Here is a 57,671-nt window from a genome sequence, read left to right on the forward strand (position 1 = left end):
ACTGCAGCTCTGGAAGGTCTCCCTCCGATGGCGCCTCTCGGATGACTCGGCAGCCGCCGCCTTGACGAATGTCGATCAGTCCCATCGCCTTCAATGCGCTGAGCGCTTCGCGCGTTGTGGATCTTCCTACGCCGAACTGCTCGGATATTTCCTTCGTAGAGGGCAGCTTGTCGCCGATTTTAAGCTTGCCCTCCATAATGAGCCGCTTGATCTGCACCGTAATTTCCTCGTAATGATTGCGTTTTGACAGCTTTTCTACATTTAATGATGACATCAATCGCAACCTCCCAAACATAAAGAGCTGAAGTGCTTCCGTAACAGCAAGTACGGATCAGCCGATGAACTTACTCTACCAACAGCGCATAGACTATGCCAGGCCCATGAACGCCGATTGTCAAATCATTCTCAATGTCGGAGGAGCGGCTTGGTCCCGATATAAAGTGTATGCCCGCCGGAAGCTGCTCGCGGCCTGCTTCATCGAAAGTCACCAGCACTTCCCCTAGCCGTGTTTTCAGCCGTTCAATCGGAATAATAATAATCAGCACGGTTGGCAGCAGACTGACAGAGCGCCCTTTGTTCGGCGCGGACAGAACCGTGACCGAACCAGTATAGGCAACCGCATGGTCAGCTATTACGATGCCGAAATCCGCTTCCGCTGCACGCGCCCTCCAGTATTGCTCATCGTCCGTATTCCATACCGATACGCTGGACCCCGTAAGGGCTCCTTCCAGCCCGAGCGCATCCAGCTCAGGCTGGTTTTGGCGAATCACATATTTCGCGCTCATCTCCTCCGCCTTTTGAACGATGAATGACTTCACTTCATCCATGGAGCCAATTCGGGCAACATGCCCGCCTACGGATAAAAAATTGTCCGTAAAAGCTTGAATCCGTTCCTCTTCGCTCCATTCGAACGCGTTCCAGAAGTCCGGTGCCCCACGGAAAGGATGGTTCGGCTTATCAAACATCCTCGGATGCCTTAGCTTTGAGGCAATGTCGTTCATAAACTGCTCCTGCTTCACTTTCGATTCCGCTTCCAGCTTCTCCAGCCACTGCTTATGCGTATCAGCCATGCCCGTGTCCTCCTTTGCCTTGCTTCTCGTCAAGCTCGCGCTTACGTACCAGCTCCTCCATCCGGTTCTGCATGGACGGCTCCATCTGCTTAAGCCCTTGCTTCAGCTCCTGATCAAGCGTATCCCAGCGATCGCGGAAGGACTCCTTCGGCAAGCTAGGCGTGACGCGGTATGTGTTCCAGCCCTTGAGCGGTCCAAGCTTCGTCTTGATAACGCCGCTGCGCACGACCAGCTTTTGGCCAAGCTTCCCTAGTCGGAGCACGCCGCCAAGTCGTGATGAATTGCCCATGACCGTCGCAAAACCTTGCATGCCGATCGACTCCATTTTGCTGCCGTTCCCGCTTTCGACCTTGCGTCTGCGCAAGTAGACGAGCATGTCGTGCAGCGGGATTTTGACCGGACAAGCCTCGTAACAGGCGCCGCATAGGCTAGAAGCGTTGGCGATATCATCCCACTCTGCAATATTTTTGTTAAGCGAAGGTGTCAATACCGCTCCTATCGGGCCGCTGTACGTACTACCGTAGGCATGGCCGCCGATATGACGGTACACCGGGCAAGCATTGAGACATGCGCCGCAGCGAATGCAGTTCAGGAGCTCTTGAAACTCCGGATCGCCAAGCTGCAGGGACCGTCCGTTATCGATAATAATAATATGCATTTCATCCGGCCCATCCGCATCCGCTGAGCGGCGAGGACCTGTAATGCCTGACATATACATGGTCAGCTTCTGACCAGTAGCTGAACGAGGCAGCAGCGTCGCCATCACTTCAAGATCGGACCAGGATGGAATAATTCTCTCCATGCCCATTAGCGTAATTTGTGTTTTGGGAACCGTACTGACCATCCGTGCATTGCCTTCATTCTCAAAAAGCACCATCGATCCCGTCTCTGCAATCGCAAAGTTGCATCCGGTCATGCCGATCTCCGCATCGAGAAATTTCTCGCGCAGCTTTTTGCGGACAAAGCCTGCAAGCGCCGTCGTATCCGGCGGCAGCGTATATCCGGCCTCTTTGGAGAGAAGATCGGCGATTTGATAACGGTTTTTGTGGATGGCAGGAATGACGATATGCGACGGCATTTCGCCAGCGAGCTGAATGATATATTCGCCAAGATCGGTTTCAACCGCCTCCACGCCGATGGATTCAAGCGCATGATTGAGATGCAGCTCCTCCGACACCATCGATTTGGATTTCACGACTGACTTGGCACCCGCGTGCTCGGCGATATCAAGCGTAAGCTTGACCGCTTCCTCTGTGTTGGTTGCAAAATGCACATGGACGCCGTTGGCACGCGCATTGTTTACGAACAAATTCAAATAATAATCAAGATGCGCAATGGTATGCAGGCGGATCTGCTTGCCGCGTTCCCGCCAATTCTCCCAGTTTCCATGCTCGTCTGTCGCTTTTTTCTTGCCGTTGCGCAGCCTCTCCGTCGTGAATCGTACCGCCTTGCGCAGAAACTCATCATTAAGCGCTAGATCTGCCCGTGCTTTGACGGTTGCTTCCGTTTTCGCTCCAGCCATGCTTATTTCACCCCTTCATAAAGAAGCTCTGCCAAATGCATGACGCGGACAGGCTCGTTGCGGTAACGCAGATTTCCTGCAATATTGAGCAAGCAGGCCATATCGAGCCCGACCAGCACTTCGGCTTCCGTCTCCAGCACATGATCCACCTTCTCCGTTACCATCGCGCCCGAGATGTCCGCCATTTTGACCGCGAACGTACCGCCGAAGCCGCAGCAATCCTCAGCGAACGGCAGCGGAACCAGCTCAAGCCCCTTCACCTTTTGGATAAGCGCTAGCGGCTCCGCCTTTACGCCCAAAATGCGGGAGCCATGACAGGATGGATGATAGGTCACCTTATGCGGGAATGAAGCGCCAACATCCGTCACGCCTAACACCTGCACCATAAATTGCGTAAATTCGAATGATTTGCTTTGCAGCCTATTCGCTCGCTCCAGCATAACCGGATCATCCTCAAACAGCTTCGGATAATGATGGATCATGCCCGTGCATGAGCCTGAAGGCGAAATAACAAAATCACTGTCCTCAAAAGCATCCAATATCGTTTTCGCTGATTCCCTTGCTTCCTTCCAATAGCCGCTATTGAAAGCGGGCTGCCCGCAGCAGGTTTGCACCGTGGGAAATTGCAAGGTAACTCCGTATTTGGCCAGCAAGCGCACCATCGCTTCGCCGACTTTTGGGTATAGCGCATCGCTTAAGCAAGTAATAAACAATGAGACCTTCATACTCGCGCCCCTTCCGACTTTTCTATCTTTTATTTTATCAGGTTGTCAGACATGTTTGTTAAAAAATATTTTCCGCTAGTTGTTGCTGGCGTATTAGAAATACGTACATGCTTGCAGCTTCATTCAAGTCTCTTGCTTACTGCATCAGTCATGCCGCTCGCACACGCCGATTTCAATCTGTAAGCACACATCCGTGCTTACGGTACAAACCAACTGGTTACTTGGGTGCTGTAGGAACACATACATGCTTACAGTTTCATTCAAGTCTCTTGCTTACGGCATCAGTCATGCCGCTGGCACACGCCAATTTCACTCCGTAAGCACGCATGCGTGCTTACGGCCAAAACCTACTGGTTACTTGGGCGCTGTTGGAACACATACGTGCTTACAGCTTCATTCCTGCCGCTAACACACGCCGATTTCACTCCATAAGCACGCATGCGTGCTTACGGCACAAACTTACTGGTTACTTGGGTGCTGTAGGAACACATACGTGCTTACAACTTCATTCTTGCCGCTCGCATACGTCGATTTCACTCTGTAAGCACGCATGCGTGCTTACGGCCTAAACCAACTGGTTACTTGGGTGCTGTTGGAACACATACGGGCTTACAGCTTCATTCCTGCCGCTCGCACACGCCGATTTTACTCTGTAAGCACACATGTGTGCTTACGGTACACACCAACTGGTTACTTTGGTACTGTAGGAACACATACGTGCTTACAGCTCCACTCACGTCTCTTACTTACTGCATCAGTCATGCCGCTCGCATACGCCGATTTCACTCTGTAAGCACACATGCGTGCTTATGGCACGAACTAACTAGTTACTTGGGTGCTGTTGGAGCAGATACGTGCTTACAGCTTCATTCACGTCTCTTACTTACTGCATCAGTCATGCCGCTCGCATACGTCGATTTCACTCCGTAAGCACACATGCGTGCTTACGGCACAAACTTACTGGTTACTTGGGTGCTGTAGGAACACATACGTGCTTACAGCTTCATTCCTGCCGCTCACACACGCCGATTTCACACCATAAGCACGCATGCGTGCTTACGGCACAAACTTACTGGTTACTTGGGCGCTGTAGGAACACATATGTGCTTACAGCTTCATTCTTTCCGCACACACACGCCGATTTCACTCTGTAAGCACACATGCGTGCTTATGGCACAAACTAACTAGTTACTTGGGTGCTGTTGGAGCAGATACGTGCTTACAGCTTCATTCAAATCTCTTGCTTACTGCATCAGTCATGCCGCACGCACACGCCGATTTCACTCTGTAAGCACGCATGCGTGCTTACGGCCTAAACCAACTGGTTACTTAGGTGCTGTAGGAACACATACGTGCTTACGGCATCAGTCATGCCGCTCGCACACGCCAATTTCACTCCGTAAGCACGCATCCGTGCTTACGGCACAAACTTACTGGTTACTTGGGTGCTGTAGGAACACATACGTGCTTACAGCTTCATTCTTGCCGCTCACACACGTCGATTTCACTCCATAAGCACGCATGCGTGCTTGCAGCTTAAAACCAACTGGTTACTTGGGTGCTGTAGAAACACATACGTGCTTACGGCACAAACCGCCGGTTCAACCAGATCAATATGAAACGGCACGGCGCATCTGCTGAAGCAGGCGCCGCGCCAGTATGCTAAACCGTTGTAACCGTAATTTGCTTATCCTTCAGCTGCATAAGCAGCTCTTGCGATAAGCGTCTGTCTGTAATAATCGCATCGACATCGCTTAGGTCGGCCACATGCGTGAACGCTTGAACACCGAACTTGCTCGAATCCGCAAGCAAAATCACCTGATCGGCCATGCCGACCATTTTATGCTTAATCCGTGCCTGCAGCTCATTCGACTCGCTCACTCCTCGTTCTAGATGAACGCCTTTGCACGAGAAGAACGCTTTATCGACATGATAAGCATCAAGGGAACGCTCGGCTAGCGGACCGACATAAGACAGCGAACGCGATGCCAATATCCCGCCAGTCGAGATTACCTCGATTTTCTCCTTGCCGCTCAGCTCCATCGCTACTTTAATAGAGTTCGTAAGCACCGTAAGCGGAATATCGGGCATGCTTGCCGCCATATACCAAGCTGTCGAGCTCGCGTCAAGCAGAATACGGTCCTTCGGAAGAATAAGCTTGATCGCTTCCTCCGCAATTCTCTTCTTCTCCTCCGCTTGCGCAATCTCGCGCTCAAAATACGGAATTTCCGGCTGCTGGTCCTTTACGCTAACCGCACCGCCATGGGATCGGCGCAAACGTCCGGCTTGCTCCAAGCGGTCCAGATCGCGACGAATCGTTTCCTCGGTCACCTGACATAGCTCGCTCAGCTCCGTTACACGGATGCTGCCTCTCTCATTTACCAGCAGTACAATTTTATCGTATCGTTCATGGACCAGCATAGCGTACCTCTTTCTTGCTTATATTTGAATTCGCCGATTAAGCGATTCCCGTCTTTTCTCTAAATGTCACGTATGCTTTCTCCCACGCTTCAGGCTGCTCCGGTTCAAAGGTGTCGACCGGGAACGAATCCCGAATCACTCTGCGTGCTTCCCAAATGTCCGCCAGCTCGCCGCTCGCAATCCACTGAACAACCAGATTGCCGATGGCACTGCCCTCGACAGGCCCTGCCCAAACCAGCTTCCCGATCGCATTCGCTGTCCACTGGCACAGGAGCGTGTTCTGAATTCCGCCGCCAACCATATGAAGCCCTCCAAAAGCTTGACCGGACAATTGCTCGGTAAGCTCAAGCACGTAGCGATATTTCAGCGCCAAGCTCTCTAGGACGCAGCGCACGATCGCTCCATTGCTTTCCGGCGGCTTTTGGCCCGTACGCAGACAATATTCGGCAATGCGAGCCGGCATATCGCCCGGATGGAGAAATAATGGATCATCGGGATCAATGCATGCACCGAATGGCTCTGCCTCATCGGCCAGCTTAACTAATTCGGGGAAGGTGTAGGAAATTCCTGCCCGCTCCCATGCTCGCCTGCATTCCTGCAATACCCAAAGTCCCATAATGTTTTTAAGCAGGCGGTAGGTTCCATAGGCACCGCCTTCATTGGTGAAATTCAATTGCTGTGCGAGCTCATTAATGACAGGCGCATTAACTTCCGTTCCCATCAAAGACCAAGTGCCGCAGCTTAAATAAGCGAACGAACGATCCAGCGCAGGCACCGCCGCTACTGCAGAGCCCGTATCATGCTCCGCCGCCGCATAGACCGGAACGGATTCGATGCCAAGCTCCTCGCAAAGGGAGGTTCGCAGACTGCCCACTTGAGCTCCGGGCTGCACGACGCTTCCGAATAAATCAGGCGAGAGGCCAATCGCTTGGATCAACTCCGCATCCCAGCTTTCCGTTAGCGGATTGTATAGCTGGGTCGTCGACGCATTAGAAAACTCATTATACATTTCGCCAGTCAAAAAGTAACGAAGCAGATCCGGAATCATTAAGAAATGCTTCGCGTCCCTCAGCAGCGGCGAATTTGCTTTTTTCAAAGCAGCCAGCTGGTAAATCGTGTTAAACGGGAGAAATTGAATGCCGGTTTTCTCAAAAATAGCAGATGCGGTCAGCTCGCCGGCAACCTGTTCCATAACGCCGTCCGTATGATGGTCCCGGTAATGGTAAGGGTTGCCGAGCAGCTCGCCATTGCTTCCGATTAAGCCAAAATCAACCGCCCACGAATCGATTGCTAGACTTTGAAGCCTAATTTCCCGATGCTTTACCTTCAGCAAGCTTTGTTTCAATTCATGAAGCAGCCGCAAAATATCCCATTGCAGCCGGTCGCCGACCTGCACCGGATCATTCGGGAACCGGTGCAGCTCTTCAACCTCGATCTTGCCGTTATTCAACCGGCCGAGCAGCGCTCTACCGCTGCTCGCCCCGAGATCAAAGGCGAGGATGGTCACCAGCTGGCACCGCCCTTGCCTCTCACCAAAATATCCTTGCCGTAGCTGCTGCTAAGATATGCTTTCATCGGATCATTCGGCAGACCCTGCTCTTCGCGAATCGCGTGCAGCAATGGCGTAACGTCGAACTCGAAAGCGCGGCGAACGGCATCTTCGGCACCAAGAACGTCATGGCGCTCAGCAGCTTCGTTTACTTCGTCATGGTTGATGAGCAGCGCTTTTGCAAGCTGAGTCTGCACGTTAAGAACCGAACGCAGCATGGCAGGAATCTTTTGCTCGATATTGTGAGATTGGTCGATCATGTAAGTGATGCTCTCCGCATTTTGGCGAACGCCTGCGTCGGAATCGCCTGCAGCGCTAAGAATTTGATAAAAAATAAGGAACAGCTCATATGGATTCACAGTACCTACGATAAGATCATCATCCGCGTATTTGCGGCTGTTGAAGTGGAAGCCGCCTAGGCGCTTCTCGTCAAGCAGGTAAGCAACGATATGCTCGATATTCGCTCCCGGCAAGTGGTGGCCCGTATCAACAAGCACTTCCGCCTGTGGTCCAAGCTTCTGCGCAAGGTTGTAGGCCATGCCCCAATCGGCAAGATCCGTATGGTAGAATGCCGGCTCGAAGCATTTGTATTCAATAAGCAGGCGCATGTCTGGAGACAAAGCGCTGTACATTTCCGCCAGTGCTTCCTGCATCCAAGCCTTGCGCTTGCGAATATGCCCTTGACCCGGGTAGTTCGTACCGTCGGCAAACCACAAGCTGAACTCTTTGGAGCCGGTTTCCTTCGCAATGTCTACGCATTCCAGCAAATGATTCGTTGCTTTGCGGCGGATTGCCGCGTCGGAATTGGTGACGCTGCCCAGCATGTAATCCTCGTCCTGAAAAAGATTCGGATTCACTGCGCCAATGGAGAGACCTAGGCTCTCTGCATGGTTTCTAAGCTTGCCATAGTCATCAACCTTATCCCATGGAATATGAATAGCAACTGATGGCGCGATTCCGGTAAGCTTATGCACCTGAGCCGCGTCATCGAATTTCTCGAACGGGTTGCGGGGCACGCCTTCCTTCTGGAATACTTTGAAGCGAGTACCGGAATCGCCATACCCCCATGATGGCGTTTCGATTTTGAGCGCTTTCAATCTTGCTTTTACTTCATCTATGTTAATGCCTCTAGCCTTCTGCTGCTCCTCAAAAAACGCGTATGCGCGATCGGACATATTGAACACCCTTTCAAGTATGTGGTTGGTTATTTCATTTCAAGTATGGTTAATTATTTCATTGGAAAAGCCATTGTAGACATAAGCGTGTTCTCTGCTTGTGTCGAATCCAGACGGCTGTACTGCACTATAATCGGAATATCGCTCAGTACCTCGATGGCGTAAGGAACGCCAATTGGAATAGGCGTCCCTTCCTTCATCAGAGAGCTCGTACGTATATGTTTCGTGCGCCTGCCTTGCACAACAACCAATATATCTTCAAGCGGCTCCCGATCCTCGAAATAAATCGTAAAACGGATAAGTGCTTCTTCGGACGAACAGTTCAGCACGCAAACCGATTCATGGCTGACAAGCGCTCCCGTGCTGTCCGGCGGAATAAAGCCGTCCGGGATATACCATTGCTTTTCTCCTCGCGCTTGAAACATATCGCTCTCTTCCTCCTATCGTGTAAATGCCGCGGGTACGCCGCCATCAATGGTCAGCATGCAGCCCGTTGTTTTATCCGCTTTCGAGGAAGCGAAGAACGCGATGCCTTCTGCGATGTCGCGCGGGTAGATGTTTACGAGCAGCGTCGTGCGCTTGCGGTAGTATTCTTCCAATTGGTCCGGCTCAATGCCGTAAGCCGCAGCGCGCTCATTGCGCCAGCTGCCGTTCCAGATCGCCGAGCCCTGTAGAATCGCATCCGGCAGAATCGTGTTCACGCGAATGCCGAACTCGCCTCCCTCAGCTGCGATACAGCGGGCAAGATGAGCTTCAAGCGCTTTGGCCGCGCTGTATGCGGAAGCATTTTTGCCTGCGTACACGGAGTTTTTGGAGCCGATGAATACCATGTTCCCGCCAATGCTCTGCTGCTTCATCATTTTGAACGCTTCGCGCGCTACAAGGAAATAACCTGTGCCGAGCACGTTCATGTTCAGGTTCCACTCTTTCAGCGAGGTTTCGTCGAATGGGCTCGAGGTTGCTAGTCCCGCATTATTGACGATAATATCCACGCCGCCATAAGCAAGTGCCGTTTCCGCATAAGCAGCCGTTACCTGCTCCTCGCTTGTTACGTCCATTTTGACAGCCGTAGCGCGGTGATCGCCGTACTTTTCATTGATTTCTGCGGCGACCTTCTGTGCGCCTTCCAAATTAAGATCGGCAAGCACAACATGCGCGCCTTCGGATACAAGGCGGCGAGCCGTTTCGCTTCCGATACCGCCAGCGCCGCCAGTGATGAAAGCAACCTTGCGTGAAAATTCCGTTTCTGCGGGAGCCAGTGACAATTTGTAAAGCTCAAGCGGCCAATATTCCACGTTGTATGACTCATTCTCGCTAAGCGATACGAAATCGCCAAGCGCCGTTGCGCCGCGCATGACCGCAATCGCACGGTGGTATAGCGCGCCGCTAACCTGAGCCATTGCCCAGCTCTTGCCTGTATTGATCATCCCGATACCAGGAATAAGAATGACGCGTGGCGCTGCTTCGAACATCACGTCGCCTTCATTTTTGTTGCGCTCGAAGTATGCTTCATATTGCTCTTTGTATGCTGCGATACCTTGAGACAATTTCGCCTTCAAGCCATCGATATCCTCTGCATTTGGCGTCCAGTCAATAAATAGCGGAACGACCTTCGTGTGTACGAGATGATCCGGGCAAGCCGCGCCGACTTGTGACAATTGCGGTGAATCTTGGCCGCTTACGAATGACAGCACATCCGCTTCGTCGTCGAACGTTAGGATCATTTTTTTCGTATCGCTTACAGCACCGCGAATCGTTGGCATCACTTGTGCGGCTACGTTTCTGCGCACTTCGGATTCAAGCACTTCGTATTTCACGCCGCCGAACAGCGACGCTTCGTCAAAGCGTGATTCAATGAAAGCTTCTGCTTCAGAAATAATTTTGATCGTCTGCGCGTAGCATTCCTCACTTGTTTCGCCCCAAGTAACAAGACCGTGCTTCTCCATAAGCACAAGCTCGGCATTCGGATTGGCAAGAACGCCTTCAGCGATCATTTTGGAAAGATTAAAGCCGGGACGCACATAAGGCACCCATACGAAACGGTCGCCGAAAATTTCTTTCGCTAGCGCTTTGCCGTTGTCAGCGCAGCAAAGGCTAATTATGGAATCGGGATGTGTATGATCCACATGTTTGAATGGAAGGAACGCATGCAGCAGCGTTTCGATGGATGCGCGCGGATGCTTGGAATCGATCATGCAATTGACGAGGTAAGCGACCATTTCCTCATCCGGCATTTCAGAACGCTCGAATAACGGACGGATATCATCCATGCGAAGACCTGTAAAGTTGCCAGCTTTCATTGAAGCAAGATCGGAGCCGCTGCCCTTTACATACATCACTTCAACATCACGACCGCGAAAATCTTTAACTGTTGTTTTGGTAGATGTATTGCCGCCGCCGAAATTACATACGCGGCGATCCGCGCCGATAATGTTGGAACGGTAGACTAGCTCGGCAAGTCCGCCTTCAAGCTGTGCTGCTTTTTCGTTTTCCCATAAACTTTGTACCATGGATATACCTCCGAATGTTGTTTTGTATTTGTTTGATTGGATCATATCATATTTGTTTGTTTTTGAATATACATATTTCAAACATAAACGGAAATATAAAAGTGGATTTATGTCTTATCCATACAAATATAAAGAAAAATTCGATTTTTCAATTTTCAGCCAGCTATCTGCATGTTCTATTATTTGCTGAGCGCTGGAGCGCCGGTTTGTACCGTACATACTGAAACCGAAGAAGGAGACTGCTCCTTCTACTCCCATCTTTGTCACTTTTAGTCCAAATAGCAAAAAAGCCAACCTCTGCTTATAGGCTGACCTTACACTAACTATAGCTCGCCTGCCGAACAACCACTACCTGACACCTACCTGAACTCACATCAGTTACAGAGAAAAGTGCTGCTTGCTGCTTGCTGCTTGCTATTTCACTGACACCGCAGAATGACCTCAATATCCTGGTTGTAATTGCCAAAGCCTTTGCCGAACAAGGTGACGCCGCCGCAGTTTTTGGCAGTCGCGCTGCAAGAAATGCGGAATAAAATTTGTTTGTCGTAAGCCAGCATCAGCTGGTCGATTGTCACATTCGATACTTGAATGCCATCAATGAACGATCCCAGCTGGTTTACGCGAATCGTCTTAATTAAGCCATGCTGGATGTTTTTGTGCCACCACTCAGGCGTGTACAGGCCCCTCGTGCTGCCAAAGTCACCTGGATAGGTCCATATCCCAATGCCTACTCCATTAATCGTAAATGCGATATCCGATGGCAAATGATTGACGCTGCATGGCGTCTCTGAGCATATTTCCATCGAGATTTCCAATGATTCCGGCGTTTCGTTATTCACCATATAATTAGGAATCCGATATTGCACGAAACCTGAGCCAAACCATAGCACCTTGGCCTGCACATGCTCCGGATCGGCAAAATACCGCGGATCGTCGCACATCCCGATCATTTGCGTGTCGGAAGCCAGCCCGCAGGTTGGTTTGATTTGATAAGAGGAATAATGTCCTACGGGCAGCGAGACCTCATAACGCTTCGCTTCATCAACAGTAGGCGAGCTTTTGAAAAGGAGCATCGTTTGGGTGAGCTGAAGATGGCAAATTTTTTGCATGCCTCGCTTGCCAGCTACGCTCTCGCATCGAACAATGCCAGCTTCCTCCAGCATATGTATATGCCTCGTTACAATAGGAGACTTTATGTCTAGCGCTTCGGACAGGCTTTTTATATTCATCGGCTGAACACCGAGCAATTCGATCATTTTGACCCTCGTTAATGATGAAAGGCACTCAAGAAATTTGATATTGCGGCTGCTTACTTCAACTTGCATGCTTGTACCCCTTTGCTTCTGTCTAATTGCCAACCATTATATAACTAAAAAGTTATCCTTTCAACGCTTAATATCGGGTAAACTTGACATTGGAAACGGATTTCAATAAAATAAACCGCGTATACATAACCAAAAGGATGTTTAGTTACCTAATTAGTTACCCAAACAAACCTAGGAGGTACGGCATGAACTCATTTCAATTTGTTAACCCGACTCATATTGTTTTCGGTGAAGGCACTGCCAGTCAAGTAGGCCAACTCACGGCAAAGCATGGCAAAACAGTCCTGCTTGTATATGGATCAGGAAGCGTGAAAAAAACAGGCTTGTATGATAAAACGGTTAGTCTGCTGCAAGATGCGGGCGTTTCCGTGCATGAGCTTCCTAATATTGAACCGAACCCTCGCCTAAGCACGGTAAACAAGGGAATTGCAATTTGCCGTAAACAAGGCGTTGATTTCATTCTAGCAGTAGGCGGAGGAAGCGTCATAGATGCAGCCAAAGCGATTGCCGCAGGTGTCCCTTATGACGGAGACGTATGGGACTTCTTCACGGGTAAGGCCGTAATCGAGAAAGCTCTTCCGATCGGTACGATTCTCACGCTAGCTGCAACGGGATCGGAAATGAACGGTTCATCCGTCGTAACCAACTGGGAAGAAAATTTAAAGCGTGCTTTTGGCAGCTCCCACACCTATCCTAAATTTTCGATTCTTGACCCAACACTCACCTATACGGTTCCGCGCAACCACACCGTCAACGGCGCCGTTGATATTATGTCGCATGTGTTCGAGCAATATTTCAGCTTAACAGAAAATACGCCGCTGCAGGAGCGCTTCTGCGAATCCATTCTGCAGACGGTTATCGAGAATGTCGAGCTTGCCCTTGAGAACCCAGAGCATGCCGCGGCTCGCGCCAATTTGATGTGGAGCGGTACGATGGCATTGAACGGCGGCATGATCAGCGTCGGAATGGCGAATGATTGGGCATCCCACGGCATTGAGCATGAAGTCAGTGCGATTTATGATATTCCGCACGGCGCAGGGCTGGCCGTTATTTTCCCGAACTGGATGAAATATGTCCATGAAGAACGGATCGACCGCTTTGTGCAATACGCAACACGGGTATGGGGAGTGAATCCCGCAGGCAAATCAGATCAAGAAATTGCGCTGGAAGGCATTCAAGCGACACGCGATTTCTTCACGCGAATCGGAGCAGAATCACGTCTAGCCGACTTCGAGATTGGAAGCGAGAAGCTTGACCGTATGGCTGAGGAAGCCGTTCGTTACGGTGCAATCGGGTCATTCAAGCGCTTAGAAAAGCAAGATGTCAAAGCAATTTTAGAATTGTCACTATAAAGGAGGCTGCTTCAGCATGTCACAAGCACGTACCGAATCGACGATACTTAGCAACGGCGTAAAGATGCCATGGCTTGGACTTGGCGTTTGGAAGGTAAAGGATGACGGAGAAGCAGAACGCTCGGTTGCCTCGGCAATTGAAGCCGGCTACAGAAGCATAGACACGGCTGCGGCCTACAACAATGAAACAGGCGTAGGCGCCGGCATCCGAAACAGCGGAATCGCTAGAGATGATATTTTCGTTACGACAAAAATATGGAATGCTCATCAAGGCTACGAGTCCACGCTGACCGCATTCGAGGACAGCAGACGCAAGCTCGACCTCGATGTCGTGGACTTGCTGCTCATTCATTGGCCTGTCAAGGACAAATACACGGAAACCTGGCGCGCGCTTGAGAAGCTCTACAGAGACGGCTTCGTCCGTGCAATTGGTGTGAGCAACTTCCAAATACATCACCTGCGGGACGTTATCTCAACCGGTGAATTCGTGCCAATGGTTAACCAAGTCGAGTACCACCCGCTTCTCACGCAAACGGAGCTTCACACCTTTGCAAAAAGCAGCAATATCCAGCTCATGGCATGGAGCCCGCTCATGCAAGGAAATCTCGATCAAAGCGTCCTCGCTGAGATTGGCGCCAAATACGGCAAATCCCCCGCTCAAGTTGTACTCAGGTGGGATCTTCAGAACGAGGTCGTTACGATCCCGAAATCGGTTAATCCCGTTCGCCAGCAAGAGAATGCGGATATTTTCGACTTTACATTAACCGATGAGGAAGTTGCCCTCATTAGCGGGCTTAACCGCAATCAGCGTTTTGGGCCTGATCCGGATAACTTTAACTTCTAATTCGACGGATCCTCGATTCGGAAACGATTTAGACGAGGGCTGGCCCCGAAAGGGCAACATAAGCCTGCTAAACCCATGACATACACAAAAGAACCTTCAACGCCACTAAATGATATGCTCCCATCAAGGCAGAAGTAGAATTTTTGTTTTTTCTACTGTCTACTATGATGGGAGCATATCAAAAAGTGGAGCTTGAAGGTTCTTTTCAATTTGATTGGATGGAACAAGCTGAAATTTCCAAACCCGACTAAAGAAACAGCCTTGCTTCAGCTCCTATACTATAGTCCGTTCAAAACGCGCAGCAATGTATACCGATTCGGACGAACCTGATCGGCTTCCTGCAGGCTACGCATCAGAAGCTCGGAGTCTATGCCAAGCTCTTCTGTTGTTGCCGGTCCGCCTACCTGCGTAAGCCACGCTCTAATTTGCGTCTCATCCGGCAAGGCAGCAATCGATTCGCGCACTTGCTCGGGATGCGCAGTAAAGGCAAGTCCACCCTCCTCAGCCGCCAGACGGTGATACAGCTTGGAAATCTCCGCACAGGCGACGCCAACCTTTGCTCCATGCAGAAGCTGCCTTTTGCCTAAGCGGATGTATTCCATCTCCCAATAGTGTGATAGATGGTGCTCGGCGCCGGAAGCGGAATGCGATTGGCCGAACAGCAGCATCGCCAGCCCTGATTCAATCAATGTTTCTATTAATATGCGAATGCCTGCCTGATCACGGCTGGCAATCTGCTCCACATGCATGGTGCAATTCTGAAGCGCAATACGCGTAATTTCAGCTACCTCCACGGAATATGGCTCACCGCCCTCCGATGCGCCAAAATGCCAATCAAACAATGACGTATATTTGCCCAGCATGTCGCCAAAGCCAGCAGCTACCATAGCGGATGGCGCTTTTGCCAAAATGTCCAAATCCGCAAATATAGCGTCCGGTCCAATCGCCGCAATCGTCTTCTTCTCACCGCGGATGATGATGGGAGCACCCTTTGAATTAAAACCGTCGACCGAAGGCGCGGTTGGTACCGATAGGAAAGGAATGCCTGCCGTATACGCCGCATAACGGGAAATATCATGAAGCGTTCCCGAGCCGGCCGCAATGACAACCTGTGCTTTCTTTAGCTGAATGTCGAGCAGCAGCTGTACGATCGAAGCTTCGTCGGCAATGACATCTCCCTGCGGATTTGGCTTAATAAGCGTTACCTGAACCGAAATGCCAAGCGCCGCAATCGCTTCCTCCAGCGTTCTGCCTGCAATCTCATATGTGATGGCGTCTGCTGCTATGATAACCTGAGCATAGTTTTTCTCCTTCAGATAAGGAGCAACCTCATTGATGGCGCCTGCTTCAATCCGTAATGGTTCTATTTCAATGGATCGCAGCGTATCTGCATCAAATCCTGCAGCAATCTGTTTGATTCTCTGGATCAAGGTTGACATAAATATCGCCTCTTCTCATTTGGATATTATTTCTTTATTGTCCCTCTGTGAAGAGCAGCTTGTCAACCCGCCTGAGTCCAGCTCAGCCTAGCATCCCGTTCATTAGTATTCCCTTCTTGCCAACGCGCGCTTCGCCGTATCCTGAGTGAATACCCCCTCCGAGGTAATGATCTTCATCGGGAGCTCTTTCCCGGCCATATAATCTTTCACGGCTTTCATGAGCTGCGGGCCAAGCAGCGGATTGCACTCGACGACAAAATTTAATTTGCCGGTACCCAGCGCCTTTAATGCAGCCCTAGTCGCATCTACCGAAATGATCTTGATATCCTTGCCCGGCTTCAGTCCATATTGCTCAATCGCCTGTATCGCTCCGAGAGCCATATCATCATTATGGGAGTATACGACATCGATGTCTTTGCCATGTTGAGCAAGCGCTTCAAGCATGAGCTGTTTTCCATTTTCCAACGTAAAGTCGCCCTGCAAAGATTGCACGATCCGGTAACCAAGCTCATCTTGAATAATTTCTTCAAATCCAAGCTTCCGTCCCACGGCGGGATCGGAATCCTTTGTGCCTTGAAGCTCAATGATATTCACCTGCTCGGAGTTTCCTTCTATTTCTTGTATGAGCCAGCGAGCCGCCCGCCTGCCTTCCTCTACGAAATCCGAGCCGATGTAGGCGGTCCATAAAGAATCATCGCTTACTTTCACTTCGCGGTCTGAGAGAATAACAGGGATTCCTGCTTGCTTGGCCTCCCGCAGTACAACGTCCCAGCCCGTCTTGACTAAAGGTGAAAACACGATAAAATCCACTTTCATCGCGATGAATCTTCTAATCGATTCGACTTGCTTATCCTGCTGCTGCAGCGCATTTTCGTAAAGCAGCTCGATTCCTTCCTCTTTGGCTGCATGGATAACGGAATTGGTATGCGCCAGCCGCCAGCCGCTCTCCAAACCGACCTGCGCGAAACCAATCTTTATAGGCGCGGCTTCGGTTATTTGCCTAACTGGCTTATTCTGTGTGGTTGTTTCCCGCTCATCGAATACATGCACGTTGTCCTTAGTGATCGGATGGCTTCTCAGAATAATTTTCTTGGGAATACCTTTTTCTTTATTTAGAATGTCAACTGCATACCGAATAGCCTCTCCACCGCCCGTCGGACTGGTAAAGGTACCGGTGAGCGTACCGTCCTTAACGAGATTCAATCCGCCATTATCTCCCTTAACACCGTCTACGCCAATAATCTTGACATCCGTTAACCCTTTTTTCTTCAATGCAATCGATGCACCCAATGCCATCGCGTCATTATGGGCAAAGATGAGATCGATGTCCGTGTCCTTTTCGAGTGTATTTAAAAGCAGATCTTCTGATTTATCGCGCTCCCAATCCGCATACAGCGATTCCGCAATCACGATATCTTTGCGGTCAGTTAGCGCTTCGCGGAAGCCTTCACTGCGTTCATCTACCGTCGGCGAGCCCTTGAGCCCTAGAATCTCGACGATCCGATTATCCCCTGCTTCAAGCAGCTGCTTCGCGTATCCCGCCGCCTTGCTGCCAATGAGACGATTATCTGTTCCAATATACAACGTATAATCATAACCCGTTACGCCGCGGCCTAGCACGATAACCGGAATTTTCTCATAGATTTCGGTTATCGTAGGCGTTAGTAGAATCGGATCATCGAGCGAAATAATGAGCAAATCAATGCCATACCCCATCAGCTTATGTAAATCTTCTTCCTGCTGCTTGCTATCATTACCCCCGTCGGTAAAAATGACGCGCAGATCTGGATATGCGCTTGCATCGCGCTTGATCTCGTCATTAAGCAACACACGCCAAGGCTCGTTTAAATTGGGCTGCGAGACCCCTATGAGATATTTGACCGCTTCGCCTTGTATGGTCGCTGTCTGATTGCTGCAGGAATACAAGCTTAACAGAGCCATAAACGCGACGAAAAAAAATAAAAGTTTGTACCTTGCTTCTTTCATGTCCAGCTTCCTTTGCGATAGGAGTTGGGAGAAACGCCTGTTTTTTTCTTGAAAGCGTTGCTGAAGTAGTGCTGGCTGTTATAACCGACCTTTTCCGCAATTTCATAAACCTTATAACTGGTATCGTTCATAAGCAGAACCGCATGCTTGATTCGTACGTCTGTCAAATAATCAATGAACGAAGCACCAATCTCCTTCTTGAGCAGCTTGCTTAAATAGGTTGGACTTACTCTCACCTGATCCGCAACCTCCTGCAAGGAAAGGTTCGGCATCGCATAGGCTTGCTCAACGAACTTCTTCGCAAGCAGAACGACGGGCGACAAGCTGCCCTTTGCATTAATGTCTTTCACAAGCTCGTTATAGACACGGTCAGCGTGCAGAAAGCCATCGCTAAGCACTTTGTCCGAATAAATAACCATCCGCGCCAATATTTCTTCGAATTTCGTTTGAATAGCCATACACTGCGTGATCCACTCACTCTCATCCGGTATCGGCGAGAAGATGACAATATAACCCCGTTCATCCTCCAATACGACATGCTGGCCGCTGGCTGCTAGTATATCCTCTATGATATTTCTGGAAGCAAATTCGAGTAAATCCTTGCCCCATTCCTTCTTAACTGTACCGACGTTTGTGCTTTGAACAACCTTGAACACAGCGAGCCGGGTTGAAGCGCTAATGGGAAGCTTCAGATACTCAATATTTTCCACAACCTCGTCGGGCTCCCATAATCCACTTATCCACCTGCGCAGAAAGTTGTCCCGTATAAGCAAGGAATTATTGTGAAGCTGCTTGCTCGTAAACGCTTGGAATTCCTCTTTTATTTTGTTTTTCTCCAGTTCAATAACAGCGCGATCTATCAGTTCCTTCAGCTGAGACTTGACTACCGGCTTTAGAATATAATCAAACACGCTCAGCTTCACTGCTTTCTGTGCATAAGTAAACTCGTCATAGCCGGTAATGACGACGACCAAGCACTTATACTCAAGCTGCAGCTGCTCGACAAAAGCTAGTCCATCCAGAAACGGCATGTTAATATCGACAAATATGAGATCCGGTTTGGTGGACCTTGCAACCTCAAGCGCCTCAATCCCGTCCTCTGCTTCTCCTACTACCTCAATGCCCAGCTCTTCCCAGGGCAGCACCTGCATCAGACCTCTTCTTATTCTTGGCTCATCATCAGCGATGACTAATTTCCACATGCTGCTCTCCTCCTTCTATGAGTAAGAAGCTCTTTCAGCCTCAATTATTATTTAAAGGCAAATACACATTGACCCTCGTCCCTTTGCCATATTCGCTTTGCACCTCGATGCCGTAGGAGGCGCCGTACGTCAAACGAATGCGCTCATTGACATTGAACAGCCCAAAGCCGTTTTTATGCTCTGGATTGACTGAATCCTTCAAGCCCTGTTCAAGAAGCTCCAACTGCTCCGGCTTTATGCCTTGCCCGCTATCAATAACAGACAATACGAGATGCTGGTCAATTTTTGCTGTTTCAATACGGATATGCCCCTTACCCTTTTTCATTTTGATGCCATGGTAGATGGCATTCTCGACAAGTGGTTGAAGGATCAGCTTCAATAAGCGATTGTATTTCAAATGCTCGGGTATTTCTTGAATCTCGTAGCTGATCTTACTCTCGTAGCGCATCATTTGAATAATTAGATAGCTGTTCACATGCTTGATTTCATCCTCAAGAGATATCATTTCATTGCCCTTACTTAAGCCGATTCGAAACAGATTGGTGAGCGCGATAATAATTTCAACGATATCATCCGCTCCTCTATCCTGTGCCATCCACTGGATCGTATCGAGCGTATTGTATAGAAAATGCGGCTTAATCTGCTCTTGCAGCACCTTGAGCTCCGCCTCCCGTTTCTCTTTCTGCTCGGTATAAACCATATGGATTAATTGCTCAATTTCCTGAACCATCTTGTTGAAGCTGTCGCCAAGTTGGCCGATTTCATCCTTTGATCCGCCTTTGAACCTAAGATGCAGCTCCCCTTCCTCTACTCGCTGCATAATTCGCCTAAGCTTGCGGACAGGTTTGATAATCGAATTGGTGAAAAACCACGAGACGATTATAGCCAGGATGATCGTGAGCAGCACGACGATAACGGTGTAGAGCTGCCACTTGATAACGACCGACTTGGACTCATCCAGCGGAAACACGCTGACGATTTTCCAATTTGTACGCTCGAAGCGATCCTGCATAATTTGAAAGGTTCGATTGTTTATTTTCTTTTCCATACGGGTGTAACCGCTTTCCAACCAATTATTATCGATCCTGTAAACAATCAAATTGACCGGAGAATACACGATCCCTCCATGTGAATCGGTAATATAGACGAATCCGCTTTTCCCTAAAGACACCGACTCAATCGTCGTTTGAAAAATGCTTAACTCCATGTCTAGCAAAACGACGCCTAAAACCTCATTTGTGCGCGGATTCTTAATCGCCTTTACGAAAGACAGCACTTGATCGGCACTGTAATTGTATTCCGATTTAATATTTCTGCCGATTGGCTTGCTGATCAGCAGCAGCTCATCTGGATTGCTTACCGCTTCCTTGTACCAGCTCTCCGAGGTTAACGGATTACGAATGACTCTCTCCAGTCTATTGCTTACGTATTGATCAGTTCTATTAACGATTAGAAGGCCCGCAATTTCCGAATGCCTGCTCTCGTACATCGCGATCACTTTTTCAATATCTGCCTTGTTCGCACCTATGCCGTCAATACCGGTACTCAGTCCTTCATTGAAAAAAGTCATCACGTTATTGTCGTTTGCAACATAAGCCAAAATATTTTCCATTTCGTCGAAATAATAAACGATGTTTTTCTTAACCTGCTTCATCATTTGAATCGTATGTTCATTCGACGTATCTTCGATTGAGCGCTTATAAACTCCGGTGCCTACCGCGCTTAACGTGACGATCGACAATAATATAATAATGACAAAATAAATGAGAAGCTTGAACCGAATACTTCGATTTTGAAATCGTTGGATAATCTCCAAGCGGTTGTTTCCTGCAAACACATTCTCACCTATTTCTTTTTCATCTCAGTATATCTCGACTTCTCGGGGTGGGAAACAACAAATTGCAAAGGGGCAAAAGCCCCTTTGCAATTTGCTGCATTCGAGTTTAATAGAGTCGGTTTGGCAATGCATCGATTGCTTTTTGACCGAAGAATACATCCTCGTCCGATTTGATCCATTTTTCCAACGTTTTGCCTTCTTTAAAGTCTAGGATTGCTTGTTTCAGCTGTGGTCCCAGCAATGGATTACACTCTACGGTCACATTCAGTTTGCCGTCGCGGATTGCTTCAAAAGCTGGTTTGATGCCGTCTACCGATACGACGAAAATGTCAGTTCCCGGCTTTAAGCCGTATTCTTCAATCGCTTGAATCGCACCAAGCGCCATGTCATCGTTATGCGCGTAAACCGCTTGAATGTTTTTGCCGTCTGATTTCAGGAATGCTTCCATTACCTCTTTGCCCTTTGCACGAGTAAAGTCACCGGTCTGAGATTTGATGATTTTGTAGTTAGGGTTGCCGTCAACGATTTCTTGGAAGCCCTTTTGGCGATCATTGGCAGCGCTCGCGCCAACCGTTCCCTGAAGCTCAACGATGTTTACTTTCTTGTCTGCGCCAAGCAGCTCCATCATCGTTTTTGCTGCGTTTTGGCCTTCAAGCACGAAGTCGGAACCGATAAAGGAAGTGTATAGCGACTCATCGCTCACTTTTACAGTACGGTCAAGCAGGAACACCGGAATGTTTGCTGCTTTTGCTTCTTCAAGCACTGTTTCCCAGCCGGATTCAACGACTGGCGCAAGAGCGATCGCATCTACTTTTTGGGAGATGAATGTACGAATGGCTTTGATTTGGTTCTCTTGCTTTTGCTGAGCATCGGAGAACTTCAGCTCGAACTGCGCGTCACTGCCGAATGTGTCCTTAATCGATTGTGTTTCAGCATCCCGCCAGCCGCTCTCCGCACCGATTTGCGAGAAGCCCAGCACGATCTTTTTGTCTGAGCCTTTGTCTTCTGCTGCCGGAGCTGTAGTCTCCGCCGGTGCATTGGTTGCAGCGTTTCCTCCATTATTGTTAGCTGCATTGCCGCTGCATGCCGATAGCAGAAGGCCTACCGCTAACACCGTTGTCATTACAAAAGAGCTCTTTTTAAACTTAAACATTTTTTTGTTCCTCCCTTTATATGCTATGTGTTGATCACATTATCAATATAATCCGTTTGAAGTTTATTGTATTTACATAAAAACGTTATATTTTGCTAAATTCGGCACTATTTAGATTCTATTATTCTATTATTTACTTTACACAGAAGCTGGCGTTCGTCTGTCCCCGCCGCTAGCGGCCGGCTTCTCCGCAGCATGGCTGATCACGCGCCGTCTTTGGCGGCGGATAACGATTACCCTCTGCAGGAGAATAAAGAGGAACAATAGGAATCCAACAGCAATCTTTGTCCACCAAGAGCTAAGCGTACCCTGATACATGACGATCGTTTGAATAATGCCAGAACAAATGACGCCTAACAATGGACCAACCAAGTAACCGAAGCCTCCGGTCAGTAGAATGCCTCCGATTACGCAAGCCGCAATCGCATCCATCTCCATCCCCATTAAATGGAGGTTATAGCCAGACAACATATAGAAGGTAAATACAATGCCGCCTAGCGCGGAACAGAAACCGCTAATCGTATAAACCAATACCGTAATGCGAGGAACCGGGAGGCCCATCAGCACCGCAGAACGCTCGCTGCCCCCAATTGCAAATACGGATCTGCCAAACTCCGTATACTTGGCAACATAGATGGCGACCGCGACGACAGCCAAAGCAATCACGACGCTCACCGAAATGAAATTGGATCCGACCAGGTTGATTTTGAATTTTGAAATGGCTGTATACGTTGCATTCTCGATGACGATGCTTTGCGTCGTTATGAAATAGCTCGCTCCTCTCGCAAGAAACATGCCTGCGAGGGTAACAATCCAAGGATGCAGGTCGAAGCGTTGGATGAGATAGCCTTGGGCCGCTCCGAACACAATGCCAATGATCAAACAAATGGCCATTACGACGTAGGCGTTCATGCCCTCCTGCAGCAGCGCAGCCGAAACGACGCTGATGAAAGCAACGACAGAGGCAACCGACAAGTCGATACCACCCGTAATAATAACGAAAGCAAGCCCAGTCGCTACGATAATCAAATAGGCGTTATCGATGAAAAGATTGAAAAACACTTGCCAGGTGAAAAATCCGGTATAGAGGACAGAACCCGCGCCGTATAGCAAAACAATGAGCAGCAAGGTCGAGAAGATTATAATATTGTTCTGGTTAATTCGAAGATTCAGCTTCATCCGATCACCGCCTGTTTATTCTTCTGTTGGAACATTCGCCTGAAGCGGTCCGATTGCATTAAGCTGACAACGATGACTACGATCGCCTTCACGACCATAATACGCTCAGGCGGCACACCCATGGAGTAGATCGTCGTCGTAAGCGATTGAATGAACAAAGCGCCGATGACCGTTCCAGCAAGAAAGAAACGACCGCCTCGCATAGAAGTCCCGCCGATGACGACCGCCAAGATCGCATCCAGCTCGATCCATAAGCCAGCATTGTTCGCATCCGCGCTGCTGATGTTCGAGCTCACAAGCAGCCCTGCAATTGCTGCACACAGACCGCAAACGATATACACGAATAAATAAATTTTCCGTGGTTCAAGACCTGCATACTCGCTTGATATTTTATTGGAGCCCGTTGCCTCCAGGAAAAGCCCAAGAGCCGTACGCTTTTTCAAATAAAGCACAAACAGGAAAACAAATGCTGCGATAAATATGGAGAAGGGCAGTCCCAGGAAAAAACCTTTGCCGATAAAGCCAAAAGCCTCATTGTCGGTAGTGAGAACCTTTCCTTCCGTAATCAATTGCGCGATTCCCCGGCCAACCGTCATCAAGATTAGCGTCCCAACCATAGGCTGTATGCCCAGATAAGCGATTAGCACGCCATTCCATAGGCCGCACAACACCCCGACGACCATCGCAGCGACAATCGCTATCCAGAGCGGCACCACGCCTAGCAACGAAATGGCAACCGCTCCGGAGATGGCAAGCACGGAACCGACAGAGATATCAATGCCTTCCTTCGCAATTACAAGCGTCATGCCGATGGCAATAACCATGATCGGAGCAGCACGATTCAATATATCGATCAAACTGCCGAAGAGATGGCCATTTTTAATTTCGATATTAAAAAAACCAGGAACAAAAAATAAATTAAACAATAGGATAGCGGCTAACGCGGTTATTGGCCAAATGATTTTGGTATGCATGACGTTAGCTGCCAGTTTGCGAATACTGCTCATGAGAACCGCCTCCTTCTGCAATCATCCTCATAATATTAGTTTCAGTCATATGGTCGCCGCTAATTTCTCCAACCTGCATCCGGTCGCGAAGCACGACGATTCGATCGGCGCACTCAATCATTTCTTGAAGCTCCGAGGAAATAATCAGTATGGAAAGCCCCGACTTCGCCAAATCCAAAATCAGTTTCCGAATTTCGCCTTTGGAGCCGACGTCGATCCCCCTAGTCGGTTCGTCCAGAATGAGCAGACTAGGATCTGTAGCCAGCCACCGCGCCAATATAACCTTTTGCTGATTGCCCCCGCTCAAATTATCGATTCGCTGTTCCATGCTAGGCGTCTTGATTCGAAGCAGGTCAATAAATTTCCTAGCAATCTCCTGCTGCTTCTTCAAAGGAATATAATTGAATATGCCTTTCTTCGCCTGAAGCGCGAGCACGATATTTTCACGGATCGTAAGCTCCCCGACTATGCCTGCTACTTTCCGATCCTCCGGGCAGAAGCCCACGCCTTTCCGGATCGCTTTCTTCGGATTCATCGATTGGAACGTCTCCGAGCCAAGCGTCAGAATGCCGCTGTCAGATTGGTCAATTCCAAAGATGAGGTTCGCAAACTCCGAGCGCCCTGAGCCGAGCAGGCCCGCTAGCCCAACAACCTCACCTTTCCTGATGGACAGGCTGACCGGCTTCACGGAGCCGACTCTCGTCAAAGCATCGGTAGACATCGTGACTTCAGAGGTATAGCTCTTTTCCTTTTTGCGATGCTCGTCCTCTTCTCTCCATTCACGGCCGATCATATTCGAGACCAGGCTGCTTTTGGACAGCTTGCTTGTCTCATATTCACCAACTAAAGCACCGTTGCGAAGAATCGTAATCCGATCGGTAATGTCATAGACCTGATCAAGGAAGTGAGTGACAAACACAATGCCCATGCCCTCGTCCCGAAGCTTGCGCATCACGTCGAACAATTGCTGCACCTCTTGATTGTCCAGGCTTGAGGTTGGTTCATCCAGAATAAGAACACCGCTGGACATGTCGACTGCTCTTGCTATTGCGACCATCTGTTGGATGGCGACTGAAAAGTCAGACAGCGGCTGTTTGACATCCAGATTTAAGTTCAGACGCTTCAACAAACGTTCGCTATCCTCATTCATTCGTTTCCAGTCAATCGACCCTCTGCGCTTAGGAACACGGCCAATGTACAAATTTTCTGCCACTGACAAGTTAGGGCATAAATTAATTTCCTGATACACCGTACTGATCCCAAGCGTCTGCGCCTCCTGCGGCGATCTAGCCGTTATGGGTCTGCCATTCAATTGCACTTCGCCTTTATCCATTGGGTGCACGCCAGTCAGCACTTTTATTAAGGTTGATTTCCCCGCGCCATTCTCGCCCATTAATGCATGAACCTCACCTTTTCGCAGGGTGAAGCTTACGTCGCTAAGCGCCTTAACGCCAGGAAAAGTTTTGCTCACATTATCCATCCTCAGTAGAACGTTTCCGCTCATTAAGCCACTCCTTCCTCTATGAACACTCTATTTTTATGATCAATTATCATTTTACGGATTCGGGCTGCCGTTGTATTTACACGCAAAAGCTATTTTATACATTATTCGGTCCTTTTCCGTCATCCGTGATTTGCTAAAACACAAAAATAAACGCCGCCTCCCGTATGGAATACAGGGGGCGGCGCCTATGGTTGTAGAGGACTTCTTACATTAAGGAATCAGCATAAACCGTGCAAAAATGATCTTGGCTGCTTCTGCTCTCGAAGCATGCTCCTTTGGAGCAAAGCGGCTTGCTAGCGAACTGCGCTCTCATCACCTTGCTGCTCGGAGCGATTTGATGCCTATTTCACTGCAGCTTTCATGAAGTCAGCAATGTTGACTTTTTGTCCAATTCTCGCACTCTCTACCGCAGCCAGTACCATAGCCATGCTGTATATGTTGTCTCTGCTGCTTGTTTCCGGCTGGCGATTCTCCTCTAGGGAAGCAAACATATCGTCCAGACAGCCTTGATGGCCCGTGTTCGCCATCTCTGGAAGCTGCGTTTCCACCCGCTCGTATTCGCGAATAAACTTGCCGGATTGGTCTCCTGCAGCGACGATTTCGGCGTATGGATGGCCATGCCCGTCCCATATCGCCGTCCCATGCTCGCCTGTGACCCGCCATGATGCTTCCCATGAGGTGGTAACCCCCTCTGCGCACCATGATCCGCGGTAATCGAATACGGAGCCGTCACTCATTTCAAAAATACAAATCGCCATCGCGTTGCCAGCATACCATGACCCGGGAGGGTTAAATTCCTGGCAATACACGGATACCGGATCTGCTCCGATCAGAAATCTGGCTTGGTCAAACGTATGAATCGACATATCAAGCAGCAGCGGGCTGTCCATCGCATCACGGAAGCCGCCGAAATGGGCGCCGATAAAAAAGTCCGCTCCTATGAAGCCCGGCTTGCCGATCGTCCCATCGGCCAGAAGCTGACGGAATGCACGGATACGCGGATCGAACCTGCGGTTCTGCATGACCGCATGCGTACGTCCAGACTCGCCTGCCAGCCGCACGATATCGCTGCAATCGCTCATCGATTCTGCAAGCGGCTTCTCGCCGAATACGTCGCAGCCCGCTTCCAGCGCTGTAGTGCCAACCGAGTAATGACTTGCCGGAATGGTGATATCGAATACGATCGTAGCGCCTGTTTGGGCGATCGCCTCTTTCAAATCAGTAAAAACCGGACAGGTTAACGCCTGACGGTCTGCCATCGCCTGAGCGAATTCGACCTTAATGTCGACAAGACCAACAATCTCCGTATCTTCTCTATTCTTCGCATACTCCACCCATGTATTCGCCATGCCGCCGCAACCAACGACAACTACCTTATGCTTAATAGACATATTCTTCTCCTCTCTTTCCCTTGCCTAGATTGGGTTTGGAACAAAATCGCCGCCGCGGCAGCGTTTCAGATAATGAAGCGCATGCACCTGTCCGGTCATTTCCAGCTCGTCCTTGTACACAGGATCATGCCAGCCCTCAATGTCTATCGTGCCTTTGTAGCCGTTTTGTCTTAGAATCGTAATGATATCCGTCCAATTCGTATCGCCAAATCCAGGCGTACGGTGCCATACAAACGGCTGTTTCCCGTGCACGCCATGCTCCTTCACGATATCCCATGCAATCGTGGCATCCTTGCCATGCACATGGAACACTTTGTTCACCCATTTGCGAAGCTGAGGAATCGGATTAATTAAGCTCACCATCTGGTGACATGGCTCCCATTCCAGACCGATGTTGTCCTCCGGTACGGCATTGAACATCATCTCCCAAGCTGTCGGGTTATGTGCGATGTTCCAGTCGCCTGTTTGCCAGGTTCCGCCCATATCGCAGTTCTCGAATGCAATGCGAACGCCTTTATCCGCCGCTCTTCTTGTCAGCTCTCCGAACACCTTCTTGAATGCAGGAATGGATTCGTCAATCGGTTGATTCGTGATGCGGCCGGTGAAACCGGATACGATATCTGCACCGAACAAATGAGCGTGGTCGATCAGCCGCTCCCAGCTTGCAAGCGTATCTGCATTGTCGCCTTCCCCTGTCAATGGATTACCGAAAACGCTTACAGCTGGCACAATAAAATCATGCTCGTCCGCCAATGCACGTACTCGTTTGGCCATTTCGACTAAATCTGTCTTCCCCGTTGTTTGCCAAAAGGTTAAATTAAACGATTCAAAGCCATGCTTCACGATTTGCGGGATGACGTGATCCGCATTGCCTCCGCCTACCAGCGTTCCGATTCTTAATTTGTTCTCCATGGTTGTATATCACTCCAATATTGGCTTATAGTATTCTTATCAAATTCATTATAGCTAGGATTATTACAGATTACTCTAAACAATCTTGCGCAATACTAGTCTAATCTTGTGGTGGTGAGCAAAAAAATGTCCTATCCGAAGGAACTGCGGGAAAATACCCGGCTCGAGCATAAAACATATCCGATTCAGCTGTTTCAAAATCACTGTCCTGAAGTAAAGCCCAATGACTGCATTCTTTATTTGCACTGGCATGAGCATTTCGAAATCATCGTCATGCGGGAAGGCAGCGCGGTGTTCCATATCGACAGCCGTCCATATATTGTAAATGAAGGCGATGTCATTATTATACCAGGCGGCGGTCTGCATGTTGGATATTCCCTAGGCTACAAGCCCATTTATTACGATTGCGTGGTGCTGAATGCCTCTCTCTTCAATGATTGGGTCCATGATCCCGTTCATGCGAAGTTTGTTGCTCCCTACTTGGAAGGAAGGCTTCATTATCCCGTCAAGCCAGTCGAGCAAGATGAAGCATGCCTCTCCTTTTATGGCTTGCTTGATGAAGCCATTGGCGAGCTTGCTACGAAGCCTCCCGCTTACCAGCTTGTCGTAAAGTCGAAGCTGCACGCTTTATTTACGCTGCTGGCGCGCACTTTCCTCGAACGACAGCTTGCCGGCAAGGCAGTAGAACCATACTCTGCGAATCGTGACCGCTTTAAGCTGCTGATTCAGCAGATCGAGTCTAACTTCTGCGAGAGGCTGTCTATCGAACAAGCTGCAAAGCAGGTTAGCCTTAATCCCTATCATTTCTGCAAGCTGTTCAAAAAGCTGACGGGGCGCACGTTCGTTGAGTATGTCAACGTAAGCCGGATGAATGAAGCAGAGCGGCTGCTTCGAAGCAGCAATGACACCGTCACCGAAATTGCGGCCAAGGTAGGGTGCGATAACCCGAATTATTTCACCAAGCTGTATAAGCAATATAAAGGAATGACACCTTCCGAGGCGCGAAGATAGTCGATTAATAATTTTAAAAATGGTAGAATAGCAACTTTTTATTTCTATTAGTCGTCTATAACTAATAACTATGTTTAAAGGGGCTACTCGAATGATTAGGTTTAACGCCAAATATATTACGATTGCATTGCTGGCAGCTGCTACCGCACTCCTTGCAGCAAGCTGCAGCAGTACAAGCCAAAAACCAATCGATACGGAAAGCTCTACGAATATAACAAGCGGTACGACGGAAAATACGAGCCCTACGGATGCAATAGCTGCAACGGAGGATCCCTCGTCTATCCTGCTGCCTTCGCCGGGCGAGCAGCCGGTTGCGTCTCCGGCGCCTACAGCAACTGCAGAAGCAGCTGCGCCAACCGAAACAAACGCGCCTTCAAAGGATTCGGAAGAGAAAATAACGCCGATGCCTACGAAAAAGCCTGAGCCAACCGAAATAGCGACAGTGACGCCTAAGCCTCAGCAAACCCAGAAACCGGCAGCTACTGCTCCGGTCACGAAACCAAGCGCGAAGCCGACAGCTACTTCGCCAGTCACGAAACCAAGCGCAAAGCCGACAGCTGCTTCGCCAGCCACGAAACCAAGCGCGAAGCCGACAGCTACTTCGCCAGCCACGAAACCAAGCGATAGGCCTACAGCCTCGGCAACTGCAAAGCCATCGCCGCTGCCAATCGCGACTCCATCACCTACGCCAAAGCCAACCACGAAGCCGGATCCTGACAATCCGAATGCTGAGGTTACAGTGGCAGATATTGCTGCTAAGCTTAAAGCAGATTCAGGCTTAGGGCCGCTAACGGCTGTTGAAGGCGAGAAAATCAAAGATACCTATGGTATCGATCCAGATAAACAATTAGTAGACGGCAGCTTCAATCAAGCGATGATGATGATTCAAGCTGGTGAATTTTCGGTCGTTCAGCTGAAATCGGACGCAGATTATGACAGTGTGAAAGCCGGCTTCGAGGCACGTGCCCAAAAGCTGCAAACCGCTTTCGAGTCCTATTTGCAGGATCAATATGAGCAGGCCAAAAACTATCAAATTATTCGCAATGGAAATTTCGTCTTATTCTCGATTACGCCTGATCAGAAAAAAACAGCCGAACTTTTTCATGAGTTTTTCAAGAAATAGATACGAAGCTCGATCAGCGTTCATCTAGTGCAAAAGACCCTTGCAGCTTAATTTAGCTAACAAGGGTCTTTTATTTGTTTTCTATGTGATTACTCGGCAATAACACCTTTTTTCAAAATAAGGTTTGCGTACAGCGCGCTCTCACCAGTCGCAATAACCGCGTACGCTTGCTTGGCCCTTTCATAGAAAGCAAAGCGCTCAACCTGCTCGAACGGCTCTGTCAAGCCGGTACGCTGCTCGATAATTTTGCCGTACTCGCCCCAAATCGGAGTTTGCGCCGTATCGCCAGGCACGACCTGCATCAGCGCTGCCGGCTTCTCTACGTATTGATCAAGCGGGAACAGCTGCAATATAGCGTCCAGAAGCTCGGGAATTGGATGGCCGTCTGCACGAATTAATCGCTGAGCATGGCTTGCGCCGGGGAAATTTCCGTCAGCCAGTACGATCTCATCGCTATGGCCCATCTCGCTTAGTACCTTAAGAAGCTCAGGCGATAGAAGCTTTGGTATACCAATAAGCATGCTTGTTACTTCCTCTCTGCGGCATATGCATTCCTAATGTTCTCATTTCTCTCCGCACAAACGCTCAAACCGCTCAATAGCTGCAGCCCAGCCATCCGTTGGTATGGGAGCATATTGCTCCATCGGGAACGAAGCTTCAACTAGCGATCGCGACTCTGCCAAGCTTTCGCATAGCCCAAGCGCGACGAGCTGCATCTGCATGTTGCCGATTGCACTCGCTTCCACTGGCCCTGTCCATACGGGTTTGCCAATGGCGCTAGCGGTTAAACGGCAAAGGAGCTCATTCTGAATGCCCCCGCCAACCATATGCAGGCCGCCGAACAACTGCCCCGTTAATGCTTCCATCTGACCAAGCGCTTGACGATACCGCAGTGCAAGACTCTCGATGATACAGCGCGCGATTTCGCCAACCGACTGCGGTACTAGCTGCCCCGTTTCCTTGCAATAGGCTTGGAGCCGCTTTATCATGCCTGCTGGCGCATAGAAGGAAGCGTCATCCGGGTTAATGAGACTGCGGAAAGGCTCCGCCTGTTCCGCAAGCTTGGTAATTTCGCTGAAGGAAAGCTCGTTTCCTTGCTCATCCCACTCTCGCTTGCATTCCTGCAGGATCCATAGCCCCATTATGTTTTTGAGCAGCTGGTAGGTTCCGCAGACTCCTCCCTCGTTGGAGAAATCAAGCGACTGCGCTTCCGGCGTAACTAACGGACTCGCGAGCTCTGTCCCGAGCAGCGACCAGGTTCCGCAAACGACGTAAGCAAACGACTGCCCCGCTTCCGCCGGGACAGCTGCTGCCGCTGACTCCGTATCATGAGATCCGACAGCCACTGCGCGAATCGGTGGAACGCCAAGCTCCTCGCATACTTCGTCCGTTAACTGACCGAAAATCGTACCAGGATGTGTTGGCTCTAGGAACAGCTTGCTTGGAATGCCCAGCTTCTCCATTAACGGTTTATTCCATAGCTGCTCCTTTGGTTGAAACAGCTGCGTTGTCGTTGCCATTGTAAACTCGCATATTTTCTCGCCAGTCAAAAAATAGGCGAGAAGATCCGGCGTAAGCAGCAAGGTGCTGGCTGCAGCAAGCTTGGGTGAACCAGCCTTGCTCATCGCATACAGCTGATTAATCGTGTTGAAAGGCATAAATTGCAAGCCGCCTTCCTCATATAAACGCTCCTTGCCGATTAGCTCGTTCAGTTCTTCTAAGATGCCATCCGTCTGGGAATCACGGTAATGGTACGGATTTCCGAGCAGCTCCCCATTCGCGTCGAGCAGTCCAAAATCCACTCCCCAAGTGTCAATGCCAAACGTTTGCGGTTCATATCCGAGCTGAAACGCTTTGCGGATGCCTGTTTTCAGCTCCTGCAGCAGACGTAGGATATCCCAGTGCAAATGTCCATTCAAGGCGACTGGTTGATTTGGAAAACGATGGATCTCGGTCACTTGCAGCTTGTTCGAATCCGCTGCTTCATCCCGCACCAGCTCGCCGATAAGTGCTCTGCCGCTGCTGGCTCCAAGGTCAAACGCAAGCACCGTCGCAAGTTTTGTCATGCGCAGCACCTCCTTTCCTGTTGATTCATTCGGTGAACGGGCTGCGCCGATTATTTCATCTTCTGCAGCAATTCGATGCGATACGCTTCGCTTTCCAGCGAGGCAATTTCTTCGAATTCTTCCGTCGTAAGCACTTTAGGCTCGCGAATCGCTTTGGCAATCAGATAGATTTTAGTGCTTTCCTCTACAACCTCTGTTCGGTAATAGGCTTCGCGCAGATTGCGGCCAGACGTAACAAGTCCGTGATTGCCAAGTAGCACCGAGCTCGCTTCGTTCACTTTCGCCACATAGGCATCGGCAAGCTTATCCGTCGTTGGAAGCACATAGGGTACATAAACGGTTTTGCCGACTAAAGCCGCTTGGTCCGGGAACATAATGGGCAGCTCCTGCTCCACCAGTGTAAAGGCGATGCAATATGGAGGGTGCGTGTGCACAATCGCACCGATATCCGGATTAGCCCGATAAGCATAAAGATGCATCAACACCTCGGAGGACGGACGCAGGCCGATATCCGTAATTTCGCCCGTTTCGATATCAACCTCTACCCATTGATGCGGCTCTACCTCATCCAGCGCGAAACCGCTTGGTGAGAGGTACATTTTGCCTTCGAACTTGGCGCTTATGTTTCCTCCAGGGCCGACGACTAATTTGTTCGTTACCGTTTTGCGTGCATATTTGCAAAGCTCATTGCGAATATCTGTGCTGCTCATTGTAAAACCTCCATTTTATTTATAAATAGGCCCGAAATTTTGACAAGCACGGTAATCCGCGCTCTCCGCGTTAGCCGTACCGAACAAGCCCCATGCTCTCGGACGGAAGACGCGCTCTTCCGGAACGTTATGCATATTAACCGGAATCCGAAGCATCGAAGCGAGCGTGATCAAGTCTGCACCAATATGCCCGTAGCTGATGGAGCCGTGATTCGCGCCCCAGTTGTCCATCACCTCATACACGGAGTGGAAGGAGCCTTCGCCGGTAAGCGTCGGAGCGAACCAAGTCGTTGGCCAAGTCGGATCTGTCCGATTATCCAGCGTATCGTGGACATGCTGCGGCAATTCAACCGAATAGCCCTCTGCGATTTGCAGAACGGGTCCGATCCCTTTCACTAGGTTAATTCGGGACATCGTCATCGGCATACCGCCTCGTGTTAAATAATCTGACGAATAGCCGCCGCCGCGGAAATATTCGACGGACGCCGGGCGCCACGAAGTCGCATCCAGACATTTCTGTGCCTCTTCGTCGGATATTTCCCAGAATGGCTTCATCGCAGGCTGGCCGTCTCTTGTTTGCTCACCCGTTCCATCCATCGTTGCCGATCCCGAGTTAATCAAGTGGAGGAGGCCATTCGCAGCCGCGCCTTCCAGCTTATGGCCCGTAACGCGTTCCACCGATTCCGGACTCCAATACGTGCGGACATCCGCGAAGATTTGGGCCGTGTTCGATAGCAAATAGCCGAATAGCATAACGACGCCGTTCAAGCTGTCATTTTCTGTCGCAACCATATAAGGTGCACGCTTGCCGTTCCAGTCGTAGGAAGAGTTCAGCACCGTTTCCATAAAATCGCCATTCGGGAAGTGATCCGTCCACTGACGTTGGCCCTGGAATCCGGCTACGATTGCATTGTGTCCGCCTGCTTCCTCGCCGAAGCCAAGCTCAGCCAGCCTTGGATTGCCTACCATTAGATCACGGGCAATTTGCGTCATTTTGACAACGGTTTCCCAGTCCGCATCCTTCTGCTCTCTCGAGGTTTGCAGATGGGCAGGATTGTTATCCGGGCCTTCGTTGCAGTTCTCCTTCACCCACGTAAGCGCTTTCTCGAATTCCGCGCCATCGTAAATGCCTTCTTCCATGCGGCGTACGAATTCACTCATGTCAATGTACTCCGTGCGCATGCCAAGATACTCTTGGAAAAATGCGTCATTCACAATCGATCCAGCGATCCCCATGGAGACCGATCCCATGGACAAGTAGGATTTGCCACGCATATAAGCTACGGCAAGACCTGCTTTGGCGAAGCCAATCAGCTTGTCTTTCACGTCAAACGGGATGGATGTATCGCCTGAATCCTGAACATGCTCGCCGTAAATGCCGAACGCAGGAAGACCTTTTTGAGCATAACCTGACAGCACTGCAGCCAAATATACGGCACCTGGACGTTCTGTACCGTTAAAGCCCCACACCGCCTTTGGTATGGATGGATCCATATCCATCGTTTCCGTACCGTAGCACCAGCAAGGCGTTACCGTTATCGATACCCCTACGCCGGATTTGGCAAATTTATCAGCGCAAGCTGCAGCCTCGGATACGCCGCCAATGCATGTATCCGCAATTACGCACTCGACAGGCTCGCCGTTTGGATAGCGCAAATGCTCCGACAACAGCTTGGCTGTTGCGATTGCCATGTTCATCGTTTGCTCTTCTAATGATTCGCGAACGCCTTTTCTTCTGCCGTCAATCGTGGGACGAATTCCGATTTTTGGAAACCCGCTTTGGAAACGAACATTTGTATCCGTCATGAATAAAACCTCCAATAGGTTATAATAATGTTACCGATAACCTCAAAATAACAAGAATAAGTCTTGCTGTCAATGAAGACTTTTTTGTATGATAGAAACTAGGATTTATTCATGAGGGGACAATGCTATGGTAACGATTTATGATGTAGCGGCGAAAGCAAGCGTATCCGCTATGACCGTCTCCAGAGTTATCAATAACACTGGCAAAATAAGCGATAAGACAAGAGCGAAGGTGAAGCGTGTCATGGAGGAGCTTGGCTATGTGCCCAATCAGACGGCGCGCAGTCTCGTCCTCCAGCAGACAAAGCTGCTCTTTTTGCTCATCACTGATATTATGAACCCGTTTTATACGACCCTTGCGCGAGGTGCGGAAGACGCGGCCAAGCGCTCCGGCTACCGTCTCCTTTTCGGCAACAGTGACGAGAGCATCGAGAAGGAAGCCGACTATGTGACGACCATCTTGACCACACGCGTCGATGGAGTGCTGGTCGCTCCGGCAGGCGATCCATCTCTCCCGCATTTGGAGTCGCTTCGCAAGCATAAAGTTCCGTTTGTTCTGCTAGACCGCGAGGTTCCCGGCATCGAATGCGATATTGTGCTTGGTGACAGCAAAGACGGAGCAAGAAGACTCGTAGAGCATCTGGTTGCACAAGGTCACCGAAATATTGCGTTCGTGAACGGCTCGCCTTCCGTGTCCAGCGCAAGGCTGCGGCTCCAAGGCTATCAGGATGGAATGAAGCTTAGTGACCTTGCTTATAATGAGAATTTTGTCTTCGAAACAAGCTTTGGTCCTTTAAGCGACTTGACCGAAATGGGACGATGGCTCGATCAGCTGGACCCCGCGCCAACCGCTATCGTCGCTGGCAATAACGTGCTCGCTGTCGAAGTTTTGCGCCTGCTTCGTGAACGAAGAATCAGCGTTCCCGAAGACATCTCGATCGTATGCTTCGACGATTTGGGTCCCTATTCGGAAGTAGAGCCGTTTCTTACCGTTGCTGCCCAGCAGGCTTATCAATTCGGCTATATGGGCATGCAAATGCTCGTTGAACGTATTCAGGAGCGAGAAACCGCCTTGCCTTGGAAAAAAATTGTCTTGCCTGCCGATTTGGTCATCCGCAGATCGGTGAAAACCTTGTCGTAGTTGGTATTCTAAGCAGCTATCTAAAAACGGTTGAAGCAGCCTTTTCTGACTGCTTCAACCGTTTTTGAGGTTGTTTAGCATTGAGATGACTAGTCTGGAATGTCCAGGATATAACCAGCCTGATGTGTTTTATAGCGTTTGGAGAATAAATGGTTGGTTGGTTGGTTGGTTGGTTGGTTGGTTGGTTGGTTGGTTGGTTGGTTGGTTGGTTGGTTGGTTGGTTGGTTGGTTGGTTGGTTGGTTGGTTGGTTGGTTGGTTGGTTGGTTGGTTGGTTGGTTGGTTGGTTACTAATACTCCCCATAATACTCCCTCCCTCCACCCACCGCCCCCTTGCTACGTTGCACTTTATACACTCTAATCGTCGTTTAACTAACCAATTTTTTGCTACGTTGCAGTTTCTGCAACGGTTTGGCTGTAATGCAGCCTACTAGACATGTAAATGGGTGATTCTGCTGCACTTTCTGCAACGTAGCCCCTTAGATTGACCCTCATGTGAGGTTTCTATTGCATAAAGTGCAGCGTACTCGAGACTAATTAGTTTGTTACTTACTTGCTCAAATGGTTGGTTTATTCGTTCTTCGTCGTTAATTGGTTGGTTGGTTTATTCGTTCTTCGTTGTTAATTGGTTGGTTGGTTTATTCGTTCTTCGTTGTTAATTGGTTGGTTTATTCGTAGTGAGATTGTGTTGTCTAATACTTTGCTCCTCTATTCGCTCGCATTTTCTACAACCATTACCTGATCTACATTGCACTTCATACACTCTAATCGTCGTTTGAGTAACCATTTTTTTGCTACGTTGCAGTTTCTGCAACGGTTTGGCTGTAATGCAGCCTACTAGACACGTAAATGGGTGATTCTGCTGCACTTTCTGCAACGTAGCCCCTTAGATTGACCCTCATGTGAGGTTTCTATTGCATAAAGTGCAGCGTACTCTAGACTAATTAGTTTGTTACTTACTTGCTCGAATGGTTGGTTTGTTCACTCTTCGTTGTTAAATGGTTGGTTTCTTGGTTTTTACTTGCTCGTATGTTTGGTTTCTTGGCTTTTACTTGCTCGTATGGTTGGTTTCTTGGTTTTTACTTGCTCGTATGGTTGGTTTCTTCGTTCATGGTTGTTAATTAGTTGATTCCTTCATCCATAGGTGTTAATTAGTCCATATCTCCGTCTTTAGTTAATAACATGTTGCTTTCTACGTTGTGTGATTGGCTGCTTCCCCCACTATCGACTTGCGGAAGCTCGAAGGCGATTGACCGCTCCACTTGCGGAATTGCTTCGTAAAAAACAACGGATCATTGTAGCCGACAGATGTCGCGATTTGGGCGACGGTCAGCTCGCTCCCCAACAGCTCCTCGGCTTTCTTCATGCGCACTTTTAGCAAATATTGCATGGGAGACAAGCCCGTCGCCTCCTTGAACAGCCGCGTCAAATGGGCGCGATGGTAGCCGAGTGTGCGGGCAATGCCTTCGATTGACAGCTGCTGTCCGTATTGCAGCGACATAAGGCGGATCGCCTGGTCAATTTGGCGGAAGGAGTGGGAATCGGGAATGGAAGACTCTTCCGTATCGCCGATATGCTTACTGCCAAGCTCATGCAGCAGCAGTCTTAACCAGCCTGAGGCTTCCATATTGCCAAGCGCAGCAGAATTCTTTTTATCCATACTTTTTCGTATTGTTCTAAGCATCTTCTGTGCAGCGGACAAGGAGAAATCTCGAATGACCGCATAGTCAGGTGTAATACCGATAGAGCTGAGCGACGTCTCCACGATATCGCCCGAGAAGCTGACCCAAGCATAGCTCCATGGATTGCTCATGCTGGCTTGGTATTTAACCAATATGTCCGGAAAAATGACGAATGCATCTCCCGCCTTGCATGTATACGCTTTCCCAAGCGTCTCAAATACACCTTCTCCATCTAATACGACATGGATCAAAAAATAATCATGAACGGCCGGACCGATATTATGGCCGGCAACCGGCTGCCCCTTACCAGCAAACAAGACAGACATTTCACCTTTAAGCGGAGCTCTATTCAGGTTAATCGAGAACGTATGATGCGTTGCCATTGCAGCACCCCCTTGAGGTCATCTCCGCTCATCATACTAAATGATGCGACATTTATCCATATAAACCTTCTTTCCTTCCATATCCATTTCCCATTGTCCTCTTTATACTAAAGGAGTCAGCAATCAATTAATGGGAGGCCAATGTCTAATGTCCAAAATCACTTTCATCGGAGCAGGCAGCACCGTCTTTGCCAAAAACATTCTAGGCGATGTCATGCAGACACCTGCGCTGCAAGGCTTTGAAATCGCTCTATTCGATATCGATGCACAACGACTGAGCGAATCGGAGCAAATCCTGCTTAATCTCAAAAAAACGAGTAACAGCACCTGCCAAATTAAATCGTATTCGGACCGTAAAGAAGCGCTTCGCGGCGCCAAATACGTTGTTAATGCCATTCAAGTAGGCGGCTACGATCCTTGTACGATTACAGACTTTGAAATACCGAAGAAGTACGGACTGCGCCAAACGATAGCGGATACGGTAGGCATTGGCGGCCTTTTCCGCAATCTGCGCACCATTCCGGTTATGCTGGATTTCGCCCGCGACATCAATGAAGTGTGTCCGGATGCTTTATTCTTGAACTATACGAATCCGATGGCCGTCCTCACCAATGTGATGAATACGTACGGCGGCGTGAAAACGGTAGGTCTCTGCCATAGCGTACAAGTATGCTTGCCGCATTTGTTCGAGCATTTGGATCTAGACCCGACCGGCGTCAAATACAAAATTGCAGGTATCAACCATATGGCTTGGCTGCTCGAAGCAAGCAAGGATGGCGTTGATCTTTATCCTGAGATTAAACGCCGCGCAGCCGAAAAACAAACGGAAAAACATCATGATATGGTCCGTTATGAGCTGATGCTGAAATTCGGCTATTACATTACGGAATCATCCGAGCACAATGCGGAATACCATCCCTACTTCATTAAGCGCAATTATCCCGAGCTCATTGAACGCTTCAATATACCGCTTGATGAATATCCGCGCCGCTGCGTGAACCAAATCGAAGGTTGGAAAACGATGCGTGAATCGCTAGTGGGCGACAGCAATCTCGAGCACTGCCGCAGTCATGAATACGCTTCCTACATCTTAGAGGCAATTGAAACCAACAATCCATTCCAAATCGGCGGCAATGTGATGAATACTGGTTTGATTACTAACCTGCCTAAGGAAGCCTGCGTTGAGGTGCCTTGCCTCGTTGATGCAAACGGAGTTACCCCTACGTATGTAGGTGACCTTCCGCCGCAGCTGGCCGCATTGAACCGCACGAACATCAATACGCAGCTGCTTACCATCGAGGCTGCCATCACTGGCAAGCGTGATCATATTTACCACGCAGCCTTGCTTGATCCGCATACCTCTGCCGAGCTTTCCATGGACGATATCGTATCGCTATGCGATGATCTGATTGAGGCGCATGGCAGCTGGCTTCCAACCTATAAATAAAGAATCAGCCCTTCAAAAGCCCAATCCGGCTCTTGGAGGGCTTCATTTATTTTCAAAATAAAATATTCACAACTATCTAGGCTAACACATACCCTACCTCATAAGATTCATTAGCTTAATGAAAAGGGGCTTTATATTCGAATGAGCACAAAGATCGACTACACGTCTCCCGGAGCGCAATTTGCTTTCGATGTCAACACGAATCCAGCATTCAAAAAGGATGCAAATAACTACTTTAATCTCTTATCCGTCAATCAATTAAATACGCTGCAAAACATATCCCTGCTTGATATTTTCCTCAGCAAAGGAAATGTCATCGAACCGCATTACCACCAGAATGCTTCCGAGTTGGTATACTGTATTTCTGGTGCAGCAGAGGTCTCTCTCTTGAACCCCTTCACGATGCAGTATCTCCGATATCTTGTTACGCCTGGGCAAGTAGTCAACATTCCTCAGGGCTGGTGGCATTATGAGATTGCAACGCAAGACAATACACATTTACTCGCTATTTTCGATGCCAACGTGCCGGACGTCATATATGGATCCGACATCCTGCGTTTAACGCCAACCAACGTATTTGCCTATACCTATTGCCTCGATGAAGCAGCGCTCAAAACGACACTTGCACCGATAAAAAACACAGTTGTGCTAGGTCCTCCGCGCGATTGCAGCTATAATCCCGTTCAAGGTGCTTCCGCAGCCAATCCTTCTGCCAATCAAGGATTTGTCCAGCAGCAAGCCGTAAATCCGAACCAAGTCATGCCGCAGCAAAAATACGGCCATCACCATCGTGCCCCGCAATTTTAGAGCAATGGCGAGCTAAACAAAAAGACGACTGGCTGCGATAAGCTGCCAGTCGTCTTTTTCGTTTTTATTTACGTCTTTAAAAGCTATACGTTAACCTAAAATCCATCTTGCTAGCATAGCAATGTCTTCAATGTCGATTTTTCCATCAGCATTAAGATCCGATTTCTTGAATTGCTGCCAGTTTGGATCAGCGTTTGTTTTCCCATAGGCTGCCGCAAGGATGCCCAGATCGCCTATCGTAATCTTCTGATCATTGTTGATATCACCAGATAATACCGATGCTTGGAAGGCAGATACGGCTGCTCCGAGCTCCGTTATCGCCGCAGCTACCTGTAGTTCAGTTGCGTTCGGATTAACCGCTACCGCTTTTGCTTTCGCGATAGCTGCTCCCAAGGCCGCTTTAGCCGCTTGCGGATATTGTCCAGGCTGTGTACCAACTTGTGCACCTTCGTATATCGTTTCAGCTGCAGTAATCGATTGGTTTAAGCCTGAAAGGTCCACCTGAGCGCTTATTTGAATTGCGTGCGACGCTCCCTCTAATATAAGCTCGTCACCTTCGCCGTTTGACGCTTCTACCCCGCTTACCGTAATTTGCGCAGAACCAGACGCGCCTGAAGCGGCTACTAGAAAGCTGAGCTTCAGCCATTGCGAGTTAGCTGCAAGCCCTTTCCCTTGACCGGCTGCAATGATTCTCACTTTACCCGGCTCGACTGTTTTCTGTTCAAGGATGCCAAAGCCTGCTTGTAAAGACGCTGCCTCAACAAACGCAACCTTCGCTGGATCAAAGCTGACAGTGAGCATTTGCGCATACAAAGTCTGAGCGTTCTCAGCTGTAATGCCTGTATTGCCAATCGAAAGGTCAAAGGTTTGGCCAGCCCTTACCTGTGAAACACCCGAAATCGTTGCGGCAGCGTTAGCTGTTACCGGAATGACTGACGCAGTGAATATAGCCTGTGCTTGCACCAGTGCACCGGCAGCTGCATCCACTTCTGCTTGGTCAGCCCCCTGATTGGCCATTGTATCTTTGGCCGCTGCCACCGCTGCTGCAAAAACATCCTTAGCCGACTGCGGATATTGGCCCGGCTCTGTACCGACAACCGCAGAAACGAGCTTTGCTTCGGCGGCAGACACGGCAGCTTGCAGCGCGGTTTTATCTGCATTCGTTACTGGACCTACAGAGAAATAATCGAAGTTAGCCTGCACAGAGGTTTGATCGCCCGCGGACAAGCCATAGAATCCGATTTTCAAATTGCTCAAGCTGACCGTTACCGGATCGGCAGCCGGTTTCCAAGCAGTCCCGTCCCAGTAGAAAGTAGAGACGATGTTCCCGATCTTTCTCAACTGCAAATACGAAGTGTCATAACCTGGATGCTTCGCCATATTCCCCGCTTTGGAGTAGACGGCATTTTTCTCATATGCGGTCTCTATGCTTTTTCCCGTTGCACCCTCCGTATCCCACACATGGCCTAATTTGACGTAATTGTCATCATTCTGCCAGAGTAATAACCCCGCCTGCTGAAAGTTTTTCCGAACTGCCGCATCGATCTTCGTCGTGATTGTGAAATCTCCAGCTGGAGCAGTTTTTAGAAAGATGTTCGGCAGTGTATTCGTATTCTGGAACGTTTCGCCGGTTGACGTAGCCAAACTGAGGAATCCCGGCTTGCTCGTCAATGACCATTTGGTGTTATCTGCTCTTAGAATCGTCCATGCGGAGTCCAACGCAGCGTCATCGAACCCATCCACTGCCGAGCCAGCAGGAATTGGGGCGTTAACCTCGGTAAAAAACTGTGCACGGCCCGTTTGAAGAGCCTTTAGGCTCTGCTGAATTGCCGATTGAGCCGCTTGATCGTCCTGTGCCGTATCCTTAGCTGCTTCAACTAACGCATCGAATGCATCGATGGAAGCTTGCTTGTACTCTCCAGCTCCTGTTCCCTGCTTCGCCTTGTTAAGGAATGTTTCCGAAATCTCGATCTCAGCCAGCAAATCCGCTTTGGTAGCCGTACCAATCAACTCACGGTGGGCAGTCGCAATGCGGTTGAAATCCATTTTTTCCACCTTGCGGTCATAAGATAGAAGCCCATTAATCTCGTACTCTACATCTGTAATTTGCGTGTAAATGGCTGCGCTTAAGCCCGTTTCCTTCAACGCTTTCAGCCTGTTCACATAATTCACATAGGTAGAGGTCAGCTGCTCTTTGCTGTTCATTAATTGGTAAGAGAATACGAGCGGGCTCCATTCATGCCCCGGAACATGCAAGCCTAAGCCGCCATACTCTCCCAGCACCGCTGCTCTTGTATCGCTAGGGTTCGGCGCGCCTGGATCAGGGTATCGATGCACATCCAGCAAATCGCCGGCCCCTGCATCCCACCAGCCGCTCGTGCTGTTCACAAGCCGCGTAGAGTCGAGGCTCTTTACGTATGCAGTCGCATCCCGCGTCTGCTGGCCGCCTTGGTCAAATTGCCCCCAGCCTTCGTTGAATACGGTCCATATGATAATCGACGTTACGCTGCGCAGCTGATCGACCATTTCCTTGTATTCCTTGAACCATTGCGTCTTGGTAGCTTGCGTAATATCCGAGCCTTTATTGCCCTGCCGATCTTCTAGGCTCGGCATATCCTGCCATACGAGCACGCCTAGCTTATCCGCCCAGTAGTACCATCTTGCCGGCTCCACTTTAATATGCTTGCGGATCGTGTTCATTCCTACGCGCTTCACCGCTTCAATATCGAACTTTAGCGCTTCGTCAGTAGGTGCAGTATAGATGCCGTCCGGCCAGAAGCCTTGGTCAAGCGGTCCCATTTGGAAGACGAACTCACCGTTCAGCAGCGGACGCGTTATCCCGTTTACCTTCCCAAGCTTAATCTCCCGCATGCCGAAATAGCTCGCAACCTCGTCGACCGTCTGGCCGCCGTCCTTCAAATACACCTTTAAGTCGTAGAGGAACGGGTCATCCGGCGACCATAGTCGAGCGTTCGGTACATCCACCTTGATCTCCGAACCGACTTTTCCCGTTGCGGAGCCTACGACTTCACCGCTTGCGAGAACGATGGCCTCAACCGTTTCACCTTGTATGCCGCTGCCTGCTGCTGTTAATTTCAGTAAACCGTCATGGATGTCCGTTGCTATATCCAGCTTGTCGATATGTGCTTCAGCTACCGGCTCCAGCCATACGGTCTGCCAGATCCCCGATACGGACGTGTACCAAATACCGCCGAGCTTTTTGACGGTTTGCTTGCCAACGGCTTGATCGGCCCCCATATCCGTCTCATCCAGCACGTTTACGATCAGTTCATTATCGCCGGGCGCCAGATAATCCGTAATATCGAAGCTGAACGATGTGAAGCCGCCTTTATGGCTGCCTGCAAGCTGTCCATTCACGTATACGGTAGCCAAATAATCCACCGCGCCAAAATTAAGCTTTACGCGCTGGCCATCCCAATGGTCTGGAATCGTGAAGCTGCGTTTGTACCACATCAGATCTTCTACCCGATTAATGCCCGATAACTTCGCTTCCGCTGCGAATGGCACGAGGATTTTCTCTTTCAGCGTTTTGCCTGAAGGGATGGCTTCTCCCTTTTTCGCGGCCTCGAACTCCCACTCTCCGTTCAAATTGATCCATTCGTCGCGTGCAAGCTGCGGTCTAGGGTATTCAGGCAGCACGTTTTCTCTGTCCACGTCATCTGCCCAAGGCGACATGATTTGGTATTTCGAGCCGTTCAGCATCGGTTTGTCAAAGCCAGGAATCGCTGTTCCAGCCTGTGTCGTCAGACCACCAAGTCCGTCGTAGCTTACTTTAACGTTGCCGACATCCTTTGAATAAAGCGGATCCTTGAACGTAACGGCGATGACTTTATCGTCACCTTCCTTCAGCGCTGCTGATGCAATCGCTATGTTGCCAGTCGAGATGCTAACCCGCAAATGGTTCAAAAACTCAGGCGTTAGCGGCTGCAATGCTTCCGAAAAAGGCAGCTCCGCGTGCAGGCCGTCCTCAAGCACCGTACCTCCCGGCACAAACCCATCAGGCAGATAGAACGCCTCCGTCGGCACGGGCTCCTTCGCAACGCTTGGACTCGACCAGCGCATATGCACGTTCGACCCGCCGTTGTCCTCGAACAGCTCAAGCTTAATGCTGTACTTCTGCCCGGCAGTCAAAGCGACTGGAAGCGAGGTTTGTTCTTTATCCCAATCTGCTACCCAATGGTCAATGGTCAGCTTGTTGTCAATCCATAAACGAAACCCATTATCTCCGGTAATGTAAAATGTATAATTTTCGGTAAATGCCGGCTCAATAAATCCCGTCCATCTGATACCGGCCCTATTTTCTTGGCCGGTGTACATTTTGATGGATGGCTCCAGATTGGAAATGTCCAAATTCGGATCATAGCCCGTTCCTTTGAAGGTGCCGAAGGTGAAATCAGGTGGGCCTCCTGCGAGGTAGTATTCGGCCTTCAAGCCGTGATACTCAGGAGCGGACGCTTCCTCCGCCGCAGCAGCGCGAGGCGTGAATGACAGGGCCGATGATAATAAAGTGAACAGCATGGATAAGGCGACAATGGTACTGATGGCTTTACTTCGTTTCAACATGCGCAGAACCTCCAAATATTCATATGGAAAAGAATAAATCAGGTGGAGGAAGTGATGCATCTTCCTCCTTGGTCCGTTTAGCCCGTTATCCACGCGGCAAGCATAGCCAAATCCTCGATATCTATTATTCCATCGCGGTTTAAATCTGCCTTCCGGTGTTTCTCCCAATTCGGATCGCTGGTCGTTTTGCCGTAGGCGGCAGCTACGATAGCAAGGTCGCCAATGCTGCGTTTATTATCATTGTTTACGTCTCCGTCAGTCGGCTTAATGACGCCTGCATGGAAGAGCACAAGCGCTTCGTTCAGCTCCAGAATGGCCGCGGCGATTTGAGCTCTTGTCGCTTGCCCGTCTTCCGCGGTCAGCTTCGCTTTGTTAATCGCGGCTTGCAGCTGCTGCTTGACTGCGGCAGGGTATTGCCCGACCAATGTGCCCGTAACCGCTTCATCATAGGCAGCCTGGGCGATCGATATGGCTTCATGCAATGCGGCTTTGTCCGCTGGTGCCGCTTGAATATGCACGGTATGCCGCGCACCTCCAATCGGCAGCTCATGGCCCTCGCTGTTAGCCAGACTCATGTCGACTACGGAGATGACCGTATCCGATGCTTCCTCCAGCATCGCGGCCTGGAAGGAAAGCTTCAGCCATGCTTCATTCGGCGTCAATGCAACTCCCTCTCCGAATGCTAAAATACGGATTTTACCCGGCTCCAGCTCGTTCGGTTCAAGCACCGCCAGACCCTCACGCACCGATGCGGCACCTGAGAAGCTAAGCTTGCTTGGATCAAACGTAACCGTCACGTCCTGCGCATAGATGCCCTGATACACGCTATCCGTAACGCCTTGAACGGCTAACGTATATGAGGCTTGTTCACCGCTCGCCAAGCTTGCCGTCCCGCTCCATACAGCCTTAGGATCTGCTGTCGGCTCTTCTGGTTCATCGCTGGCTGAAGACAACGCAATGTAATCAAGCTCATAGAAGCCTGGGCTCGATCCATTCCCCCGCATGAACGTAATGGTGTTCGCACCTTCCTTTAGCTCTACGTTTAGGCTCGTTGCCATGAATCTTCCCCAATTAATCGTACCTGCAAGCTCCACGGAATGCTCTTCACCTTCATTAACGGTTATTTTGGCTGTCGCAGGCTGGTAATTACCGGTATTTTGGCCGTACCAAATAAACATCTTATAGGTCCCAGCAGCCGGAGCCTCAACCTGATCGAAGCTGACATAGCTGTCCGTGTAATCTATCCCTCCTACATAGCTGGAGCCGGATGCGTGCACGTTATTCGTGCGAGCCGTCGCTTTGAACAGCTTTGCCTGTTCCGCTTCATATTTAGCCGGAATGGCGCTAGCATCCTCCGTTACTTCCGGGAAATACGTCACTCGTAAATTTTCCGCTCCGAACGGAACTAGCGTAATTTGTTCTGTCGGCTCTGCGGAGTAGACCGGTCCGACAGGCGGCTCAGCTGCCGAGACTCCGTTAGGCGCTTTGCCCCATGCTGGAATTCGTTTGCCCTTGGCAATCAGCTTGATTGGCGTCGTCTCCTGCAGGAAAGGGTTTTCCGGCATTTCGGAGGTGACTACCTCGATAGAAGCTCCAGGGTTGTCACGGTCAATCAGCAGGCAGTAATTCCAAGGCGACTTGGCATCGATCGCGTACTCTTTGAAGCCAGGCGCTTTGATCTGAGGAGCTGGATTCGATTTTTCTACCCAGTTTTCCTCGATCTTGAGGGAAAAAACAAGCGGACCGCGTTCGATTCCTATGGAATTGTTAACCCAAGTCGAGGTTTTAATTTCCATTGGAAGCGTCAATGAAACGGTATCTCCTTCTTTCCATTGTCGTTCGATCGTATAATACTCACCGGATTTCGCAGCCGGCTGCAGCTGTCCATTTACGGTAATGACTGCATTTTTTGTCCATTCCGGTATGCGGAGCTTAAGCGGGAACGTTACGCTTTCGGAAGCCTCCTCGATCGTGAACGAAATCTCATCCTCGAACGGATAATTCGTCGTCTCCTTCACCGTTACGTTCGCGCCTTTGATGGCAGCCGAGACACGGCTAGGTCCGTATGCGATAACGCCAAGCCCTCCATCGGACGTGCCTGCCCACATATCCTTAACAAAATAAGGCCAGCCCATATGCATGTTGAAGCGGCAGCACGGAAATCCGGAATATGGCGATTGCACTGTTCCGTTGCCGTAGTTTTGCTTAAAGCCATGATCCGTCACGCCGCTCTGCACCTGATTCGGGAGCGAATAGTACTGGTGGGTCTTCAGATCCTTGCTCATGGAACCCGGAAGCGAATTAAATGTAATTTTCTCGAGTGCGTCTCCGATATGGGGATCGCCCGTTATCATTGCGGCGACAGCGTTGCTATGTATCCGCTCCACGATGGCGCATAATTCCACGCCCTGCGTCGATGAGAGGCCCGCAAGCATCTCCGTACCCGAGTTCATGCCGGTAATTTGATTATGCAATTGGTCGAGATGCTGATTCCCGGCCTGAAAAGCCCGTTTATCCGCTTCATTATTCGAAACTTGAGAATAAATGGCTGAGGTTTTAATCGATTGATTAACATTAACTGTATGCTGCGTGTAGAAGTTGTCGGGGTTGCTCTTAGCTGGCGTGAGGAAGTTGTTGTTCGTAAAAACATCTGTCGTATCGGTTCCTTGCGTATGCAGCTTCTTGGCTAGCTGAATCAGGAATGAATCTCCGGTCCGATTGTACAGCCATAGCACGACATTCAGATTGTCTCCGCTGCGGACTTGGCCCCAATCTCTGAGCGGCCTTCCGTCCAGGTTATTCAACTGATAATGGAAATAATTCGTAAGAAACGAGAGCACCCGCTCGTCTTCGGTCGCTTCGTAATAATCCTTGAGCACGTAGAGCGCTACCATGCGCGGCCACCAATCATTGTCGCTGGCAGGGCCGAAGAACCCGTCCTCACGCTGGCTTGCGAGAATCCAGCTTACCCATTTCTGCGACTTCGCGATTAGCTCCGGATCATCAAGCGTGTATGCGAGGGCTACCAAACCTTTCACATAATAAACAGGACGTTCCCAATTCGATTCTGGCGCAGTTCCCCCAAGCCATTCCGAATTCGTGTTTAGCTCGCCATATAAATCCTCCGCGTACCCGGTTGCTCCTTCCTTCATGAGCTCAAGCTGGGTGAGCAGCCAGCCATCCGCCTTCACCGAGCCTAATGGAAGCGGTACAAACGGCGTTTGCGCAAGCGGCTCCTTATTCGCAACCGGCTCCTTGAACGATTCGACCGGGACAGCATAATCAGTGGCGATAAAGTTATCAAATACGGAATCTGCTTCATCCGCCCATAATCCAATACCTCCCGAAGACCACTTCAGCTCGCTGTCATCACGGTAATCCATAACGGCATTATGCATATCGTCCAAAAATATTTTGATGCCGGAGCCGTAAGTGACGACCTTAAGCTGATAGAACGTTTGAAGGTTAACAGCAGCCAACGCTTTTACAGCTTTAAGCTCGGTCCATTCCTCGTGGAGCCGGCTCAGCACTAGACTGCCATCACCTCTCAAACTAACATAATAACCGTCTGCTAGACCGTCTTTGATAGTAGGCTGGCTCCGGAACACGAGTCCTGCCGAGCCCTCCGCGTCTTGCAGCGAGATGTCTGCTTCTAACGTGAAATCATGAAAGATCGTGTCCTTCACGAATAGTGCTTGCCGCTGGCCGGCATTCACCGTTAGGCCTCCTGATTGCAATTTCCAATCACCTTTCGCCGGCTGCCAGTTCGGCAGGGAGATCGATTCATCTTGCGACTCAAAAGCATCCACGAATCGTTCAGCTCCTTTATCGTCGGCTAAGCGAATATTATCGTAGGTGGGCTTGGACTGATACAGCCTTACGCCTGCCTGGCCCTTCGTATAGGTTGTGTCCGTTTGCTCCAGAACTAGAGAACCGTTCACATAGAACTTTATTTGCGAACCGATAGCGCTCACTTTAAAGGAATAAACCGTATTGGGATTGACGGGAATTGAGGCTCGCTTCAGCTCGGTCCATTTATTATCCATGCGTCCCAAGAATACACTGCCGGTTCCTTGAGCGGATATGCCTGCATAATAACCTTTCACATTGTCCGCTCCCGGTGCTGCGCTTATCGTCCGCAGAAGAAAGCCTGCGTCGCCTTTCCGATCCGGGAAGCTAATGTCTCCCTCCATGCTGCCATCCTGTAATTCATTTTCCTTAATTAACGCTTTCGAGCCTGAGCCGCTATCGGCAGTCATCATACTGTTCTGCACGGACCATACCCCGTCAACCACTTGCCATTTCTCATTAATGACCGAACGATTGAAATGATCCTCGAAAAATCCCGGTTCTGGCTCATTCGAAGCTTCCACATGCACGGCCGGCATAAATAGGCTTGCGTACATGGAGAAAACTAGCGGTATTGCAATCCATGTCTTCAGCTTTGCGCTGAACCTCATCCTGCTTCACTCCCTCAGTCTCTGGTCTTGCCGTCTTGCACTTCATTCCTTGCCTGCTCTTTTCATCCCGCATTGGCCTCTAGCGATGCTCACCTCCCTTCGGACAGCATGTTCAGCTTGCTCTCGAATTCCATAGGATCAATCAGATGGAAGGTGTCCAGCACCTTGCCGTCGGTATCGATAATAAATGTCGTAGGCAAGGCATGCAGCTCATACAAATACGAGGCTCGTTTGTTCGCATCGAGCAGATTCGTGAATTTCCACCCATTTTTTTGGATAAAATCACTAATCTGGTCTGCTTGCTTCTCTTCTGAGGATAAATTCACGCCGTAGAAATCGATTTTGTCTTGAAACCGTCCGTGAAGCTTCTGTAAGGTTGGCGCTTCGATGCTGCACGCCTCACACCAGCTGGCCCAAAATTGCAAAACAATCGGCTTTTCATTCGTCTCGCCAATTGTGTACGTATTCCCATCCATCGCCTTCAAGGTAAAGGATGGAGCCCTTACCTCTGACGTTGACTTACGGTGCAGCGCCGCTTCCTGACTCACGCTAAGCACGCTCTCGAGGGAAGAAGCATTCAGCTTCTTGCCCTCAGCTTCGCTGGATTCGTCCGATTGGAAAATTAGCAGCATGCCAAAGAGCGTTGCGGCAATAAAAACAACAATGATTACGACTGAGCTTTTCACTGCATCAACTCCATTGCTTCTTGATCACATGCGGTTCTTCAACGCGTATTCATTTCAAATCGATGATCGCCAGCAGCAGCGTTACCGCTTCTGCCCTTGTCGCATTTGCAGCCGGCGCAAAAAGATTGTCTCCTCTGCCTTTGATCACACCTGCTTGCGCAGCCATCGCGACAGAAGGTTCAGCCCATGCCGGAATTTGCTCGCGATCGGCAAAGACCGTTTTTTGTGTCGTATCCACTTGCCATTTGAGCGCCCTTGTCACCATGACCGCAATTTCACTCCGGTTGATCGGCCGGCTTGGGCGGAACGTCTGATCCTCGTAACCTGTAAGTATACCTGCCGCAACCGCAGCTGCAACCTCCTCTGCCGCCCAGCTAGGAATGCCGTCAGCATCCTTGAATGCCAGATTCTCGGCGCTGCCTGCCTTCAAGTCAAGGGCCCGAACGAGCATAGCAGCGAACTCTGCACGGGATACCTGCGCGTTAGGACGGAAGGTTCCGTCGCTATAACCGTTAATAAATCCAAGTGCAACTCCACGTTCGATGGCTGCTTTGGCCCAGTGCCCATTGATATCCTTTAAGAGCGTTCCCATGCTGTTAAGTACGGCGGCCAGCTTGACCTCTGGTTTTAGCGTTTGCGGCTGAAGTTTGCTATCCACGAGCTTCACATCGGTAAGCTTAATGTCTGCGGAGCCAGTACCTAATTGCTCAAACAATAGAGTAGAGAGAACCACCTTCCCGTTTTCACCTGCTTTTTGGCCGATCTTTGTCGTTGCGCATACCAGTTGGCTCCCTTCCACAAGCGGCGTAATGGAATAACCCGTCATCCCGCTTACCGCACTTTTGAATCGCAGCTTTGACTTATCGAAGGAGAGCTTCACTTCAAAGGCATACATGTCGGATAATTGATCTGCCGTCAAAACAACTCGTATTTCACGATCCGATTTTTCTTGCTGCAGCGTAAAAACAGGAGACTCCGCTGCAAAAACGAAATTCGGCATTGCCATCGCAAACAGCATAATCATGATTCCAAACGATATAAAACGCTTACAATTCAACATAACAATCGACCCTTTCGATGCATAATGTGTGGTTGACTCAACGGAAAATACATAGAACCTGCTCATGCTCGGTCGTGATACATTTTGTATCACAGTTTATATGAGAAAATACGCTGTCGACTTTGCATACGATTGCCGCGTAACCGCAACTGAAGCTAAGCATGCTGCCGATACCTTTATTTTACAAACTTGAATTCCAATTGTATTTGCAATATCAGGCTAAAAGTTATGAATTTCCGCCGTTCATTTGACTTCACCTCCCTCCAATCACAAAAAGACCGCCCACCATTAACACGGTGGGCGGTCTTTAGATTATTTAATACCTCTTATTAGGCATGCTTCAGCCAGCGGCTGTCTCCTGGATTCGGGCATGCGCGGTCTTTATATTTGGCAGCGATACGGACGAAGCAACCGCATACCGTGCATGTGGTGCCATACTGAAACTTCGGACATGCCCGGCATGCCTGCAAGCGCTCCTCGTATATGTCATCGGGCACGCTGATCTCAGATTGAAACATCGGCGCTGCCAAGATGCGATCGATTTGCGCATCCGTCACACGGTAATCATCCCGGCATCCCTTGCATTCATTCCGGCTGCTCATAGCTGCATGATTCCTATTCGGAAATGAGCTCAAGCACCGTGACTGACATTGGCGAGAGCTTCGCGCTTATTGTGGAGCCATTTACCGTGAAAGCTTGATAAGCAGATGGTTTTACCGCTTCTGGCTGATCGAACGTATTGTGCGCGTCTTTAATCGAAGCAGTCAGCTCCGTTCCCGATACAGCGATACCTAGCCCAGTTAAGCCGCGCAAATCGATCTCTACATCGGCAGCAGCATCGTTATCCAAATTGCATAGGCTGATGTGAATGCGGCCTTCGGCATCCTTAGAGGCCGATACCGAAACCTGAGGGATTTTCTCGTTGTTATGCGCGTAATCTTGGCTTTCGATAGCGGTAGTCAGCAAATCAGCGCCTTGATGCACCTTATACATATCAAAAACATGGTACGTCGGCGTAAGCAGCATCTTCTCGCCCTCGGTCAAAATAACCGATTGAAGAACGTTAATCACCTGAGCGATATTCGCCATTTGCACCCGATCGCAATGATCATGGAAAATATGAAGGGTCACGCCTGCAACGAGCGCATCCCGAATCGTATTTTGCTGGTAAAGAAAGCCTGGGTTCGTTCCCGGCTCAACGTCAAACCAAGTGCCCCATTCATCGACAATCAGGCCAATGCGCTTAGACGGATCATATTTATCCATGATCGTAGAATGGCGCGTAATCAGCTCGTCCATCCAAAGCGCCTTCTTCAGCGTGCTGTACCACTCATCCTCTGAAAAGCCTGTAGCTGCACCCTTCTCTGACCAGCTAGCACCCGGAACTGTGTAATAGTGCAAAGAGATAGAATCCATCAAGCCATGTGCTTCACGCATGACCACTTCCATCCAACGGTAATCGTCGACGTTAGGGCCGCAAGCGATTTTGTGAATTTTATTCTCTCCGTAATTGCGCACATACGTCTGATACCGACGGTATAGATCCGCATAATACTCAGGGCGCATATTGCCGCCGCAGCCCCAGTTCTCATTGCCGACGCCGAAATATTTGACATTCCAAGGCTCTTCACGACCGTTCTCGCGACGCAGCTCAGCCATCGGCGAAACGCCATCAAAGGTCATATATTCCACCCATTCAGACATCTCCTGAACCGTGCCGCTTCCCACATTTCCCGAAATGTAAGGCTCGCATTCCAGCATTTCACATAACATCAAAAACTCATGCGTGCCGAAATGATTGTTTTCCACCACTCCGCCCCAGTGCGTGTTGATCATCCGTTTGCGTGACTCACGCGGGCCGATGCCGTCCTTCCAATGATATTCATCCGCAAAGCAGCCGCCCGGCCAACGCAGTACGGGTATGTTAAGCTTCTTAAGCGCTGCTACAACATCGTTCCGGATTCCGTTCGTGTTTGGGATCGGTGAGTCTTCCCCCACCCAAATGCCCTCATATATGCAACGTCCCAAATGCTCAGAGAAATGTCCATAAATATTGCGGTTAATCGTACCCGCCGTTAGGTCGGTATTGATCGTTATCCGATTTGCCAAAGAAATCAACCTCGCTTTTTATGTGGATGGATAAATCGTCTATATATGAATTAATATGTTTATTTATTCAATCATAAAAATATTAATCCTAAACAAATCATAATGGGAGCGGATACAATTTGCAACCCTTATTTCGGAAAATATTGCAATACGCTTCGAATCATGTTGCTGTACGCAAAAAACACACCGAATATGTCCTATTCGGTGTGTTTTATCCTATGATCTATATGCTTATTCGGAGATCGGAAGCCATTTCAAAAACTGTTGGATATGCGTATCCCAATAGCCCCATTCGTGAGTGCCTGGCCCTTCGACGTAAGTCAAAGGATAATCAGCTTGCTTCGCAGCGTCTAGGAAAGCCAAATTATCCTTATACAAGAAATCCTCCGTGCCGCAGCATTGGAAGAGCAGCGGCTTCTGAGCGGAATCCCGCTGATTCAAAACGAGATGCAGCAAATCTTCATTTGATCCTGTAATATCCTTCTCGCCGTAGATGAGACGGAAATAGGTGTTCATATGCGGCATAGTGGCATCTTTAATATGATTTGCCATATCTAGCGCACCGGACAAGCTGCCCGCGGCAGCAATTCGATCCGGGTGCCGCAGCGCCCATTTGAACGCGCCATAACCTCCCATGGATAAGCCTGCAACATAATTGTCCTCCCTTGCGTCTGAAAGGGGGAAGAAGGAACGGGCGATGACCGGCAGCTCCTCTGTGAGGAAGGTCCAATATTTATTGCCGTATTCCATATCCGTGTAAAAGCTTTGATGCACATTGGGCATGACGACTGCAAGGCCAAGCTCGGCTACATAGCGTTCAATCGAAGTTCTCCGTGCCCATATGGTATCGTCATCGGAGAGTCCGTGAAGCAAATACAAGGTTTTATGCAGCTTTTGACTGCTGCGATTGGTAAGGCCGATCTGGGAAGTCGTTTGCTGAGGCAGAATAACCGTCATTGAGGTGCTAAGGCCTAGTGCTTCGGAATAAAAGTTGCAGGTTATGAACGCCATTCGGAAAGCCTCCTGAAATATAGTAAAAGTATGCAGTCCTTAATAATAGTAATGTAGCACCATTATGAAGCGCTTGCAAATAAAACCGCTGTTATCGGCTTAGTGCTCGCCTTATGCGCCACAAAGTTAGTTAGTGAACTTTTTTTCAGTGCTTATATCAAAAGAAATTGCAAGGTATAATAGAAACCGTCTAAGCATAATCCAAATATTCGGAGGTTGATGAACAATGAAATTGATGCCCTTAGAGCGTCGAGGAATATCGGACAGCCGTTTAGCACTAGGATGTATGGGACTTGGCGGAAGCTGGGATCTTGCAGACCCGATTACAACTGATCATGTACGTCAGGCCGAAGCTGCCGTTGATGCCGCTCTTTCCATCGGCATAACGATGTATGACCACGCCGATATTTATACGAGAGGCAAAGCAGAATCTATCTTCGGACAAGTTCTGAAGCAGCAGCCTAAGCTGCGTGAGCAGATCGTCATCCAGTCGAAGGTAGGCATTCAGCTGTCAGACGGTGTATTGCCTGGTCGTTTCAACTTCTCGAAGGAGCATATCCTGCCATCGGTAGACGGAATTCTAGAGCGGCTTGGAACGGAATACCTTGACGTCCTGCTGCTGCACCGTCCTGATCCGCTAATGGAGCCGGACGAAATTGCCGAAGCCTTCACTAAGCTGAAGCTGACAGGCAAAGTACGCAACTTCGGCGTTTCCAATATGAGCCCTGGCCAAATTCGCTTCCTCCAGCGCGCACTCCCTGATCCAATCGTTGTGAATCAGTTGGAACTTAGCTTGCTGCGTCATGACTGGGTTGATCAAGGCATTCATGTGAACCAGAAAGCTGGGTTAAAAGACAATTTTTCTGAAGGCTTGATGGAATTCATGCAGATGGAGGACATACAAATTCAAGCATGGGGACCGCTCGCCCAAGGCAGATTCTCGGGTAGAGTTTCGGAGAATGCAAGCGAAGCAGAAATTCAAACGGCAGCTATGGTGAAGCAAATCGCGGATGAGAATGGCACAACGCCAGAATCCATCGTTCTCGCTTGGCTGATGAAGCATCCCGCTCGTATTCAGCCGGTAATCGGCACGATAAATCCACAGCGCATTATCGCATGTAAAGATGCCGTTCAACAAGCAGAAATTATGACACGAGAGCAATGGTACAGCTTGCTAGTAAGCGCTAGGGGCGTAAACATGCCTTAATTTCTGCTGTCCATCTTTAATTATGAGTATTTTTTCATTTAATTCTCATAAACTCTCAGAATCCCTATAATAGCTAACCGTTCGCTCTCATCTGCGAATTTCGCCGTTTTTTTATGTGTTATAGTCATTACACATAAAACGAAACGCGGAGGGACATCCTGACAGCATGAGAACATCACACTTACTGAAATCGATTGCCAAAGCAGGCATTTGCAGCGCGATCGTCATGTCGGCAATCACATTAGGCTCTTTTGCGCCAAAGGCGCATGCAGCAACACCTGAAACATTAGATCTTATTTCGACTGGGAAAGAATATATCGGCACACCTTATAAATTCGGCGCACCAGCTGGCGTTACATACGCTTTTGACTGCTCGTCATTTACCCAGTTTTTGTACAAAGGCCTGGATGTTAAACTTCCACGCTCTTCTTCTGCGCAAGCAGGAGTTGGCGAGAAAGTTGCCAAAGGTTCTTTAAGCGTGGGCGATCTTGTATTTTTCAATACGAATGGCAAGTCCATTAGCCATGTCGCTATTTATGCCGGCAATAACAAAATGATTCACAGCTCCACTAGCCAAGGCGTTACGGTTACAAGCCTCGGAAGCAGCTATTGGGCAAAGAAATACGTAACGGCAAGACGCGTTCTTAGCTAGGTAAGTCGCATATGATGAATAAATATTATGGGCTGCAGCCGCTTTTTTTAGGGATTGCAGTCTTTTGTTTACTATCTACTTAACCATATGGAAAACAAATGAAACAATACGATTCATAAAAAAGGATACTGCTAGCTCATGCTAAGCGTATCCTTTTTCGTTTACTCATTCACTTGCATATAGCTGACTTCCCATTCACTCACGCTCACATCGCTAAATGTTTATATTCGCCATTGAGCACCTGCACCCAATCACCCTGCTTGCCCTCCATATAGATGCTATCCTTGCGTTTGCAGGCAACGCCCTCCAATTCAGAGCTTTTGACAAGATCGAACAGCGCTGAGCCTTCCCGTTCGACGTATAGCATTTTTTTGAAATAGGCATTATCCTCCAAGATGAAGTTAAGCAGCTTCTTCCGCTCCAGCAGCGGCTGTTTTCTCATATCAAGCCCGTTATAATACAGCAGATCGAATACGAAAAATATAATGGGATTTGTCCGTTTTGCTTCTCGGATCATCGGCTCTTTTTTGATGCGATACCTTTCCTGAAGGACGCGGTAATCGAAAACGCCCGAATCCGGGTTCACATATGCAACCTCGCCGTCCAATAATACGTCAGCCGGCACTCGCAATGGAACATTATGTAGTTCGGGATACTGCCTAGTCACGTCGTTACAATGCTTTGTATATAAGTTCGGCTTGCTATGAATGAACGATAGCTGCAGCCGGTGTCCGTCAATAAGCGGCTCAAATATATAATTATCATCATCAAAAGGCTGAGCATGCTCTGTCATAAGCATCGGTTTTACAAACATAACGGCGCCTCCTTCCGTCTAACCATTCTAGCATGAAATTACTCTAAAAATCGGCGGTAATTTTAGGTGGAATTCACGAATAATCTCCTTTGTGCTTTCGCATAATAGTAGCAAGAAGGAGGCTGAGAAAAGATGGCAAACCGCACAAATCAACTTCTTGTACCGCAAGCGCGCGCAGCGCTGGAGCAATTGAAATTCGAAGTAGCTCAAGAGCTTGGCATACAACTTCCGCAAGACGGCTATTATGGCCATATGACAACGCGCGATATGGGCTCCATCGGCGGATTGATTACTCGCCGGCTCGTTCAAATCGCAGAGCAGCAGCTCGCAGGCCGCCGTTAATTTCTACATAAATAAGCGCCAAGGCAGCACATATGCTGCCTTGGCGCTTATTTGTTCTTGTCTTCCCTCTATTTTCACACAAAAACTGCTCAGTCTGCCTCCTTAGAACTTCCCTTCTGTCCTAAAAATCTGTAAAATGGGATAGAGTTGTCCCACTACATAACGCTTACTCACAAAATTTCATAATAGAGAGGAATATTCCAATATGATTATCCAACCGAAAACACGCGGATTTATTTGTACGACTGCACATCCCGAGGGCTGTGCCCAGCAGGTACAGCGCCAAATTGACTATGTAAGCGCTCAGCCTGCCATAACCGGTCCTAAGAACGTATTGGTCATTGGAGCTTCCACTGGCTACGGTCTCGCTTCACGCATCGTATCCTCCTTTGCAGCAGGCGCGAACACCATCGGCGTATATTTCGACAAAGCTGCTGAAGGCGCTCGCACAGCATCTGCAGGCTGGTAC

General features: G+C 49.4%; 45 protein-coding genes (2 of these 45 only partly in view). 11 read left to right on the forward strand and 34 right to left on the reverse strand.

Annotation, left to right across the window (positions count from 1 at the left end):
* From AB4Z29_RS07135 to AB4Z29_RS07180, 10 genes are all read right to left on the reverse strand, one after another.
* Positions 1-274, reverse strand: the beginning of a protein-coding gene (locus tag AB4Z29_RS07135) for a FadR/GntR family transcriptional regulator (protein WP_441942353.1). It extends 455 nt beyond the left edge of the window; only the first 274 of its 729 coding nucleotides appear in the window; the start codon lies at positions 272-274; the stop codon falls past the left edge of the window.
* A gap of 70 nt (positions 275-344) precedes the next feature.
* On the reverse strand, positions 345-1,070 hold the full coding sequence (locus AB4Z29_RS07140; protein WP_441942354.1) for a LutC/YkgG family protein: 726 nt from the start codon (positions 1,068-1,070) through the stop codon (positions 345-347).
* Complete coding sequence (locus AB4Z29_RS07145; RefSeq protein WP_441942355.1) at positions 1,063-2,592, reverse strand: LutB/LldF family L-lactate oxidation iron-sulfur protein; 1,530 nt, start codon at positions 2,590-2,592, stop codon at positions 1,063-1,065. The genes AB4Z29_RS07140 and AB4Z29_RS07145 overlap by 8 nt, the downstream gene beginning before the upstream one ends.
* A gap of 2 nt (positions 2,593-2,594) precedes the next feature.
* Positions 2,595-3,317 (reverse strand): (Fe-S)-binding protein, encoded by a 723-nt coding sequence (locus tag AB4Z29_RS07150; protein WP_441942356.1) that lies wholly within the window; start codon positions 3,315-3,317, stop codon positions 2,595-2,597.
* A 1,662-nt stretch (positions 3,318-4,979) separates the two neighbouring features.
* On the reverse strand, positions 4,980-5,738 hold the full coding sequence (locus AB4Z29_RS07155; RefSeq protein WP_441942357.1) for a DeoR/GlpR family DNA-binding transcription regulator: 759 nt from the start codon (positions 5,736-5,738) through the stop codon (positions 4,980-4,982).
* A gap of 37 nt (positions 5,739-5,775) precedes the next feature.
* Complete coding sequence (locus AB4Z29_RS07160; RefSeq protein WP_441942358.1) at positions 5,776-7,245, reverse strand: rhamnulokinase; 1,470 nt, start codon at positions 7,243-7,245, stop codon at positions 5,776-5,778.
* Positions 7,242-8,462 (reverse strand): L-rhamnose isomerase, encoded by a 1,221-nt coding sequence (rhaI, locus tag AB4Z29_RS07165; protein WP_441942359.1) that lies wholly within the window; start codon positions 8,460-8,462, stop codon positions 7,242-7,244. The genes AB4Z29_RS07160 and rhaI overlap by 4 nt, the downstream gene beginning before the upstream one ends.
* A 53-nt stretch (positions 8,463-8,515) precedes the next feature.
* Positions 8,516-8,887, reverse strand: coding sequence for a sensory rhodopsin transducer (locus AB4Z29_RS07170; RefSeq protein WP_441942360.1), 372 nt, complete (start codon positions 8,885-8,887; stop codon positions 8,516-8,518).
* A 15-nt stretch (positions 8,888-8,902) separates the two neighbouring features.
* Positions 8,903-10,972: a bifunctional aldolase/short-chain dehydrogenase gene (locus AB4Z29_RS07175; protein WP_441942361.1), complete on the reverse strand. Its 2,070-nt coding sequence runs from the start codon at positions 10,970-10,972 to the stop codon at positions 8,903-8,905.
* A gap of 419 nt (positions 10,973-11,391) precedes the next feature.
* Positions 11,392-12,228, reverse strand: coding sequence for an ArsR/SmtB family transcription factor (locus AB4Z29_RS07180; RefSeq protein WP_441942362.1), 837 nt, complete (start codon positions 12,226-12,228; stop codon positions 11,392-11,394).
* A gap of 254 nt (positions 12,229-12,482) precedes the next feature.
* On the opposite strand from AB4Z29_RS07180, the gene AB4Z29_RS07185 reads away from it, so the two are divergent.
* Both AB4Z29_RS07185 and AB4Z29_RS07190 read left to right on the forward strand, forming a co-directional pair.
* Positions 12,483-13,649 (forward strand): iron-containing alcohol dehydrogenase, encoded by a 1,167-nt coding sequence (locus AB4Z29_RS07185; RefSeq protein WP_441942363.1) that lies wholly within the window; start codon positions 12,483-12,485, stop codon positions 13,647-13,649.
* A 16-nt stretch (positions 13,650-13,665) separates the two neighbouring features.
* Positions 13,666-14,493 (forward strand): aldo/keto reductase, encoded by an 828-nt coding sequence (locus AB4Z29_RS07190; RefSeq protein WP_441942364.1) that lies wholly within the window; start codon positions 13,666-13,668, stop codon positions 14,491-14,493.
* Between the two features lie 278 nt (positions 14,494-14,771).
* On the opposite strand, the gene AB4Z29_RS07195 is transcribed toward AB4Z29_RS07190, so the two are convergent.
* From AB4Z29_RS07195 to AB4Z29_RS07240, 10 genes are all read right to left on the reverse strand, one after another.
* Positions 14,772-15,932: a sn-glycerol-1-phosphate dehydrogenase gene (locus tag AB4Z29_RS07195; RefSeq protein WP_441942365.1), complete on the reverse strand. Its 1,161-nt coding sequence runs from the start codon at positions 15,930-15,932 to the stop codon at positions 14,772-14,774.
* 102 nt (positions 15,933-16,034) lie between these two features.
* Positions 16,035-17,918 carry a substrate-binding domain-containing protein gene (locus tag AB4Z29_RS07200; RefSeq protein WP_441942366.1) on the reverse strand — a complete coding sequence of 628 codons (1,884 nt, stop codon included), beginning with the start codon at positions 17,916-17,918 and terminating at the stop codon, positions 16,035-16,037.
* Complete coding sequence (locus AB4Z29_RS07205) at positions 17,915-19,120, reverse strand: response regulator transcription factor (RefSeq protein ID WP_441942367.1); 1,206 nt, start codon at positions 19,118-19,120, stop codon at positions 17,915-17,917. Before AB4Z29_RS07205 ends, AB4Z29_RS07200 begins: the two co-directional genes overlap by 4 nt.
* A 40-nt stretch (positions 19,121-19,160) precedes the next feature.
* Entirely contained in the window at positions 19,161-20,936 is a 1,776-nt protein-coding gene (locus tag AB4Z29_RS07210) for a sensor histidine kinase (RefSeq protein WP_441942368.1), read from the reverse strand.
* Positions 20,937-21,063: 127 nt separating this feature from the next.
* Positions 21,064-22,110, reverse strand: a complete 1,047-nt coding sequence (locus AB4Z29_RS07215; RefSeq protein WP_441942369.1) for an ABC transporter substrate-binding protein — start codon at positions 22,108-22,110, stop codon at positions 21,064-21,066.
* A 138-nt stretch (positions 22,111-22,248) separates the two neighbouring features.
* Positions 22,249-23,289: a galactofuranose ABC transporter, permease protein YjfF gene (gene yjfF / locus AB4Z29_RS07220; protein WP_441942370.1), complete on the reverse strand. Its 1,041-nt coding sequence runs from the start codon at positions 23,287-23,289 to the stop codon at positions 22,249-22,251.
* The gene (locus AB4Z29_RS07225; protein WP_441942371.1) at positions 23,286-24,296 is read right to left on the reverse strand and encodes an ABC transporter permease; all 1,011 of its coding nucleotides are present in this window, start codon (positions 24,294-24,296) and stop codon (positions 23,286-23,288) included. The genes yjfF and AB4Z29_RS07225 overlap by 4 nt, the downstream gene beginning before the upstream one ends.
* The gene (locus AB4Z29_RS07230) at positions 24,268-25,776 is read right to left on the reverse strand and encodes a sugar ABC transporter ATP-binding protein (protein ID WP_441942423.1); all 1,509 of its coding nucleotides are present in this window, start codon (positions 25,774-25,776) and stop codon (positions 24,268-24,270) included. Before AB4Z29_RS07230 ends, AB4Z29_RS07225 begins: the two co-directional genes overlap by 29 nt.
* A 365-nt stretch (positions 25,777-26,141) precedes the next feature.
* Positions 26,142-27,191 carry a Gfo/Idh/MocA family protein gene (locus AB4Z29_RS07235; protein ID WP_441942372.1) on the reverse strand — a complete coding sequence of 350 codons (1,050 nt, stop codon included), beginning with the start codon at positions 27,189-27,191 and terminating at the stop codon, positions 26,142-26,144.
* Between the two features lie 24 nt (positions 27,192-27,215).
* Positions 27,216-28,103, reverse strand: a complete 888-nt coding sequence (locus tag AB4Z29_RS07240) for a sugar phosphate isomerase/epimerase family protein (RefSeq protein WP_441942373.1) — start codon at positions 28,101-28,103, stop codon at positions 27,216-27,218.
* A gap of 126 nt (positions 28,104-28,229) precedes the next feature.
* On the opposite strand from AB4Z29_RS07240, the gene AB4Z29_RS07245 reads away from it, so the two are divergent.
* Both AB4Z29_RS07245 and AB4Z29_RS07250 read left to right on the forward strand, forming a co-directional pair.
* A complete protein-coding gene (locus AB4Z29_RS07245) occupies positions 28,230-29,114 on the forward strand; it encodes an AraC family transcriptional regulator (RefSeq protein WP_441942375.1) in 885 nt (294 codons plus the stop codon).
* Between the two features lie 91 nt (positions 29,115-29,205).
* Entirely contained in the window at positions 29,206-30,237 is a 1,032-nt protein-coding gene (locus AB4Z29_RS07250) for a DUF4358 domain-containing protein (RefSeq protein WP_441942376.1), read from the forward strand.
* 89 nt (positions 30,238-30,326) lie between these two features.
* On the opposite strand, the gene AB4Z29_RS07255 is transcribed toward AB4Z29_RS07250, so the two are convergent.
* The 4 genes from AB4Z29_RS07255 to AB4Z29_RS07270 are packed head-to-tail and all read right to left on the reverse strand — an operon-like array spanning position 30,327 to position 34,819.
* Entirely contained in the window at positions 30,327-30,758 is a 432-nt protein-coding gene (locus tag AB4Z29_RS07255) for an RbsD/FucU family protein (RefSeq protein WP_183560149.1), read from the reverse strand.
* Positions 30,759-30,800: 42 nt separating this feature from the next.
* Positions 30,801-32,303, reverse strand: coding sequence for a rhamnulokinase (locus AB4Z29_RS07260; RefSeq protein WP_441942377.1), 1,503 nt, complete (start codon positions 32,301-32,303; stop codon positions 30,801-30,803).
* 50 nt (positions 32,304-32,353) lie between these two features.
* Positions 32,354-33,013 carry a class II aldolase/adducin family protein gene (locus AB4Z29_RS07265; RefSeq protein ID WP_339203676.1) on the reverse strand — a complete coding sequence of 220 codons (660 nt, stop codon included), beginning with the start codon at positions 33,011-33,013 and terminating at the stop codon, positions 32,354-32,356.
* 15 nt (positions 33,014-33,028) lie between these two features.
* Positions 33,029-34,819, reverse strand: coding sequence for an L-fucose isomerase (locus AB4Z29_RS07270; protein ID WP_441942378.1), 1,791 nt, complete (start codon positions 34,817-34,819; stop codon positions 33,029-33,031).
* 127 nt (positions 34,820-34,946) lie between these two features.
* Between AB4Z29_RS07270 and AB4Z29_RS07275 the strand changes: the two genes are divergently transcribed.
* Entirely contained in the window at positions 34,947-35,960 is a 1,014-nt protein-coding gene (locus tag AB4Z29_RS07275; RefSeq protein WP_441942379.1) for a LacI family DNA-binding transcriptional regulator, read from the forward strand.
* An 89-nt stretch (positions 35,961-36,049) separates the two neighbouring features.
* Here the strand turns inward: AB4Z29_RS07275 and AB4Z29_RS07280 are convergent, their stop codons facing one another.
* Complete coding sequence (locus AB4Z29_RS07280) at positions 36,050-36,262, reverse strand: PT domain-containing protein (RefSeq protein WP_441942380.1); 213 nt, start codon at positions 36,260-36,262, stop codon at positions 36,050-36,052.
* Between the two features lie 888 nt (positions 36,263-37,150).
* Positions 37,151-38,023, reverse strand: coding sequence for an AraC family transcriptional regulator (locus AB4Z29_RS07285; RefSeq protein WP_441942381.1), 873 nt, complete (start codon positions 38,021-38,023; stop codon positions 37,151-37,153).
* A gap of 148 nt (positions 38,024-38,171) precedes the next feature.
* Here AB4Z29_RS07285 and AB4Z29_RS07290 point away from each other — a divergent pair, with 148 nt between their 5' ends.
* Positions 38,172-39,470, forward strand: a complete 1,299-nt coding sequence (locus AB4Z29_RS07290) for an alpha-glucosidase/alpha-galactosidase (protein ID WP_441942382.1) — start codon at positions 38,172-38,174, stop codon at positions 39,468-39,470.
* A gap of 141 nt (positions 39,471-39,611) precedes the next feature.
* Positions 39,612-40,277 (forward strand): cupin domain-containing protein, encoded by a 666-nt coding sequence (locus AB4Z29_RS07295; RefSeq protein ID WP_441942383.1) that lies wholly within the window; start codon positions 39,612-39,614, stop codon positions 40,275-40,277.
* 90 nt (positions 40,278-40,367) lie between these two features.
* Here AB4Z29_RS07295 and AB4Z29_RS07300 read toward each other — a convergent pair whose 3' ends face one another.
* The 7 genes from AB4Z29_RS07300 to AB4Z29_RS07330 form a co-directional block, all read right to left on the reverse strand.
* Positions 40,368-44,861, reverse strand: a complete 4,494-nt coding sequence (locus tag AB4Z29_RS07300; protein WP_441942384.1) for a sugar-binding domain-containing protein — start codon at positions 44,859-44,861, stop codon at positions 40,368-40,370.
* A 77-nt stretch (positions 44,862-44,938) separates the two neighbouring features.
* A complete protein-coding gene (locus tag AB4Z29_RS07305) occupies positions 44,939-49,321 on the reverse strand; it encodes a beta-L-arabinofuranosidase domain-containing protein (RefSeq protein ID WP_441942385.1) in 4,383 nt (1,460 codons plus the stop codon).
* A gap of 89 nt (positions 49,322-49,410) precedes the next feature.
* Positions 49,411-50,007: a TlpA family protein disulfide reductase gene (locus tag AB4Z29_RS07310; RefSeq protein ID WP_441942386.1), complete on the reverse strand. Its 597-nt coding sequence runs from the start codon at positions 50,005-50,007 to the stop codon at positions 49,411-49,413.
* Between the two features lie 49 nt (positions 50,008-50,056).
* Positions 50,057-51,067: an S-layer homology domain-containing protein gene (locus AB4Z29_RS07315; RefSeq protein WP_441942387.1), complete on the reverse strand. Its 1,011-nt coding sequence runs from the start codon at positions 51,065-51,067 to the stop codon at positions 50,057-50,059.
* Positions 51,068-51,396: 329 nt separating this feature from the next.
* On the reverse strand, positions 51,397-51,669 hold the full coding sequence (locus AB4Z29_RS07320; protein WP_441942388.1) for a DUF6171 family protein: 273 nt from the start codon (positions 51,667-51,669) through the stop codon (positions 51,397-51,399).
* A gap of 13 nt (positions 51,670-51,682) precedes the next feature.
* Positions 51,683-53,176: an alpha-N-arabinofuranosidase gene (locus tag AB4Z29_RS07325; protein ID WP_441942389.1), complete on the reverse strand. Its 1,494-nt coding sequence runs from the start codon at positions 53,174-53,176 to the stop codon at positions 51,683-51,685.
* A 231-nt stretch (positions 53,177-53,407) separates the two neighbouring features.
* Positions 53,408-54,187 (reverse strand): alpha/beta hydrolase, encoded by a 780-nt coding sequence (locus AB4Z29_RS07330; protein WP_441942390.1) that lies wholly within the window; start codon positions 54,185-54,187, stop codon positions 53,408-53,410.
* A 226-nt stretch (positions 54,188-54,413) separates the two neighbouring features.
* On the opposite strand from AB4Z29_RS07330, the gene AB4Z29_RS07335 reads away from it, so the two are divergent.
* The gene (locus tag AB4Z29_RS07335; RefSeq protein WP_441942391.1) at positions 54,414-55,394 is read left to right on the forward strand and encodes an aldo/keto reductase; all 981 of its coding nucleotides are present in this window, start codon (positions 54,414-54,416) and stop codon (positions 55,392-55,394) included.
* A gap of 166 nt (positions 55,395-55,560) precedes the next feature.
* Positions 55,561-56,046 carry a C40 family peptidase gene (locus AB4Z29_RS07340; RefSeq protein WP_441942392.1) on the forward strand — a complete coding sequence of 162 codons (486 nt, stop codon included), beginning with the start codon at positions 55,561-55,563 and terminating at the stop codon, positions 56,044-56,046.
* A gap of 205 nt (positions 56,047-56,251) precedes the next feature.
* Here AB4Z29_RS07340 and AB4Z29_RS07345 read toward each other — a convergent pair whose 3' ends face one another.
* Positions 56,252-56,860, reverse strand: coding sequence for an ATP-dependent DNA ligase (locus AB4Z29_RS07345; protein WP_441942393.1), 609 nt, complete (start codon positions 56,858-56,860; stop codon positions 56,252-56,254).
* A gap of 132 nt (positions 56,861-56,992) precedes the next feature.
* Between AB4Z29_RS07345 and AB4Z29_RS07350 the strand changes: the two genes are divergently transcribed.
* Both AB4Z29_RS07350 and fabV read left to right on the forward strand, forming a co-directional pair.
* Positions 56,993-57,202: an alpha/beta-type small acid-soluble spore protein gene (locus AB4Z29_RS07350; protein WP_183560184.1), complete on the forward strand. Its 210-nt coding sequence runs from the start codon at positions 56,993-56,995 to the stop codon at positions 57,200-57,202.
* Positions 57,203-57,407: 205 nt separating this feature from the next.
* On the forward strand, positions 57,408-57,671 hold the beginning of the coding sequence (gene fabV / locus AB4Z29_RS07355) for an enoyl-ACP reductase FabV (protein ID WP_441942394.1). It continues 927 nt past the right edge of the window; the window shows 264 of its 1,191 coding nt (coding positions 1-264); the start codon lies at positions 57,408-57,410; its stop codon lies off the right edge, out of view.

The sequence above is a fragment of the Paenibacillus sp. 2TAB23 genome, from assembly GCF_052115165.1.
Lineage (GTDB): Bacteria > Bacillota > Bacilli > Paenibacillales > Paenibacillaceae > Pristimantibacillus.

What these genes read in the sequence shown, in the direction of transcription:
- AB4Z29_RS07185 (WP_441942363.1), top strand. Translation starts at nt 12,483, where the DNA reads ATGAACTCATTTCAATTTGTTAACCCGACTCATATTGTTTTCGGTGAA.
- AB4Z29_RS07345 (WP_441942393.1), bottom strand. Translation starts at nt 56,860, where the DNA reads ATGTTTGTAAAACCGATGCTTATGACAGAGCATGCTCAGCCTTTTGAT.
- AB4Z29_RS07340 (WP_441942392.1), top strand. Translation starts at nt 55,561, where the DNA reads ATGAGAACATCACACTTACTGAAATCGATTGCCAAAGCAGGCATTTGC.
- AB4Z29_RS07240 (WP_441942373.1), bottom strand. Translation starts at nt 28,103, where the DNA reads ATGGAGAACAAATTAAGAATCGGAACGCTGGTAGGCGGAGGCAATGCG.
- AB4Z29_RS07230 (WP_441942423.1), bottom strand. Translation starts at nt 25,776, where the DNA reads ATGGATAATGTGAGCAAAACTTTTCCTGGCGTTAAGGCGCTTAGCGAC.
- yjfF (WP_441942370.1), bottom strand. Translation starts at nt 23,289, where the DNA reads ATGAAGCTGAATCTTCGAATTAACCAGAACAATATTATAATCTTCTCG.
- AB4Z29_RS07270 (WP_441942378.1), bottom strand. Translation starts at nt 34,819, where the DNA reads ATGACGGATACAAATGTTCGTTTCCAAAGCGGGTTTCCAAAAATCGGA.
- AB4Z29_RS07205 (WP_441942367.1), bottom strand. Translation starts at nt 19,120, where the DNA reads ATGTGGAAATTAGTCATCGCTGATGATGAGCCAAGAATAAGAAGAGGT.
- AB4Z29_RS07245 (WP_441942375.1), top strand. Translation starts at nt 28,230, where the DNA reads ATGTCCTATCCGAAGGAACTGCGGGAAAATACCCGGCTCGAGCATAAA.
- AB4Z29_RS07200 (WP_441942366.1), bottom strand. Translation starts at nt 17,918, where the DNA reads ATGAAAGAAGCAAGGTACAAACTTTTATTTTTTTTCGTCGCGTTTATG.
- AB4Z29_RS07180 (WP_441942362.1), bottom strand. Translation starts at nt 12,228, where the DNA reads ATGATCGAATTGCTCGGTGTTCAGCCGATGAATATAAAAAGCCTGTCC.
- AB4Z29_RS07260 (WP_441942377.1), bottom strand. Translation starts at nt 32,303, where the DNA reads ATGACAAAACTTGCGACGGTGCTTGCGTTTGACCTTGGAGCCAGCAGC.
- AB4Z29_RS07330 (WP_441942390.1), bottom strand. Translation starts at nt 54,187, where the DNA reads ATGGCGTTCATAACCTGCAACTTTTATTCCGAAGCACTAGGCCTTAGC.
- AB4Z29_RS07255 (WP_183560149.1), bottom strand. Translation starts at nt 30,758, where the DNA reads ATGCTTATTGGTATACCAAAGCTTCTATCGCCTGAGCTTCTTAAGGTA.
- AB4Z29_RS07250 (WP_441942376.1), top strand. Translation starts at nt 29,206, where the DNA reads ATGATTAGGTTTAACGCCAAATATATTACGATTGCATTGCTGGCAGCT.
- AB4Z29_RS07290 (WP_441942382.1), top strand. Translation starts at nt 38,172, where the DNA reads ATGTCCAAAATCACTTTCATCGGAGCAGGCAGCACCGTCTTTGCCAAA.
- AB4Z29_RS07300 (WP_441942384.1), bottom strand. Translation starts at nt 44,861, where the DNA reads ATGTTGAAACGAAGTAAAGCCATCAGTACCATTGTCGCCTTATCCATG.
- AB4Z29_RS07150 (WP_441942356.1), bottom strand. Translation starts at nt 3,317, where the DNA reads ATGAAGGTCTCATTGTTTATTACTTGCTTAAGCGATGCGCTATACCCA.
- AB4Z29_RS07315 (WP_441942387.1), bottom strand. Translation starts at nt 51,067, where the DNA reads ATGTTGAATTGTAAGCGTTTTATATCGTTTGGAATCATGATTATGCTG.
- AB4Z29_RS07195 (WP_441942365.1), bottom strand. Translation starts at nt 15,932, where the DNA reads ATGTCAACCTTGATCCAGAGAATCAAACAGATTGCTGCAGGATTTGAT.
- AB4Z29_RS07155 (WP_441942357.1), bottom strand. Translation starts at nt 5,738, where the DNA reads ATGCTGGTCCATGAACGATACGATAAAATTGTACTGCTGGTAAATGAG.
- rhaI (WP_441942359.1), bottom strand. Translation starts at nt 8,462, where the DNA reads ATGTCCGATCGCGCATACGCGTTTTTTGAGGAGCAGCAGAAGGCTAGA.
- AB4Z29_RS07265 (WP_339203676.1), bottom strand. Translation starts at nt 33,013, where the DNA reads ATGAGCAGCACAGATATTCGCAATGAGCTTTGCAAATATGCACGCAAA.
- AB4Z29_RS07145 (WP_441942355.1), bottom strand. Translation starts at nt 2,592, where the DNA reads ATGGCTGGAGCGAAAACGGAAGCAACCGTCAAAGCACGGGCAGATCTA.
- AB4Z29_RS07280 (WP_441942380.1), bottom strand. Translation starts at nt 36,262, where the DNA reads ATGGGGAGTATTAGTAACCAACCAACCAACCAACCAACCAACCAACCA.
- AB4Z29_RS07285 (WP_441942381.1), bottom strand. Translation starts at nt 38,023, where the DNA reads ATGGCAACGCATCATACGTTCTCGATTAACCTGAATAGAGCTCCGCTT.
- AB4Z29_RS07295 (WP_441942383.1), top strand. Translation starts at nt 39,612, where the DNA reads ATGAGCACAAAGATCGACTACACGTCTCCCGGAGCGCAATTTGCTTTC.
- AB4Z29_RS07170 (WP_441942360.1), bottom strand. Translation starts at nt 8,887, where the DNA reads ATGTTTCAAGCGCGAGGAGAAAAGCAATGGTATATCCCGGACGGCTTT.
- AB4Z29_RS07305 (WP_441942385.1), bottom strand. Translation starts at nt 49,321, where the DNA reads ATGAGGTTCAGCGCAAAGCTGAAGACATGGATTGCAATACCGCTAGTT.
- AB4Z29_RS07320 (WP_441942388.1), bottom strand. Translation starts at nt 51,669, where the DNA reads ATGAGCAGCCGGAATGAATGCAAGGGATGCCGGGATGATTACCGTGTG.
- AB4Z29_RS07175 (WP_441942361.1), bottom strand. Translation starts at nt 10,972, where the DNA reads ATGGTACAAAGTTTATGGGAAAACGAAAAAGCAGCACAGCTTGAAGGC.
- AB4Z29_RS07335 (WP_441942391.1), top strand. Translation starts at nt 54,414, where the DNA reads ATGAAATTGATGCCCTTAGAGCGTCGAGGAATATCGGACAGCCGTTTA.
- AB4Z29_RS07350 (WP_183560184.1), top strand. Translation starts at nt 56,993, where the DNA reads ATGGCAAACCGCACAAATCAACTTCTTGTACCGCAAGCGCGCGCAGCG.
- AB4Z29_RS07215 (WP_441942369.1), bottom strand. Translation starts at nt 22,110, where the DNA reads ATGTTTAAGTTTAAAAAGAGCTCTTTTGTAATGACAACGGTGTTAGCG.
- AB4Z29_RS07275 (WP_441942379.1), top strand. Translation starts at nt 34,947, where the DNA reads ATGGTAACGATTTATGATGTAGCGGCGAAAGCAAGCGTATCCGCTATG.
- AB4Z29_RS07140 (WP_441942354.1), bottom strand. Translation starts at nt 1,070, where the DNA reads ATGGCTGATACGCATAAGCAGTGGCTGGAGAAGCTGGAAGCGGAATCG.
- AB4Z29_RS07190 (WP_441942364.1), top strand. Translation starts at nt 13,666, where the DNA reads ATGTCACAAGCACGTACCGAATCGACGATACTTAGCAACGGCGTAAAG.
- AB4Z29_RS07225 (WP_441942371.1), bottom strand. Translation starts at nt 24,296, where the DNA reads ATGAGCAGTATTCGCAAACTGGCAGCTAACGTCATGCATACCAAAATC.
- AB4Z29_RS07235 (WP_441942372.1), bottom strand. Translation starts at nt 27,191, where the DNA reads ATGTCTATTAAGCATAAGGTAGTTGTCGTTGGTTGCGGCGGCATGGCG.